At 54.8% G+C, this 57,474-nt stretch carries 54 protein-coding genes (2 of these 54 running past the window's edge); 25 read left to right on the top strand and 29 right to left on the bottom strand.

The window, feature by feature from the left end; genetic code table 11:
* The 6 genes from C0557_RS11505 to C0557_RS11530 form a co-directional block, all read right to left on the bottom strand.
* Positions 1–623, bottom strand: partial view of a hemagglutinin gene (locus tag C0557_RS11505; RefSeq protein ID WP_208658531.1) — the start only. The gene continues 2,950 nt to the left of window position 1, outside the view; only the first 623 of its 3,573 coding nucleotides appear in the window; its start codon is at positions 621–623; its stop codon lies off the left edge, out of view.
* A 1-nt stretch (position 624) separates the two neighbouring features.
* Positions 625–1,383 (bottom strand): hypothetical protein, encoded by a 759-nt coding sequence (locus tag C0557_RS11510; protein WP_208658532.1) that lies wholly within the window; start codon positions 1,381–1,383, stop codon positions 625–627.
* Positions 1,380–2,240 carry a hypothetical protein gene (locus tag C0557_RS11515; protein ID WP_208658533.1) on the bottom strand — a complete coding sequence of 287 codons (861 nt, stop codon included), beginning with the start codon at positions 2,238–2,240 and terminating at the stop codon, positions 1,380–1,382. Before C0557_RS11515 ends, C0557_RS11510 begins: the two co-directional genes overlap by 4 nt.
* A gap of 47 nt (positions 2,241–2,287) precedes the next feature.
* Positions 2,288–3,403 (bottom strand): hypothetical protein, encoded by a 1,116-nt coding sequence (locus C0557_RS11520; RefSeq protein ID WP_208658534.1) that lies wholly within the window; start codon positions 3,401–3,403, stop codon positions 2,288–2,290.
* A gap of 299 nt (positions 3,404–3,702) precedes the next feature.
* Positions 3,703–4,095 carry a hypothetical protein gene (locus C0557_RS11525; RefSeq protein ID WP_208658535.1) on the bottom strand — a complete coding sequence of 131 codons (393 nt, stop codon included), beginning with the start codon at positions 4,093–4,095 and terminating at the stop codon, positions 3,703–3,705.
* Positions 4,096–4,149: 54 nt separating this feature from the next.
* Positions 4,150–4,548 (bottom strand): hypothetical protein, encoded by a 399-nt coding sequence (locus tag C0557_RS11530; protein ID WP_208658536.1) that lies wholly within the window; start codon positions 4,546–4,548, stop codon positions 4,150–4,152.
* 424 nt (positions 4,549–4,972) lie between these two features.
* On the opposite strand from C0557_RS11530, the gene C0557_RS11535 reads away from it, so the two are divergent.
* Together C0557_RS11535 and C0557_RS11540 are read left to right on the top strand one after the other, a co-directional pair.
* On the top strand, positions 4,973–5,422 hold the full coding sequence (locus C0557_RS11535; RefSeq protein WP_208658537.1) for a hypothetical protein: 450 nt from the start codon (positions 4,973–4,975) through the stop codon (positions 5,420–5,422).
* Between the two features lie 5 nt (positions 5,423–5,427).
* Positions 5,428–5,988, top strand: coding sequence for an RNA polymerase sigma factor (locus C0557_RS11540; protein ID WP_208662911.1), 561 nt, complete (start codon positions 5,428–5,430; stop codon positions 5,986–5,988).
* Between the two features lie 55 nt (positions 5,989–6,043).
* Here the strand turns inward: C0557_RS11540 and C0557_RS11545 are convergent, their stop codons facing one another.
* The 4 genes from C0557_RS11545 to lysC all read right to left on the bottom strand — a co-directional run bounded on the left by C0557_RS11545 (position 6,044) and on the right by lysC (position 10,137).
* Positions 6,044–6,883 (bottom strand): hypothetical protein, encoded by an 840-nt coding sequence (locus C0557_RS11545; RefSeq protein WP_208658538.1) that lies wholly within the window; start codon positions 6,881–6,883, stop codon positions 6,044–6,046.
* Positions 6,884–6,959: 76 nt separating this feature from the next.
* Positions 6,960–8,258 carry a glycoside hydrolase family 10 protein gene (locus tag C0557_RS11550; protein WP_208658539.1) on the bottom strand — a complete coding sequence of 433 codons (1,299 nt, stop codon included), beginning with the start codon at positions 8,256–8,258 and terminating at the stop codon, positions 6,960–6,962.
* A gap of 11 nt (positions 8,259–8,269) precedes the next feature.
* A complete protein-coding gene (locus C0557_RS11555; RefSeq protein WP_208658540.1) occupies positions 8,270–8,554 on the bottom strand; it encodes a VF530 family DNA-binding protein in 285 nt (94 codons plus the stop codon).
* Between the two features lie 221 nt (positions 8,555–8,775).
* The gene (lysC, locus tag C0557_RS11560; protein WP_208658541.1) at positions 8,776–10,137 is read right to left on the bottom strand and encodes a lysine-sensitive aspartokinase 3; all 1,362 of its coding nucleotides are present in this window, start codon (positions 10,135–10,137) and stop codon (positions 8,776–8,778) included.
* Positions 10,138–10,821: 684 nt separating this feature from the next.
* On the opposite strand from lysC, the gene C0557_RS11565 reads away from it, so the two are divergent.
* Positions 10,822–12,207, top strand: a complete 1,386-nt coding sequence (locus tag C0557_RS11565; RefSeq protein ID WP_208658542.1) for a diaminobutyrate--2-oxoglutarate transaminase — start codon at positions 10,822–10,824, stop codon at positions 12,205–12,207.
* A gap of 13 nt (positions 12,208–12,220) precedes the next feature.
* On the top strand, positions 12,221–13,684 hold the full coding sequence (locus tag C0557_RS11570) for an aspartate aminotransferase family protein (RefSeq protein WP_208658543.1): 1,464 nt from the start codon (positions 12,221–12,223) through the stop codon (positions 13,682–13,684).
* A 59-nt stretch (positions 13,685–13,743) separates the two neighbouring features.
* Here the strand turns inward: C0557_RS11570 and C0557_RS11575 are convergent, their stop codons facing one another.
* The 3 genes from C0557_RS11575 to C0557_RS11585 all read right to left on the bottom strand — a co-directional run bounded on the left by C0557_RS11575 (position 13,744) and on the right by C0557_RS11585 (position 16,337).
* Positions 13,744–14,145, bottom strand: a complete 402-nt coding sequence (locus tag C0557_RS11575; RefSeq protein WP_208658544.1) for a cell envelope integrity TolA C-terminal domain-containing protein — start codon at positions 14,143–14,145, stop codon at positions 13,744–13,746.
* A gap of 23 nt (positions 14,146–14,168) precedes the next feature.
* Positions 14,169–15,203, bottom strand: a complete 1,035-nt coding sequence (locus C0557_RS11580) for a HoxN/HupN/NixA family nickel/cobalt transporter (protein ID WP_208658545.1) — start codon at positions 15,201–15,203, stop codon at positions 14,169–14,171.
* A gap of 156 nt (positions 15,204–15,359) precedes the next feature.
* Positions 15,360–16,337, bottom strand: a complete 978-nt coding sequence (locus C0557_RS11585; protein WP_208658546.1) for a nitronate monooxygenase family protein — start codon at positions 16,335–16,337, stop codon at positions 15,360–15,362.
* A gap of 188 nt (positions 16,338–16,525) precedes the next feature.
* Between C0557_RS11585 and C0557_RS11590 the strand changes: the two genes are divergently transcribed.
* On the top strand, positions 16,526–17,422 hold the full coding sequence (locus tag C0557_RS11590; RefSeq protein WP_208658547.1) for a LysR family transcriptional regulator: 897 nt from the start codon (positions 16,526–16,528) through the stop codon (positions 17,420–17,422).
* A gap of 35 nt (positions 17,423–17,457) precedes the next feature.
* Positions 17,458–18,414, top strand: a complete 957-nt coding sequence (locus tag C0557_RS11595) for a D-2-hydroxyacid dehydrogenase family protein (RefSeq protein WP_208658548.1) — start codon at positions 17,458–17,460, stop codon at positions 18,412–18,414.
* Positions 18,415–18,462: 48 nt separating this feature from the next.
* Here the strand turns inward: C0557_RS11595 and C0557_RS11600 are convergent, their stop codons facing one another.
* Positions 18,463–19,011 (bottom strand): winged helix DNA-binding protein, encoded by a 549-nt coding sequence (locus C0557_RS11600; protein ID WP_007375019.1) that lies wholly within the window; start codon positions 19,009–19,011, stop codon positions 18,463–18,465.
* A gap of 253 nt (positions 19,012–19,264) precedes the next feature.
* On the opposite strand from C0557_RS11600, the gene C0557_RS11605 reads away from it, so the two are divergent.
* Genes C0557_RS11605 through C0557_RS11615 form a run of 3 tightly spaced genes read left to right on the top strand, consistent with a single transcriptional unit; the run spans position 19,265 to position 21,992 of the window.
* Entirely contained in the window at positions 19,265–19,987 is a 723-nt protein-coding gene (locus tag C0557_RS11605) for a DUF969 domain-containing protein (RefSeq protein WP_074776395.1), read from the top strand.
* Positions 19,984–20,970, top strand: coding sequence for a DUF979 domain-containing protein (locus C0557_RS11610; RefSeq protein WP_208658549.1), 987 nt, complete (start codon positions 19,984–19,986; stop codon positions 20,968–20,970). The genes C0557_RS11605 and C0557_RS11610 overlap by 4 nt, the downstream gene beginning before the upstream one ends.
* A gap of 26 nt (positions 20,971–20,996) precedes the next feature.
* Positions 20,997–21,992: a DUF2891 domain-containing protein gene (locus tag C0557_RS11615; RefSeq protein WP_208658550.1), complete on the top strand. Its 996-nt coding sequence runs from the start codon at positions 20,997–20,999 to the stop codon at positions 21,990–21,992.
* Between the two features lie 594 nt (positions 21,993–22,586).
* Here the strand turns inward: C0557_RS11615 and C0557_RS11620 are convergent.
* Positions 22,587–22,961: a DUF4440 domain-containing protein gene (locus C0557_RS11620; RefSeq protein WP_208658551.1), complete on the bottom strand. Its 375-nt coding sequence runs from the start codon at positions 22,959–22,961 to the stop codon at positions 22,587–22,589.
* Between the two features lie 188 nt (positions 22,962–23,149).
* On the opposite strand from C0557_RS11620, the gene C0557_RS11625 reads away from it, so the two are divergent.
* Complete coding sequence (locus C0557_RS11625; RefSeq protein WP_208658552.1) at positions 23,150–24,124, top strand: hypothetical protein; 975 nt, start codon at positions 23,150–23,152, stop codon at positions 24,122–24,124.
* Complete coding sequence (locus tag C0557_RS11630) at positions 24,125–24,730, top strand: hypothetical protein (RefSeq protein ID WP_208658553.1); 606 nt, start codon at positions 24,125–24,127, stop codon at positions 24,728–24,730. It begins immediately after the preceding gene.
* Between the two features lie 53 nt (positions 24,731–24,783).
* Here C0557_RS11630 and C0557_RS11635 read toward each other — a convergent pair whose 3' ends face one another.
* Together C0557_RS11635 and C0557_RS11640 are read right to left on the bottom strand one after the other, a co-directional pair.
* On the bottom strand, positions 24,784–25,899 hold the full coding sequence (locus C0557_RS11635) for an endonuclease/exonuclease/phosphatase family protein (protein WP_208662913.1): 1,116 nt from the start codon (positions 25,897–25,899) through the stop codon (positions 24,784–24,786).
* A 162-nt stretch (positions 25,900–26,061) separates the two neighbouring features.
* Positions 26,062–27,969 (bottom strand): sigma-54-dependent Fis family transcriptional regulator, encoded by a 1,908-nt coding sequence (locus C0557_RS11640; protein WP_208658554.1) that lies wholly within the window; start codon positions 27,967–27,969, stop codon positions 26,062–26,064.
* Positions 27,970–28,204: 235 nt separating this feature from the next.
* Between C0557_RS11640 and C0557_RS11645 the strand changes: the two genes are divergently transcribed.
* Genes C0557_RS11645 through C0557_RS11655 form a run of 3 tightly spaced genes read left to right on the top strand, consistent with a single transcriptional unit; the run spans position 28,205 to position 31,694 of the window.
* Positions 28,205–29,401 (top strand): CaiB/BaiF CoA-transferase family protein, encoded by a 1,197-nt coding sequence (locus tag C0557_RS11645; RefSeq protein ID WP_208658555.1) that lies wholly within the window; start codon positions 28,205–28,207, stop codon positions 29,399–29,401.
* Between the two features lie 10 nt (positions 29,402–29,411).
* A complete protein-coding gene (locus tag C0557_RS11650) occupies positions 29,412–30,329 on the top strand; it encodes a hydroxymethylglutaryl-CoA lyase (RefSeq protein ID WP_208658556.1) in 918 nt (305 codons plus the stop codon).
* 18 nt (positions 30,330–30,347) lie between these two features.
* On the top strand, positions 30,348–31,694 hold the full coding sequence (locus tag C0557_RS11655; RefSeq protein WP_253073810.1) for an MFS transporter: 1,347 nt from the start codon (positions 30,348–30,350) through the stop codon (positions 31,692–31,694).
* A 26-nt stretch (positions 31,695–31,720) separates the two neighbouring features.
* Here C0557_RS11655 and C0557_RS11660 read toward each other — a convergent pair whose 3' ends face one another.
* Entirely contained in the window at positions 31,721–32,632 is a 912-nt protein-coding gene (locus C0557_RS11660; RefSeq protein WP_208658557.1) for a LysR family transcriptional regulator, read from the bottom strand.
* A 131-nt stretch (positions 32,633–32,763) separates the two neighbouring features.
* On the opposite strand from C0557_RS11660, the gene C0557_RS11665 reads away from it, so the two are divergent.
* Complete coding sequence (locus tag C0557_RS11665; RefSeq protein ID WP_208662917.1) at positions 32,764–34,149, top strand: MFS transporter; 1,386 nt, start codon at positions 32,764–32,766, stop codon at positions 34,147–34,149.
* Here the strand turns inward: C0557_RS11665 and C0557_RS11670 are convergent.
* From C0557_RS11670 to C0557_RS11680, 3 genes are all read right to left on the bottom strand, one after another.
* On the bottom strand, positions 34,134–34,745 hold the full coding sequence (locus tag C0557_RS11670; RefSeq protein WP_208658558.1) for a class I SAM-dependent methyltransferase: 612 nt from the start codon (positions 34,743–34,745) through the stop codon (positions 34,134–34,136). The two genes, C0557_RS11665 and C0557_RS11670, sit on opposite strands and share 16 nt — an antisense overlap.
* The gene (locus C0557_RS11675; protein ID WP_217273293.1) at positions 34,742–35,284 is read right to left on the bottom strand and encodes an NUDIX hydrolase; all 543 of its coding nucleotides are present in this window, start codon (positions 35,282–35,284) and stop codon (positions 34,742–34,744) included. The genes C0557_RS11670 and C0557_RS11675 overlap by 4 nt, the downstream gene beginning before the upstream one ends.
* 212 nt (positions 35,285–35,496) lie before the next feature.
* Positions 35,497–35,664 (bottom strand): hypothetical protein, encoded by a 168-nt coding sequence (locus C0557_RS11680; protein WP_208658560.1) that lies wholly within the window; start codon positions 35,662–35,664, stop codon positions 35,497–35,499.
* Between the two features lie 447 nt (positions 35,665–36,111).
* On the opposite strand from C0557_RS11680, the gene C0557_RS11685 reads away from it, so the two are divergent.
* Complete coding sequence (locus C0557_RS11685; RefSeq protein WP_007375046.1) at positions 36,112–36,732, top strand: response regulator transcription factor; 621 nt, start codon at positions 36,112–36,114, stop codon at positions 36,730–36,732.
* On the opposite strand, the gene C0557_RS11690 is transcribed toward C0557_RS11685, so the two are convergent.
* Genes C0557_RS11690 through C0557_RS11710 form a run of 5 tightly spaced genes read right to left on the bottom strand, consistent with a single transcriptional unit; the run spans position 36,729 to position 43,866 of the window.
* Positions 36,729–42,281 carry an AAA family ATPase gene (locus tag C0557_RS11690; protein ID WP_208658561.1) on the bottom strand — a complete coding sequence of 1,851 codons (5,553 nt, stop codon included), beginning with the start codon at positions 42,279–42,281 and terminating at the stop codon, positions 36,729–36,731. The two genes, C0557_RS11685 and C0557_RS11690, sit on opposite strands and share 4 nt — an antisense overlap.
* Positions 42,278–42,664, bottom strand: coding sequence for a response regulator transcription factor (locus tag C0557_RS11695; protein ID WP_074776413.1), 387 nt, complete (start codon positions 42,662–42,664; stop codon positions 42,278–42,280). Before C0557_RS11695 ends, C0557_RS11690 begins: the two co-directional genes overlap by 4 nt.
* Positions 42,665–42,680: 16 nt before the next feature.
* On the bottom strand, positions 42,681–42,947 hold the full coding sequence (locus tag C0557_RS11700; RefSeq protein WP_074776414.1) for a XapX domain-containing protein: 267 nt from the start codon (positions 42,945–42,947) through the stop codon (positions 42,681–42,683).
* Between the two features lie 4 nt (positions 42,948–42,951).
* Positions 42,952–43,122 (bottom strand): DUF1427 family protein, encoded by a 171-nt coding sequence (locus C0557_RS11705; protein ID WP_074776415.1) that lies wholly within the window; start codon positions 43,120–43,122, stop codon positions 42,952–42,954.
* Positions 43,123–43,179: 57 nt separating this feature from the next.
* Positions 43,180–43,866, bottom strand: coding sequence for a hydrolase (locus tag C0557_RS11710; RefSeq protein ID WP_074776416.1), 687 nt, complete (start codon positions 43,864–43,866; stop codon positions 43,180–43,182).
* Between the two features lie 234 nt (positions 43,867–44,100).
* On the opposite strand from C0557_RS11710, the gene C0557_RS11715 reads away from it, so the two are divergent.
* The 5 genes from C0557_RS11715 (at position 44,101) to C0557_RS11735 (ending at position 49,551) form a co-directional block, all read left to right on the top strand.
* On the top strand, positions 44,101–45,975 hold the full coding sequence (locus tag C0557_RS11715) for an amidohydrolase (RefSeq protein ID WP_208658562.1): 1,875 nt from the start codon (positions 44,101–44,103) through the stop codon (positions 45,973–45,975).
* A 4-nt stretch (positions 45,976–45,979) separates the two neighbouring features.
* Complete coding sequence (locus C0557_RS11720) at positions 45,980–46,390, top strand: DoxX family protein (RefSeq protein WP_208658563.1); 411 nt, start codon at positions 45,980–45,982, stop codon at positions 46,388–46,390.
* Complete coding sequence (locus tag C0557_RS11725; protein ID WP_208658564.1) at positions 46,387–48,012, top strand: MFS transporter; 1,626 nt, start codon at positions 46,387–46,389, stop codon at positions 48,010–48,012. Before C0557_RS11720 ends, C0557_RS11725 begins: the two co-directional genes overlap by 4 nt.
* Positions 48,013–48,049: 37 nt before the next feature.
* Positions 48,050–48,871, top strand: a complete 822-nt coding sequence (locus C0557_RS11730; RefSeq protein ID WP_074776419.1) for an alpha/beta fold hydrolase — start codon at positions 48,050–48,052, stop codon at positions 48,869–48,871.
* A 257-nt stretch (positions 48,872–49,128) separates the two neighbouring features.
* Complete coding sequence (locus C0557_RS11735) at positions 49,129–49,551, top strand: GNAT family N-acetyltransferase (protein ID WP_208658565.1); 423 nt, start codon at positions 49,129–49,131, stop codon at positions 49,549–49,551.
* Positions 49,552–49,621: 70 nt separating this feature from the next.
* Here the strand turns inward: C0557_RS11735 and C0557_RS11740 are convergent, their stop codons facing one another.
* The 3 genes from C0557_RS11740 to C0557_RS11750 form a co-directional block, all read right to left on the bottom strand.
* Entirely contained in the window at positions 49,622–51,193 is a 1,572-nt protein-coding gene (locus C0557_RS11740) for a GGDEF domain-containing protein (protein WP_074776422.1), read from the bottom strand.
* A 71-nt stretch (positions 51,194–51,264) separates the two neighbouring features.
* On the bottom strand, positions 51,265–52,506 hold the full coding sequence (locus tag C0557_RS11745) for a diguanylate phosphodiesterase (RefSeq protein ID WP_208658566.1): 1,242 nt from the start codon (positions 52,504–52,506) through the stop codon (positions 51,265–51,267).
* 105 nt (positions 52,507–52,611) lie between these two features.
* Entirely contained in the window at positions 52,612–53,259 is a 648-nt protein-coding gene (locus C0557_RS11750) for a GntR family transcriptional regulator (protein ID WP_208658567.1), read from the bottom strand.
* Between the two features lie 254 nt (positions 53,260–53,513).
* Between C0557_RS11750 and C0557_RS11755 the strand changes: the two genes are divergently transcribed.
* The 4 genes from C0557_RS11755 to C0557_RS11770 all read left to right on the top strand — a co-directional run.
* Positions 53,514–54,878, top strand: coding sequence for an MmgE/PrpD family protein (locus tag C0557_RS11755; RefSeq protein WP_208658568.1), 1,365 nt, complete (start codon positions 53,514–53,516; stop codon positions 54,876–54,878).
* A 25-nt stretch (positions 54,879–54,903) separates the two neighbouring features.
* On the top strand, positions 54,904–56,226 hold the full coding sequence (locus C0557_RS11760) for an MmgE/PrpD family protein (RefSeq protein WP_208658569.1): 1,323 nt from the start codon (positions 54,904–54,906) through the stop codon (positions 56,224–56,226).
* A gap of 11 nt (positions 56,227–56,237) precedes the next feature.
* Positions 56,238–56,996: a sulfite exporter TauE/SafE family protein gene (locus C0557_RS11765; RefSeq protein WP_208658570.1), complete on the top strand. Its 759-nt coding sequence runs from the start codon at positions 56,238–56,240 to the stop codon at positions 56,994–56,996.
* 151 nt (positions 56,997–57,147) lie between these two features.
* Positions 57,148–57,474: the start of an amino acid ABC transporter substrate-binding protein gene (locus tag C0557_RS11770; protein ID WP_074776428.1), read on the top strand. It continues 720 nt past the right edge of the window; only the first 327 of its 1,047 coding nucleotides appear in the window; its start codon is at positions 57,148–57,150; the stop codon falls past the right edge of the window.

The following is a 57,474-nucleotide window of genomic DNA, read 5'->3' on the forward strand; positions in this document are numbered from 1 at the left end:
TGGGTATAGCCGCCCTCTGCGGGCGCAGAGAAACTGCGTAATCCAATATCCAGAATATCGCTTGCGGCTTCGCTGGTGACGGAAAACGCCAGCGACAGCACATTGTTCGGCGCGGCGTCATTCAGCAATTCCAGCCCGAGATGATCGAGGGCGAACGGCTGCGGGGTTCGCTCGCCGGTGGGGGTAACCAGCAGCGTACCGCGACTAAAGGTTAACGCCTGTGCTGACGCCTCTATCGTGCTGTCTTTCGGCACGGTGAGCGCAAAATTGCCGAACGGTACTTCCGCCGTGCGCAAGAGGGTCACGTCGGTTCCGTTTTTACGGGCAAACAGGACGGTTGCGGTTAATCCCGCAATGCTGGTGAACCAGGCCGCCAGCGCATCCTTTCGCGCTGAGTTGCGAAACCAAACCTGCGCTTTTTGCTCAAATGCCGCCAGATCCGTGATGGCCGTGGCGGGAAGCTGAACAAACCATCCGTGGTACGCATAAAGCGCCTGTTCAACGGTGAGGCGCTCAGGCAGCGTGGTGACATCTGTTGAGAGTAAAAAGCCACCAAAGCAGTTTTCGCCGCCCGGCGCGATGTACAAACGCGAACCCGCATAACAAGGCACGAAATGAGCCATTTTACTCCTCCCCACTTTTTGTCACGCGTGTGGTGCTTAACGCGCCTGCGGGGTTAATCAGCTCCAGCGGGGCATCGTAGCGGTATTGGTGATCTTTATCGTAGACAGTGACCCAGTTCGCACCCTCGAGGAAAATCATGCACTGCAACTTGATGATCCCATTGTCATCCGCCTCTTCGGTTAGCGTCGGGGATGTGTCATCCATGCCAACTATTGCTGCGGTGAGAGCGGCGGAGTGAAATTGCACAAAGGCGCCTGCAAGCGTTGCGCTATGATCTTCGTTATAAATAGTCACATCCACGACCGGAAGAAGTTCTGCGTCCTTGGGGAGCGTGGCGGCTCTTGGCAGGGTAAAAGCTTTAACGCCAGGGGAACTCGCCTTTTTTTCCACAAAAACGTTCAATAGCGGGGTATAAGAGACATCAAGGATAAACTCGCCCTTGTAGCCGTTTTTGTTTTTAGTGACAGGTGGAATATTGATATTCGCCGACCAATACTTGCTATCCGGTATCGGGGAGACGCTATCGATGGAGAGAAATACGATATCCGGAGTCACAAGATCAACATAATACGCCGTGACTTGCGGCGGCAGCACGTCGGAAGGATTCTCCAGCCCGGCACCGCTTGCCTTACCTTTACAGGCTTCCGGCACATAAAAATTCGGCTTATCAGCGTACGCCATTAACGGGATCGCCAGACAGCAGGTGGCAAGTAAGTATGCTGATTGACGAAGCAAGCGCGAGACATTAAGAGGAGTCATGGGATGGTTACCTCTGCGCTAATTCCCAGGTGATCGGTCACGTTTTGACGCCATGAGAGATCCGAGGCGAAGGAAGCGCTTGTCAGAATTTGAACGTTATTTACCGTGAGGCTATCGGCATAAATAAAATGATCGTAGGCGCTGGCGCGTTTGCCTTTTGCACTCAGTGACGTTGGGACGTTCGGGGCTCCCTCCGCATTGTTCGTTTGCAGCCACTCGAAGCCTTTAGTGTATTTCCCGGCCTTATTTTTAAGGGGGATATTCCAGTCCCCGCCGATAATAAAGGGGTAGTTTTTTGCTTTGGGTGCGCCCGTTATTTGTACCTTTATCATGTATTGATAAAAATCTTTTACTTCAGCGGCCTCGTCGTATCGTTGCTGTACTCTTTTACCAAAAATAGAATGAATATTACCGACCCAGATATATTTGCTGGTGGCACTGACGGTGACTTTCAGTCCAATGGCATAAGGCGGTCGCTCAAAGGTTCCACCAGCCTGGTATCTATCATTGGTAAAGCTAACTTTCGGCGGTTTGATATAAAAACCGTAATACTCTTTATAAGAACTGGAACCCAACCCCGTCGAATTAACGATAAACTGGAACTTATTTTTTGTTGTTTCAGCAGGACAGGGATCAGCGTGCTGCATTAACTCCTGAATAATAATCACGTCGTTGGCTTGCATCATCTCGTCAAGCGCAAGACATTTATTTTTATTCACAGCGGATGTTCCCCATCCCAAATGGAGAAAGTTTTGCGAACGGATCGTAAACTTAACGGCTGCATACCCCTCTGTGCAGACCAACAGCAACAGAAAGCTCACGGGAAGCGTTGTAAAATAATTTTTAGTGCTGTTCATTTCCTGGCCCTCACCTGGGGTGCTGACGAACAAGAAGCGCGCGTGTACTACTCCGTAAGGCTAAGTTGATATCCATCTTTCGGGCCGACATAAATCCGATCGCCTTTTAACAGCGGAATATCGAATACGTCGCCGTCCGGCCCGCTCAGCGGCTGGCCTGAAGTGCTGTCTGGCGAGAAATCAAAATAGTCGACCTGAACCGTTGGGCCGGGAGAGGTGGAGGAAAAGGGTTTTTCGCTATTGGCCACCCAGCGTTGTAATTTGCAACTCAGCGATGTGCTGTCGACATTCGAACCGGAAGTGACAATGTGTGCGGGCGGAACCAGCAAATACTGAAAGACAATGTCGCGCATCGATGTCCCCACCGGAACCTGTTGGGCAATATCATTGACAAAGATACCGATAGCGGGCGTGACAAAAACCCGGCTGGTAAATGCGATGGCCACAATCGGGTTATTGTCGGCGTCCGGCGTGATACAAAATTGCCCACCGCCAATCGCCGCTTCGGTGGCCGCCGCTAAATCGGTATAAGTGTCAGCGCCCAGTAACAACGCGCTGTCAACGCTGCTGGTGCCGCTGTTATCCACGTTCTGCGGCGACGGCAGCGATGACGGTGTAATCAGCCGCCAGTGTCGGCGGGCATTGCCGCTTAACTGAAGATCGATAGGGCTGGCGCCGAAAATCAGACACGGGTAGTTCTCATCGGGTGGCGTCGGCGGAGATAACTCAACACCGCGCGTAAAACGGGATGCAAAACCGTTGAATGATAATTTCCCGTCTTGCTGCCAGCCGAGGCTGACTGTTTGCGTACCGGACAGGGTAAACGCATTCAATCCATAGCCAGGGCTGGCGGGAGGCGCAATATATTGGTATCCGGCAGCGGCAATGGTCAGTGAAAAGCCCGGCTCCAGATCAATATATTGATCATTAATATTAAAGTGATAAGTGAATTGCAGTAATTCACTTAATGTTAACGGCATATTGAGTGCAATTTGATAAAGCAACGCTTCTGTGACGCAGGGTAAAAGCCCGCCAGTCGTACTGGAAAGCGAAACTTCCAGTTTTTCAAGTTGCCCGGCAAATAGGCGAAATGAAGTGAGTAATATTTCACGATCGGCAGGCTGCGCACTAAAGATATATTGTTTAACTACGGTTATCTGCACTATTTTTATTACCGGATTGGGTGAACTTCCTGACTGAGTAAAACTTAAACCAAACGCTTTCTGTTGCGGTATCTCGCCCGGCTGAATACCTTTGGTGGCTGAGGTTGTGGCGGGGACGCAATATCCTGAAAAGTACAACGCCAGATCGTTATTCGGGGGGGCATTTTTAAATCGCGGAGGAATAATAAAAGGACCGACGGCAGGGTTGGTTCCTCCCCCCTGGTCCGGAAACGTAATGGAAAACGAAAATTTTGTGCTCGCAGCCCCGGACATGACTCCCCCTGAATAGCATGGGTAATTTATTCGTTAGTGACGGTAATCTGGAACGTCGCCGAGTTTGATTGTGAATTAATGGTGTTGTAATCAATCTGTACCTGATAGCTATCGCAGTAGGCATCCACGCGCAGGGGCGCGCCTGCTTCCCAGGTCCATTGCGCTATGAGGAATCCCCCTGAGGCGAGCTCAAACTTTACGGAGCCGCTGAGTGCGTCATAACTATTTGCAGCAATATTAACGGCATAAAAATAATTAGCAGGCGGGTAGGTTGAACCATTTTTTGGCGGCGTACCAGCCCAGGCTCCCTGATTAACGCTGGCCAGCATCAGCGTTAATGTCGTGGCCGAATTATTATCCAGTGCAATGGCGAGATTTTTATTTTGTGCAAAATTGCCAGCAGTTATATTACTTGCCATTTGCAATCCTCATCAGATAATACTGGCAGGGAAATATTCCCTGCCAGTATTCATTCATTTATGAGCACGAAGTAATTTTGCTGCGGTATCGGCGCTGATCGTGACCTGCACTTTAGGATGATTTGATTGCGTATTGATCCACTGGTAACTGACTGCGAGTCCGGTTAAAGATTCCGTCCTGACGCCGCCAGAAACGCCTGAACCAAAAGACCAGTCCCATTTGATAGTAATAAGCCCACCTGAGGCGGGGGTCAGAACAATTTGGCCGCCAAGGGTTTCATAATTGCTCTCAACACCATTAACATACTCGACTTCTCCGGCTGGAGTAATGGTTGAACCGGGTTCTGGCGTTTTTTGCCACTGCCCACCGTTAAGACGAACGTAATTTAGCGTCAGTGTCGCCGGGCTGGTATCTGCGATATCAACCGTAACTGACCGTGCAAAATCAGTCATTAGATAATTCCTTTGTTGGTTGGAAACTAGCGAAACGACTAACTCAAAAAAATATAGACGGGGGAGAGGCCTTTGCAAATGTAAAAATGTTTATTAAAACATTAATTTTAAAATAACCATTAATTTCCAGCGGTTGCATACGAGACCAGAAAAACGACATATTATATATAATATATGAATTTTTAGGTGTGCTTAATATTATTAAAAATTAGCTACGGGATTATTTTCAATATAATGAAAAATAACATGAATAGTTAATTTTTCCATGAAACAAAGTGATGACGCTAACAATAATATTGTCATCTTTTTCAATGAGGAGGCGTTTGGCAGCAGAAAAAATTTCATTTTCCTGGCAATATCTTCATCGCTCATTCGTCTACCCCATCACTTGCAACAATCCGCTACGGTAAGAGGAACGAAGAAGATGAGAGATTTTGATATGCATGGGCACACTCGTGGGCACGGTTTTGGCCGCCATCGCATGATGAAACATGTGATTTTCGGTGTGGCGCTGGTCGTCATACTGGGGCTGCTGGTGATGTCGCTGTGGAATGCGCTGCTGCCTGCCATCCTCGGGGTAAAAAGCATTGGCTTCTGGCAGGCGCTGGGTGTGCTGGTGCTGTGCCGCATTTTGTTCGGCGGCCTCGGTTTTCGGCCGGGTATGTTTGGTATGGCGCGGGCGCATCGTCGTATGCATGAGCGCTGGATGCAGATGACGCCGGAACAGCGCGAAGAGTTTATTCGTCATCGTCGCGAAGGTTTTGGTCGTCACGGACATCGCGGTCACTGCGGCTGGCGCGGATATCGCGATGAGCAGGCGGAAGATCGCGCTCAGCCTGACGATAACCGCCCAAAAACGCCGGACGCAGAGTGAACACAATGAAAGCCGGTGTGGCGGGGGAATCGCTGGTCATGGCAGCGCTTAATGCCTGCCGATCGCGGCTGAAAGCCTTTATCCGTGGTCGCACCGCGGTTCGGGACGATGCCGATGACATCCTGCAGGAAGTGACGTATCAACTGATGCAGGTAGAGCAGCCGGTGGAGAATGTCGCGGCCTGGTTGTTTCGCGCGGCGCGCAATGAAATGACCGATCGGGCGCGCAAAAAACGGGAACTGCCATTATCCCGCTTTTTCACTGACGATGACGGGGATGTTGCCGAAGATGAACTGGCGGAAACGCTGTTCGGTGTACCGCAAACCCCGGAAGAGGAATACCTGAAAACGCTGCTGTGGGAGGAACTGGAGCAGGCGCTGGCCGAGCTGCCGTCCGCACAGCGCGAGGTGTTCGAGAAAACGGAGCTGTACGGCTACAGTTATAAAGAACTGGCGGAGGAGTGCGGCACCAGCCAGCAGGCGTTACTTTCCCGCAAACACAAAGCCGTGCTGTATCTGCGCTCGCGTTTGCGCAGCGTTTATGAGGCGCTGACGGAAGAGCCATAAAGCATGAAACGCCGTTCGCCCGTGCAGCAAACCAGGACGAACGTGCGCTCAATGCTTAAAAACTGAGGTGCTGCTTTATTTTGCTAAGGAAATAGTAATATTCCCGCAACTCATATTGTTGCAGTTCGTACTCTAATGATTCATAACCGCTTTGCATGAGCCTGTCTGAGTTTTCGTATTCCTCATTGCAACCGCGAATTTCAGATAAGGGCTTTTGCAGCGTTAAAGCGGTAACGAGATTTTTATACAGATCGACAGGCGCAATAACCGTGAAATCCGCAAAGCGATAATATTTAAAATGGCTCAATTCATCATCCCTGAGCCGTTTCCAGTTGTCGCTTTTAACAAAATCGGTATCAAGATTAGATAAATGTAATGAAAAGGAGAAATACCAGATTTCGCTGTGGCCGGAGTAATCCGTAATTTCGATATAGCTATGATATCTGTTGAGTTTTCTGTCTACCGGGTTTGCCGATACCGCATGTTTGCCGCTGGCTGAAAAATAAGCGAAAAACGGCGAACTATTAAAGCTAAAAAGATCGTCGTGGGCATAACGGCGCGGAAATTTTATTTTCCGCGCGCGTTTAAATGCCGGATAGATCGTTTTGCTGATGCCGAGATTATTGCGGTTTTCGAGGCCATCAAAAAGTTGCGCCCGGCGGATACCGCCGAGCAGCGGAGTGATATGAATTTTATGATCGAGCTCGATAATTTCGGATAAGGCGGAATTATAGATTTTTACGCTGAAACCAGATGAGGCCAAAAATTTTTTCAAACCGGCTATTTTGCTGAAATAGACAATATAGTTCCCGCGCGAATTGTAGCTGGTCATGCGCGAGTTCTTTTTATTCAGCGTCAGCGAGAGGGCTGCCACGGCTAATGAGATGATCGACACCAGCGCAATATTTTCTTTGATTAAAGCCAGCATGCAACGCCTCTTCCTGGACTTACCTTCATAAACTGCGGAGGGATTATTCCCCCCAGCGCTCGCGCAAATAGTTGACCGCTTGCTGCGTCTGCGGCCGGTTCAGGTAATCTTCGCGGAACAAAATGGTGCCGCTAACCTGCGGCAGCGATTCGTTTAAATCGAGCTGTTTTTTCAGTTCTGGCACGCCGCCGTTCACCATCCAGTCCGGCTCCATCTTCGACGGTTCACCCACTTTATACAGCGCGATGCCGATATACAGACGCGTATGGGTAGGTTTGACGACATCGGCCCACCATTTTGCCAGCACGTCATACCGCGCCGCGCTGCGCGAGAAGGGCCAGTAAATTTGTGGGGCGATATAGTCCAGCAAGCCCTGTTGCACCCAGCGACGGGTATCGGCGAAGGATTCATCGTAAGCCGCCGCGCCGCGCGTGTCGGATCCTGCCGCATCGAAAGAGCGGTTGCGCCATACACCGGCAGGGCTGACGCCAAATTCAACGCCCGGTTTCAGTTGTTTAATGGTGCGGGAAACCTGCTCAATCAGCAGCAGGGTGTTATTGCGCCGCCAGTCGGCTTTGGTGCTAAAGCCCTGGCCATATTGCTGAAAGGTCTGGTTGTCATTCAGTTGCGAACCGGGCGTTTCGGTATAGAAGTAGTCATCAAACTGCACGCCATCGACAGGGTAATGGGCAACCACTTCGGCCACGATGCTGGTGATCCAGTCGCGCGCATCGGGAATGCCAGGATCGAGCACCAGCCGGTCACCGGCGGTGCGGATCCAGTCGCGATGCAGCACAAAGACGCTGGCCGGGTGCAAAGGGAGCGTGCGGTTAAGCGCCGCGATGGTCTCAGGCTGCGTGTTAACCGCCACGCGGTACGGGTTAAACCAGGCATGCACTTTCATGCCGCGTTTGTGCGCTTCATCAATCACAAACTGTAACGGATCGTAGCCCGGATCCTGACCAATCGTGCCGGTCAGCATATCTGACCACGGCAAAATTTTAGAAGGCCACAGCGCGGTGCCGTCCGGCTTCACCTGGAAAAAGACGGTATTAATGCCAAGGCTTTTGAGTTTATCCAGTTTCTGCACCAGCGCCTGCTGCTGCATGCGAATGCGCGTATCGGCACTGCTGACGTTCACCGAGTTGACCGGCGGCCAGTCGAGGCGGGAAACCGTCGCCAGCCAGACGCCGCGAACCGGCTGTGAATTTGTTGCCGTTGCAGGCAACGGCTGTTTCGCCACCGGCGGTAGCGGTGTGACAAGAGATTTAGGCGGTTTGGAGGAACAACTGACCAGTAAAAGCGCAGTAGCAAAAAGGACGACTGACTTTTTAAGGGACATCTTATTAGCTCTTATTTGATGATTCGACTGCGGGTCCACGGATTGAAGGTGGGCTCATCCTTGTTGACCGGGGCGCTATCCTCCAGGGAATCCAGATACAGCGCCTCGACTTCTGCGCGCGCCCAGGGCGTCCGGCGCAGAAACTTGAGACTGGATTTAACGCTGGGTTCGTTTTTAAAGCAATTAATATTGATGCGTTTACCCAGTTCGTTCCAGCCGTAACGGGCGACCAGCGCGTTGATTTGCATCTCCAGAGTGATGCCATGCAGGGGATCTTTCGACGTGTGAGCAGCCATATGAAGTCCGGTAATTTCTGCTTTTCAACAGGTGAGATAAGTTGTGGGGAAGGGTACAAGAAAGCCTGTAAAGCGGCAATGCCCGACGACTTATTCCCCGGCATCGTTTACAGCCCGGGTTTGCTGATCGTCCGGGCGGCCAGTGGAACAGGCCGTGTCTTATTTTTCGTGCTGGCAGAGCGGGTTGTCTGCCAGCACGACGCTGGGCTTATCAATCGCCGTTATTCAAACAGACGGCGGTGTAAGGCTTTTACCGCGTCGTCTGCGGCATCTGCGGGCAGCAGAAAACCGAGGCTGTGGCGTGACGCGCCGTGACAAATCAGCCGCACGGGATGATTTCCCAGCCCGGCGAACACCTCGTGGCAGACGCCTTCAGCCTGTGACAGCGAGTTACCAATCAGGCTGACTAAGGCAAGGCCGGTTTCCACTTCCACGCGGCAATGCGACGACAGCTCGGTGAGCAGAGAAGTGGTCAGCAGCCTGGATTCACCGGAGGTGGCACCTGTAGCGTTCAGAAGCAGCGCGATACTGGTTTCTGAGGTAGTGATGGAATCGACCGCGACATCGTGGCGCGCCAGCAACGCGAAAGTATCCGCTAAAAAGTGGCAGGCGGACTGCCCCTGTTCGCAGTGTAATTTCATCAGCGTCTGCTGACGGCGAACGGCCAGCGCGCGGTAACGCGGCGGATTTTCGGCATCGCGGCAGACCAGCGTGCCACCAGCGGAAGGATGTTTACTTGAACCGACAAAGACCGGGATATTTTTGCGCATTGCCGGCAGCAGTGTTGCCGGATGCAGCACTTTTGCGCCAAAGGTCGCCATTTCGCTGGCTTCGGAAAATGAGATCTGCTCGATACGCTGTGCCTGGGAGACGATACGCGGATCGGTCGTGTAGATCCCGGCGACGTCGGTCCAGATATCCACGCGCGCAGCATGTAGCGCTTCACCCAGCAGCGAGGCGGTGTAATCACTGCCGCCGCGGCCCAGCGTCGTGGTTTGACCATTCGCCTCACGGCCGATAAACCCCTGCGTGACCACTAATGCCTGCTCGGTACGCGGACGCAGCCGTCTTTCAACGCGTTCTGCGGTGGCATCCAGCACCGGTTCTGCGCAACCAAAGCAGTCAGTGGTGCGAATCACCTTGCGGACATCAAACCATTCGGTCTCGACATCGCGCTCGCGCAGCACCTCGACAAACAGCAGGCTGGACATCAATTCGCCGTGGCTGACCAGCGCATCGCTGAGCGCGGCCGAGGCGGCGGTACAGGCTTCTTCCGCCAGGCGGCTGATGTTGTCGAGCAGGTGGTCGATCTCCTGGCGAATAGCATCCTGCTGTTTCAGGCGGGAGATAATGTTGTACTGGATGGTGCGCAGGGTTTCGATTTTGTCCAGCCGTTCGCGGCTATCCAGACCGGCAGAAAGCTCGACTAAAATATTGGTCACGCCCGCAGACGCAGACAGAACAACCAGACGGACATCTTTATCGGCAAGAACGATGGTGGCGCTACGGCTCATCGCGTCAAAGTCAGCAACACTGGTGCCGCCGAATTTGGCAACGACGATGTGTGGAAAAGTGCGAGTCATAACAATCTCATATCAGGGCGCCATGAATTCATGGCAAGAAAATTTTCATTCTCGGCATAAGGTGAAATAACCCGTCCGGCTGCCCGGTGGTATTTGCCTTACGAAATGTCCGCCCGCGAACATTTCTGATGACAACCCAGGATTTGCTCCCGTTGTCGATAACCGGTATTGCCTGTCACAAGTTATCGGGTGATGCGCTTTATGGCTTAAATCGTTGACTTCCTGTTTACAATGCGCCGCGCTTTGTTCAATGTTTCGCCGCACAGGGAAATTTGGAGCGGGCATATTAAGTGATTTGCCCGCCTGAATCGATATTTTCCTTACGCTTTCTGCACCAGAACTGAAAAATAACGCGTTAACCGTTAATTTTCGCCGTTATTAATGGCGAGAGCGTGCTTTGCAGGATAAAAAGCCAGCGCACAGAGTGATAATTCCAGGCCTTTTACCCTTCGTTGGTGCTCCGCATAGGTATTTGTAACAGAATTACTTACAAATAAACTAATGAAAATTCTGAGCGGTATTATTTTTCTTGTTGATTTTAAAAGAAATTATTGATAATTGCCGTGAAAATAAAAGATTGAGTCCGGCGTTAAAAAAACTTATATTAGCCGCGTTTTTTTTTGAGCAAATCCTATAAACCATTATTCAATCAGTGTGCAAGCTCGCGCTGGTTGTAGGAGTGATATGATGACGGATAAAGTCCGTATTGATACTTTGAATGCAAATTCATTACCTCAGAACAATGAAACATTCCTGGCGCGACAAGCCGAGTTTGAATCCAATGTAAGGAGTTATCCGCGTAAATTGCCTCTGGCAATTGCAAAAGCGCAGGGCGTCTGGATCACCGATGTCGAAAATAATCGATATCTTGACTGCCTCGCAGGTGCTGGAACCATGGCGCTGGGTCATAACCATCCTGAAGTTCTGCAAAGCATCCAAAGTGTCATTACCAGTGGCTTACCGTTACATACGCTGGATCTGACCACGCCGTTGAAAGATGAGTTCTCTGCTTATCTGCTGTCGCTGCTGCCGGGCCAGGGCAAAGAGTATTGCCTGCAGTTCACCGGTCCTTCTGGTGCAGATGCGGTAGAAGCCGCGCTGAAACTGGCGAAAAAAGTGACTGGCCGTTCCGGCGTGATCAGCTTCTCCGGCGGTTATCATGGTATGACCCACGGCGCGCTGGCGGTGACCGGCAACCTGTCGCCGAAAGAAGCGGTTAACGGCATGATGCCGGAAGTGCAGTTTATGCCTTACCCGAACGAATACCGCTGCCCGCTGGGTATCGGCGGCGAAGCTGGCGTGAAAGCGTTAACCTACTACTTCGAAAACCTGATCAACGACGTTGAAAGCGGCGTGCGTAAACCGGCTGCGGTGATCCTTGAAGCCGTACAGGGCGAGGGCGGCGTGAACCCGGCACCGGTTGAGTGGTTACAGCGCATCCGTAAAGTGACGCAGGAACATGGCATTGTTCTGATCATCGACGAAGTGCAGGCGGGCTTTGCGCGTACCGGTAAACTGTTCGCCTTCGAACACGCCGGTATCGAGCCGGATATCATTGTGATGTCTAAAGCTGTTGGCGGCGGTTTGCCGCTGGCCGTATTGGGTATCAAAAAACAGTTCGACGCATGGGCGCCGGGCCACCACACCGGGACGTTCCGCGGCAACCAGTTGGCGATGGCGACCGGTCTGACGACGCTGAAAATCCTGAAAGACGACCGTATTGCCGACAAAGTGGCAGCGCAGGGCGTCTGGCTGAAAGGCAAACTGGCCGAGCTGCAAAAACGTTACCCGGTTATCGGTCACGTGCGCGGCCTGGGCCTGATGATCGGTATTGAAATCGTCAAGCCGAACGAAGCGCAGGATCACATGGGCTGCTACCCGGCGGACGGCGAGCTTTCTGCGCTGTTGCAGAAAAAATGCTTCGAAAATGGTCTGATTCTGGAGCGCGGCGGCCGTAACGGTTGCGTGCTGCGTCTGCTGCCATCGCTGCTGATCAGCAATGACGAGCTGGAAATCTTCCTCGACAAGTTTGAGAACGCGTTGTTGGCAGCTGGCGTTAAGCCTGTTTAATCGGAGCAATTGAATGTCTGATGTAAATCCGATTCTTTCCGGGTCTGCGCAAAGTATTGCCGCCTATCAGGACGCCATTGAGCAGAGCACAAAAGCGGTTGTGCAGTGGCTGAAACAACCTGAGATGTACCAGGGCAAAACGGTTGAGCAACTGCGTGAGCGCATCAATTTAGAATTTACCTCTCAGGGCCTGGGCAACCAGGCCGCGATTGAGCGCGCCGTTGAGTACTTCCTGAAAGACAGTCTTTCTGTGCACCACCCGCAGTGTGTTGCGCACCTGCACTGCCCGAGCCTGGTGATCAGCCAGGCGGCGGAGGTGCTGATTAACGCCACCAACCAGAGCATGGATTCGTGGGATCAAAGCCCTTCAGCCACCATCATTGAGATCAAGCTGATTGAATGGCTGCGTGCTCAGGTGGGTTACCAGCCGGGCGATGCCGGGGTGTTTACCAGCGGCGGCACCCAGAGCAACCTGATGGGGTTGATGCTGGCCAGGGATGCGTTTTTTGCGCGCCAGGGCCACTCAGTTCAGCAGGATGGCTTAACGGGCGATCTGAGCAAAATCAAAGTGTTGTGCTCTGAGAATGCCCACTTCTCCGTGCAGAAAAATATGGCGCTGATGGGGCTGGGTTATCGCTCCGTGACGCTGGTGAAGACGGATGCGTTCTCCCGCATGGATCTCAACGATTTGGCGGCGAAGCTGGCGCAGGCGAAAGCCAACGGCGAACAGGTTCTGGCGATCGTTGCGACCGCTGGCACGACCGACGCCGGGGCTATCGATCCGTTAGCGGAGATTGCTGCGCTGGCGGCGGAATACCAGACCTGGATGCACGTGGATGCGGCCTGGGGCGGCGCGCTGCTGCTGTCTGAGAAATTCCGTCACTACCTGAACGGCCTTGAGTTAGCGGATTCCGTCACGCTCGATTTCCACAAGCAGTTCTTCCAGACCATCAGTTGCGGCGCGTTCTTGCTGAAAGATCCGCGTCACTATCAGCTGATGCGTTACCAGGCGGCTTACCTGAACTCGGACTTTGACGAAGAGCACGGTGTCCCGAACCTGGTATCGAAATCCCTGCAAACCACCCGTCGTTTCGATGCGCTGAAACTGTGGATGGGCCTTGAAGCGCTGGGTAAAAAGCAGTACGCCGAAATCATTGATAATGGCGTCACGCTGGCGCAGCAGGTGGCAGAGTTTGTCGCACAGGAGCCGCAACTGGAACTGGTGATGCAACCGCAGCTTGCCAGCGTGCTGTTCCGCTTCCGTCCGCAAAACGGTGATATGTCCGCCGTTGCGTTGTTGAACCAGCGCATTGGCGATGCATTGCTGGCCTCCGGGGCGGCGAACGTTGGGGTAACGGAAGCCGATGGCATCACCTGCCTGAAGCTGACGCTGCTGAACCCGACGGTGTGTCTGCAGGACGTTAAAGTTCTGCTGGCAAGCGTAAAAGCCTGCGGAGAGCAACTGCTTAACGCATAACGCATAACAGCGAGATAAAAGCCGACAACGTTGCAGTTGTCGGCTTTTTTTATACCTTGTCAGTAACCCTGCATATTCCAGCGTGCAGAGCTCATCACATCGTAGACTTTCTGGTCGGTGAAGGGAGGAAAGTCGGCTTTTTTCGCCGCCACTTCCAGCGCATCGCAATAGGCTTTATCACCGCCTTTGATAATTATATTTTGCAATTTGCCATCATAGTTAAAATCAAGGTGCATATTGCAGGTTTTGCCTTTCCACGCATGGCGGTCCGCGAGGGCGGAATCCAGCGCATTTTTAATTCCGGCCGCTTGTTGTCCATAAATATCCGTGTCGGTGACTTTACCGGAGCGGTTATAAGAGCAGGGTTCCAGTGCGTTTTTTTTCAGGCAGTCCGTCGGGTGAAGCGGTACGCAGCCTGTCGCTATTGAGCCCAACAGGGCCAGCATCATTAACTTTTTCATTGTTATTTATTCCTTTTATTTTTTTACAGCGGCGTTTGTTGATCCGTAAAAAGCGCATCGTAACCTTTCCACCGGTAGTTCAGCACAGAAAGCAGCCAGCAGAGAATAAACAGTCCGACCACGAAGAACCCGGCGTTACTCAGGTTATCGTTCATTATGGCGATGATATCCCAGAATTTACCATGTAAATCAAGCTTATCTACAGTTAACCCCAGCGCTTCGCTGCCGCCGATAAATAACGCGACAATCACCGAGGTGCCGGTAATGGTCATATTGTAATAGAGTTTGCGTTGCGGTTTACTGAATGCCCAGCCGTAGGCTTCGACCATCAGGATATTATCCAGCGTATCGATTAACGCCATGCCGCTGGTAAAGAGTGCGGGAAATACCAGAATAGACCATACCGACATGCCATTTGACGCACCGGCGGTGGAAATGCCCAGTACGCCAATTTCGGTGGCGGTATCAAACCCGAGGCCAAATAAAAAACCGACAAGGTACATCTGCCAGCTTTGCGACACCAGGCGGAATGTGCGGTGAAAGATCCAGCTCATTATTCCGCCGGATGCGATTGTTTCTTCGGGAAGCGATTTGTCGCCGTTTTTTAATTGCCGGAAAGCGCGCCAGACATTACTGAGAATAAGTAAATTCACCAGCGCGATAACGATCAGAAAAAAAGCCGACACGCTGGTGCCAATTATGCCGCCGGTTTCATGCAACCACGACATGTGATGGCGAAACGCGGTGGCGGTTGCCGCAATGGCAATGGTGGCGAGGATAACAATCGTGGAGTGCCCCAGTGAAAACCAGGTGCCGACGCTGCACGATCTTTTCCCGTGCTGCATCATTTTACGCGTGACATTATCGATGGCGGCGATATGGTCGGCATCCACCGCATGGCGTAAGCCGTAGCACCAGGCCAGCAGGCTTGCCGCCATCAGCGAGGCGCTGCCGCCAAAGTTGAAAAATGCCCAGCCCCAGGCTGCAATATTCATCAGCAGCAGCATAAGGATCAACAGGCAAGCGCGTGGATTCCTGAAGAGTAAAGCGGAAAACATTGAAGGCCTCAAAGGGTTGCGTGGTTATGCGGCCAGGACATTTTGTAGCATCGCGCGGGCGGGGATGTTGATATCGATCTATCCGGCAGCTATTCGCCCATTCCGGCGATGGCGGAACAGGCGAAAGGAGAGCCCGCCGTTACCAGCGGGAAAGCGTCAGACGCTTAATTCATTCACCACTTCAGCGACACTTTTCACGCTGCGGATGCTGCCGATCCCGGTGCCAAGCGCGATATAACCTTCGTCGCTGTTACCTTCCAGCATACCGACGCGTAAGCCGCTCACCCCGCCCATCACGGCAGCGATCTCTTCCCGGCTGGCGCCGGCTTTGTCCATTTGCACCAGTTTTTCCGCCAGTTTCCCGGGCAGCGAACGGTAGTAATCAGGAAGGGTGCGAAACAGCAACATGTCCAGCCCGTTTGCCGCCACGATTTTGTCCTTCACCGATTGCGGTACGCGGCTCTCGTGGGTGCTGATAAACACCGAACCGGCAAACACACCTTGTGCACCAAGAGCATGAGCGGCGCGGGCAGTGCGGTTATCGGTAATACCACCCGCAGCCAGTACGGGAACGCTTTTCACCGCATCGACAATCAGCGGCACGATGGAAAAGGTGCCTAACGCGGTGCCCGGCAGTGTGCCGCCTTCATCAAATCCCGTCGCGACGATAATATCGGCACCGGCCGCTTCAGCCTGTCGGCTGTTTTCAGGCGTTGGATTGATATCCCGGTAGATAATTTTAATGCCTGCCTCTTTCAGTTCATCAAACAGAGCAGGGATCACCACGTCTTTGCCGTAGCCGGTATACACCACTGCCTGCACGCCTTCTTCTTTTATTACCCGCAGCATGGGCGGCGTCCAGATGTCATTTTCAATCGCCGGGATCAGATTGACGCCAAAGGGTTTCTCGGTAAGCATTTTTGTTTTGCGAATCTCTTCGCGCATTTTTTCAGCCGTCTCTTCCGGCGTCGAGACGGCGGTTTCCGCAGTCAGACCTGCGTTTGGCCCCAGCACGCCCAGACCACCGGCATTACTGACCGCTGCCACCAGGCGGGCATCGGTCAGCCATGAGAGTGGCCCCTGAATGACGCTTTTTTCGATACCGAGAATAGTACTGACACTGTGATTTTGCATCGTCTGTTTCCTTAAAAAAGAGATAGCGACAGGCCGGTATAATCCGTTGTTGATCAGTACCCTGACGGATTGCGGCCCGGAATAGCGCCATTCTAAGCGGTACATTTGTTATGAAAAATGCTCAATATGCTTCATCACTATTACGAAATAAGTAACAATGTGGCGTTCCTTCCGGTAAAGAAGCGGCTATGCAAATCAATGTCTATGAATTAATGCGGATCTTTATTGCGATCGTGGAGACGGGCAGTTTCTCGCAGGCGGCAGAAAACCTGCAAATCCACCGTCCCGCTGTGACCAAAGCCTTACAGCAACTGGAACAGCACTGTGGCGTGCGCCTGTTGCACCGCACGACGCGGCGCATCAATATGACGCCAGAAGGCGAGGAGTTTTATCGCACCAGCAAGCTATTGCTGGAACAAACCGATGATTTGCTGGGATCGTTTGCCGCGGGTCGCCCGCTATGCGGGCAGTTGCGCGTCGATATGCCGGTTGCCATTGCCGCTTTGCTGGTCGCGCCCAATCTGCCGGATTTTTATCGTCTCTATCCCGCCATCGAAATTATTCTCAGCAGTTCGGATCGCCGTAAAGATATGCTGCGCGACGGTCTGGATTGTGTGTTGCGCATGGGTCCGCTGGAAAATGGTGATTATGTTGCCCGGAAGATGGGTAATATCCGGCTGGTCACCTGCGCCAGCCCGGCCTATCTGGCGGAACATGGCACACCGGAAACGCTGGAGGATTTGCAGCATCATCAGGGCGTGAACTGGTTTAACAGCAGCAACCGGCAAATTATGCCGTGGATATTTCAGACGCCATCCGGAATAGAAGAAATTCACCTTCCCGGTAAACTGGTGCTGGATAACTCAGAAGTGTACGTGGCGGCAGGTCTGGCGGGGGTTGGGCTGTTGCAGGGCATGGATTTCTTTTTCCGTCCCTATATTGATGATGGGCGGCTGATCGAAGTCTTGCCACAAAACCCGGTTCCCGCGCGGAAATTGTCGATGCTCTATCCGCATCGCCATATCTCTCCGAAAGTGCGCGTATTTACGCAGTGGCTGGAGGAGTTGCTGAAGATTTTGCACTGAGCGGTTGGTACATCATTCAACATTGAGAGGGCAGAATGGCTATTCAGGTGTTAATTCCCGACGACTATCAGCTTGCCACGCAACAGCTCCGTTTTCTGCGGCAGAATGATAAATTCCATTGTTCAGCGCTGGGCGATTTACGCAAAGAGACGCAGGCAGAGAGCGCGTTGTTCAACGCCCAGGCATTAATCCTCATCCGCGAAAGAACCGTAGTTGATGAGGCGTTTTTGCGCCGCACACCGAATCTGAAGTTAATTAGCCAAACGGGGAAACTGGCAAGAAATGTGGATATTGACGCCTGCACGCGGGCCGGTGTTGCCGTCGTCGAAGGTGTCGGTTCTCCGGTGGCGCCCGCTGAATTAACGTGGCTATTGATTATGGCCTCCAGAAGAAAATTCGTCTCTTCGGTGAACGCCATGAAAGAGGGGCGCTGGCAAACGGAAATCGGATCGGCGGTGAATAAGCAGGTTTTAGGCATCCTCGGATACGGCAAAATCGGTAAGCGAATTGCCCGCTATGCGCAGGCATTTGATATGCAGGTTCAGGTGTGGGGAAGCGAACGTGCGCAGGAAGAGGCGCGTGCCGCCGGGTTGCGGGTGCCGGAAAATCGCGAGCAGTTTTTCGCAACCTCCGATGTGATTACCGTGCATCAACGTTTGGTGGCGCAAACGGCAGGCAATATCACTTCCGCCGACCTCGCGCTGATGAAAACGGATGCGTTATTCGTCAATACCAGCCGTGCTGAACTGGTTGCCGAAGGCGCGCTTTACCACGCGCTGCGCCAGGGGCGCCCCGGATATGCCGCGCTGGATGTTTACGAACAAGAGCCTGTATACGATACGCATAACCCTTACCTGGAAATGCCGAATGTGCTCTGTACGCCGCATCTGGGTTATGTGGAAACAGCCAGCTATGAGTTATATTTCAAAACGGCTTTTGATAACGTGGTGCGTTTTTTTTCCGGTGATACCTCGAACGTGATAAACCGCTGACTCACTCAATAAAAAACGGCCTCTCCGGCGGGAGAGGCTGGCATCGTTTCACAGCGACGCGGCGGTGCGGGCGGCCGTATCGTAAAGGGATGAGATGGTGCGTAAAAGCTGCGCCGTTTCGCCAATGGATTGCCCCGGGATCCCGCTTTCCGCATGAATACTTATCAGGCAGGCTTCACGCACATCGCGGTATTTCATGCATAACGCTTTTCCTTCATCGGTGGTGGAGAAAAAGAGTTCCTTTCCGGCTTTTTCGCTCGTCACGTAGCCTGCTTTAATCAGTTTTTTCAGGGCGTAGGTCACCACATGCGTGTCTTCTACGTTCAGGACGAAACAGATATCTGCCAGCTTTTTCTTGCGATTGCGATGATTCACATGATGCAGAAGTGAAACATCAAAAGCCCCCATATCAGGTTCACCTGCCGCGGTCATACAGCGCACCATCCATTTGTTGAAGGCGTTGCTGGTCATGATCAATGCGTACTCCAGCTCCGATAATTCAGCGCAGCGTTCGGAAACCAGATGGCGTGAAGAGACGATACGGCCATCCGCAATATCGTCGCTATTCGTTGATGTAGCGCTCTTTTTTGAGTTCATAGCGTTCCTTACAGGAGTGTGACTCTTAGCCAAAAATGTAAACTGAAAGCGATAAAATAAGAACATTTTATTGATAAATCGTTTACATGTTTTTGCGGTTCAGATATAGCTTTTCATACCGGTTCTGTGAACACCGCAGGGCTGTCGCAATACACAACATCGCTCGCCGCAATGCACCTCGCTTCGTTTGACTACGAAGTATTAAAAAAATCGCCATCGGCGCGCAACGCTCACTTTAGATAGGGTAAACGTTATGGACGGTTCTACACTGCTGCCACTTATCGGCATACCGATAGTGGTTATTGGTTTTGCACTGCGCTTCAACCCGCTGTTGGTGGTCGTTGTTGCAGGGCTGACTACCGGATTGTTAGTGGGAATGGATTTCGGGACGCTGCTGGAAACTTTTGGTGAAAAATTCGTCAATAGCCGCTCGCTGGCCACCTTTATTTTGATCCTGCCGGTTATCGGACTGCTGGAGTATTACGGCCTGAAAGAGCGAGCGCAGGCCTGGGTGGCAAAAATTGCCAGCGCGACATCGGCACGTATTTTGATGCTCTATTTTGTCGCGCGTGAAGGAACGGCGGCGCTGGGGCTGATGTCGCTTGGCGGGCATGCGCAAACGGTTCGTCCACTGCTGGCGCCAATGGCCGAAGGCGCAGCGTTAAATGAATACGGCGAATTACCCCAACATATCCGCGACAAAATCAAAGCGCATGCCGCCGCGTGCGACAACATTGCGGTCTTCTTTGGCGAAGATATCTTTATCGCCTTCGGCGCGGTGTTACTGATCGATGCGTTCCTGAAGGAGAACGGAATTCAGGGGATTGAACCGCTGCATATCGGCTTATGGGCCATTCCCACTGCGCTTTCGGCATTGATTATTCATATGACGCGCTTGCTGCGTCTGGATGCCAGCATCCGTCGCGACGTGATGGCATGGAAAGCAGAGCAGGGCACGCAGGAGATCGCTCAATGACAACGTTGATGACCATTAACCGCGTTTATTACCTGATCGGTTTTGTCGTGATGCTGCTGGTTATCATGACATTACGGGATCGCGGCAATCCTAAGCGCTTTACTACGGCGCTGTTCTGGTTTTTGTTCGGCGGAATTTTCCTGTTTGGCGATCTGATGGTTCAGGAACTGGGCAAATCGCTGGCCTACCGAATTATTGGCGGCTGCGTTATTGCCATAGCCTTGCTTGCAGGATTTGGCCTGGTTGGGAAAGGACATTACAAAATGTCTACCGAGGCTGAGCGCATTGCCTCCTCGAATCGCCTGAAAAACTGGCTTTTCTTGCCGGCGCTGATGATCCCGGTCGTGACCGTGCTAGGGACGTTATTCCTGAAAGGGGTTGCTGTCGGCGGCGTTTACCTGCTCGACCAGAAACAACTCACGCTGGCCGCCTTGTGCGTCGCCTGTGTCGCCGCGATCCTGACGGGCTGGTGGCTGACACGCGGAACGCCGCTGCATGCCATTCGCCAGTCCCGGCGCCTGGTGGATACCATTGGCTGGGCGGTGATCCTTCCGCAAATGCTCGCCATGCTGGGCGGCGTATTTGTGGTGGCCAATACCGGGCAGTCGGTACAAAAGGTGGTGAGCCTGTTTGTGAACCCGGATAACCGCTTCATGCTGGTGGTGATTTACTGTATTGGCATGGCGCTCTTCACCATGGTTATGGGCAACGCCTTCGCCGCTTTTCCGGTGTTGAGTGCCGGTATTGCCTTGCCGTTCCTGATTAACGTACATCACGGCAACCCGGCCCCCTTGCTGGCGATTGGCATGTACGCAGGATATTGCGGCACGTTGATGACGCCGATGGCCGCGAATTTTAATATCGTCCCCGCCGCGTTACTGGAGCTGAAAGATAAATATCAGGTGATTAAGGTTCAAATCCCGACGGCGTTAACCCTGCTGGTGGTTAACGTGTTCTTAATGTATTTCCTCGTGTTTCGCTAAGCGCGGCAACGACTTAAGGAGCAGTTATGCAATTAACTCAACATCAGGCAGAAGCCTTTGCCCGCATGCCGTTAACCTATTTACGTCAGGAATATCCGAACCACATTATGCATTTGCTTAATGATGATGGTGACGTTTTGCCGCCGCGGGAACTGCATCCCATTTTTTACGGCTGCTTTGACTGGCATTCAGCAGTACATGGCTACTGGCTGTTGCTGCGCTGCGTGCGTCTTTACCCGGATCTGGCGTGCAAAGCGGAGATCACTGCGCTTTTTGATGAGCACCTGACGCAAGAAAAGGTGGCGCAGGAAGTGGCCTATTTTAACGCGCCGTTCCGCGCCTCGTTTGAGCGCCCCTATGGCTACGGCTGGTTGCTGGCGCTGGCTCAGGAGCTGAAGCACTCGTCACTGCCGCAGGCGCAAGGCTGGCATCAGGTGCTGGAGCCTTTAACCCAGGATATTCGCAACAGGCTGGTGGATTATCTCAGCAAGTTGACGTATCCCATCCGTGTTGGCACGCATTACAACACGGCGTTTGCGCTGGCACTGGCGCTGGATTACGCCCGTGCGCTTGCGGATCGGCCACTTGAGCAGGCCATTCTGGATGCCGCTAACCATTATTACCTGGCTGATACCGATTATCCTGCGCACTATGAGCCAGGCGGCGATGAGTATATTTCGGGCGCGCTGACTGAAGCGTTGTTAATGAGTAAAGTTACCGCCGATTTCCCGGCCTGGTTCGATGCGTTCTTACCGGATGTGGCGTCGGTTTCCGCGCTGATGAATCCGGCGGAAGTCAGCGACCGTACCGATCCAAAAATTGCCCATCTGGATGGGTTAAATCTCAGCCGCGCCTGGTGCATGAAACATATCGCGAAGGCGTTACCGGAAAATCATGCCGGGCAAAAAGCGTTAAACGATGCCGTGAAATGCCATCTTGCGGCAAGCGTAGAACATGTGGTGGGAAGCCATTATAGCGGCGGCCACTGGCTGGCCAGTTTCGCGCTGCTGGCGCTGGAGTAAAGGGGAGGTGGGTGCAGTGTTATAGTGCTGCACCCTCACTTTTTGTTTTTTTGACAGCCCGGGTTTATTCATTTCTTCCGCACTATTTATCTATTTCGCCATTTCTCACCGCAAGTGTGCGTATTTACACTGTGGCCGGGGCTTATTTGTGCTGGTTCCGGCGCAAAAATCGTTTACTGTATAAACGCTATCCAACAGCAAACAGGAAATTCATGGTATCGCGCTGCATTTGAAAAAAGATATCGAAACGAGCAGCGAAAAACTCAAACACTCAAACTTAGGTGCTCACATTTGAACTCAGGCAGTTCATTTCAATGTGGATACTGTCAGCAGAAATCCTGCCAATTTACGTCCACCATAATAAGTTATTACATGGGAGCCATCAGTCAGGAAGGAAGGGAGAACATGTGATAAGTGTATGGTTGGTAGAGGTCTGTGAATGCTAATGGACGTCCGTCCTCTTCATATTCAATTTAACATAATATACATTATACGCACTAACATATAATCAGGCAGAATCCGGCATTTCGCACCTGTGATTTGTGTTGCTTGTTTTATCTGGCATTCCGGCTTTTCAGTCCCGCCACAGACCACTCAATCCGCTTCGGGCGTTCCCTGATGGAAAATCATTTGCCAGTGGTCATCTTCATTTCTGACCCATAACGATGTGCGCAATGTGCGATGCGTTTTATCTCCCGCCAGACTTTGCCTGAACGTCCGGTATGTCAGTAACAGCGCTCCGCTTTCGATCTGCATGAATGCGAATTCCTCCGACGTGATTTGCTGCCAGTCGGTATCTGCCACTAATGAATCGATAACTTGCTGCCTGCCGTATCGTTTGCCCGAACGACCAATCTCGAAAAAATTTCTGTGCAGCAACTTCTCAATGGCAATCTTCTGGCTGCGAATTTCTGCCCGATGAAGCTGCCGTTCGTATTGCACAATCCGCGACTGTAAATCCTCTGTCATCGTTCACCTTTTCCATTCCACTGACAAATGCCGCACTGCGCGTTTGTACCCCGGCATCCAGATCTATACGCTTCATCCATTTATCGGCTGTATATAATTCATTCAGATTATTCTTAATTGTTTACTGCGTTATGCCATTTATTCTTAACATCTCAAATACATAAGAACATTAACGATGGAGCGACTCAATGACCTTTCCCGGCCAACTCGCTGGTAACAACCTTCCCGATTACGGTCTTGCACGCAGCCTGGGCCTGGCCCCCGGCGATGACTTTGACTTTACTTCGCTGGCCAATCAACTCGACTGCACCCGCAGTTTTCACCAGGTCGGCATCATTTATTCGGACGGTCCGCGTCAATGGTTGGTGCGTCCTTCACGGCGGATCGCTACGCCCAATCAAAGTACTGTCAGCCATGTTATTGTTACAAAAGTAAATTCTCAATCCACTTACAGTGCCGCTCAAGCCATCAATACGACGATTCAGGCACCTTCACTGACAAATGAAATTACGTCGACGGCCATTTCTTGCGGAGCCGCAGTCGTCACTGGCGTTCTCGCACTGGGCGCGGGCGCTGCTGTACCGCTGACGGCCGGGGCTTCAGGCGTGGTGGCGGCGATCATTACTGCCGGAACGGTAGCCACCGTGGCGCAATGTGCTATCGGGCTGGGGCGCATCTCGCTGATCGCCACCAATAATGACGAAGTGGTGACCTGGCTGGACAGCGAATCGTGGTATGTCACGACCAGTACAGCGCTGGATATCCTTTCACTGGCTGGCGCCGGGGCCGGATTAAAAAGTACCCTGGAAACCTACAAGCTAATGAAAGGAGCAACCTCTTCCAGCGTAACAAACTGGCTGAAGAATTTAAGCCGTGCCGAACGTAAACGCATTACCGAGGAAATTATTCGCGCGCAAAACCCAGGGATATCCAACACCGGCGTAAAAGCCGCGATGAAAGCAGGATTTTACCCGAAACGTTATCCTTCAGAAGCGTTACAAACCGCGTTGCAGCGTGAATTGACGGCGGCACTGGTTAACACCTCAGCATTTGCCGGTAGCGCCTTAACCGGAACGATCCGCAATCCTGGCAATATGAAAACCTCTGGGCAGTACATTATTGGTCTGATACAGTCATTTTCCTTTACAGGAAGTAATGGGTAGATGATGAAATATATAAAAAGAAGCCTTACGTTAAGTGCTGTGGTGGCAGAAAAAATAAAAACTAATGATCCTGAACGGCTGGAAAAATTAAAGGATCGTTTAAAGGATCGGCTGGGGATCCCTGCGGGCTGGCATATGATGGGCCTGCCGCTGATTGCCAGCATGATCCTCGCGGTGTTTAGCTTCGCCCTCCCCCAACCCTTTATCTGGATAGCGATTTTTAGCTGGCTGGCGTTGCCGCATTATGCCGTAATGGCTGCGGTGATCCCTGTATCACTGCTCTATAGCGCCATCATTGTCATCGCTATGGTATTAATTTCAAAGGGGTTTTTATCGGCGATGAAGGTTTATCTATGGACGCTTTTTCTGACGTCGCTGGTCGCCATTATATTTTTTCTGACAGCCTTTATTCCGGCTCTGTTTGGCGCTGAACGTCAACTGTGGTTTGTTATCAGTTCATTTTTGGGGTTAATTTTCATTGGTTGTAGCGTTAAATGTCTTAATAGCGCCATGTTTTGCCGCACCAATGCGTTATATTTACACAACCGCGTCTGGCGCAAGCAGTTGAATATTCAGCGTCAGAACATATCCCTTTCAAAACGATAAAATAAAGCCGCTGCGATTATTATTCCGCAGCGGCAATACCTGATTAAAAATCCCTACAGATCCAGTTCGACCCACACGGCGGCATGATCCGAACCGGCATTGACCGGTTTTTTCAGTTCCGCATAAGTTTCCCATTTCGCCGGACGCACGCCAGGCCACATCCCTTTACGGTACACGCCGCCCTTTTTTACCGTTCCCCATAACGCCGGTGACAACAGGATATAGTCGATTTTGTTATTGGCGGTACAGCTTCCCCAGGTGCCCGGATAGCCGCCATTATCAAATTTTGCGTGAGTGAAAATATCGCGCAGATCGGTATCTTTCAGCAGTGGCGCGAGCGGTTGGCTGTCTGGCGTATCGTTAAAATCCCCGACAATGGCAATCAGCGTTTCGCCCGCTTTGATGCGTTGCTGGTAAATCGCTTTCACCCGTTCGGCCTGCTCCCGGCGGCGGGCGTCTGAGCTGCTTTGCGATCCATAGCCTTTACTCTTCAGGTGATTCACTAACACATGCAGCGTTCTGCCATCCTTTAACGGAATGGCAAACTCCGGGCAATCGCGGGAGAAAATCAGCGCGCCATCGGCATCTTTATCATCAACATGGCTACGGATGGTCTCAATCGGGAATGCGCTGGCGGTCATCAAACCGACATCAATCCCACGTTCGTCGTTACCATCAATCACCATCACATGCTCAAACGGCTTGCCATTACGTGCAGGAATGATTTCGCGGTTAAACGCCAGCAACGCGGGTCGGCTTTCCGCTTCGACGACAGCCAGAATATCGGCCTGCAGATCAATCATCACCTGCGCAGTCAACAGCATGGCCGTTTCATCCACCGGCGCGGCGCGTAGCTCCAGCGAGCCCACCCAGTCGGCCCGTCCATCGGCGATGATGCGGATCTCCGAGCCATCTGTAGGCCGCGTCAGCAGTTTGCCACGGTTACGGCGCAGGATCACAAACGGGCCAGTATCAGACTTTTTCAGCCCCAGCTCGTTAAGCAAAACCACCATTTTTCGTTTCATTTCGTCGGTATAGGTTAATTCGCCGAGTAACGCATTCAGGGCGGCAAACTTTTCCAGAATCGGTTTGCCTTCGTCCCAGTCGGCCAGGTTCATGGCCTTCGCGCGGTCGAATAAGTTTTCCACATTGTAAGACGCCAGCCGCATCATTCACCCTCCCCTTGATTTCAGCCGCTTCTGTTGCGGTCGCACAGGCAGTTTCTGGTTATGATTGTAGTCGTCGGCTGTGTCTTCAGCATGACAGAAAAGCCTCTGTTTTTTTGAACAGCTCCTGGCCTGGCCTGGCTGGCGCAAAACGATGGCTACGCGTCAATCTTGCTGTAATTTTCGCCACAGGCTCATTTTGCTGATCCCAAGGTGCCGGGCCACTTTCTGCTGATCCTGGTTGTAACGTCGCAGATAAAGGGTAATAACCTGCCGCTCAATATCGCGAACCAGCGCCTTGAGCGATCCTTTGTCCAGATCCACGGTTACGGCATCATGAATTGCTGCGGGTTTGTTGCTGCCGGCCAGCGAAAAGCCGGTCAGTGTCAGCAATTCATACAGCGAATAGGCCGGAAATTCCCCTGACAATAACGCCAGACGCTCAAGAATAAAACGCAACTCGCGGACATTGCCCGGCCAGTGCCAGCCGGTGAACAGATCGAGAAATTGCTCCAGCAGATGCTCTGCCTGCCGCTCGCAAAGAAACATCCCGGCCAGATAACGAATGTCTTCCGGACGTTCCCGCAGTGGCGGAACCGCCAGCGGCAGCACATTCAGCCGGTAGTAGAGATCGCGGCGAAATCCGCCTTCCTCGCTCATCTTCTCCAGTGAACGATTGGTCGCGCCAATAATTCTGACATCGACCGGGATCACGTCTTTGCCGCCGATATGCATGATTTCATACTCCTGGAGCACCCGTAATAAGCGGCTCTGGATGGTCATTGGCAGCTCGCCAATTTCATCGAGAAACAGCGTTCCCTGATGCGCCAGTTCGATAAGCCCCGCTTTCCCTTCCCGCCTGGCGCCGGTAAATGCACCGCCTTCATAACCAAAAAGCTCACTCTCCAGCAGGTTTTCCGGGATCGCTGCGCAATTGATAGCGACAAATGGCCCGCGGCTGCGCAGGCTGTGGTTATGTATGCTCTGGGCAAACAGCTCTTTGCCGGTGCCTGATTCCCCGTAAATCATCACCGGAGAATCGGTGCGGGCATAAATTTGCGCCAGCTTTTTGATCGCCTGCATTTCACCGTTGGCGGTGAGGATATGGTCAAAGGTGTAACGGGCATTGAACCCTTTTTTCGTAAGCTTGCCGCGCAGAATACGCTCCACCTTCTCTATCTGCGGCGTATCCGTAAAGGAGCAAACCACGCCAATGCAGCGTTTGCCCATAAATATCGGCACCCGGCTGGTGATAATGGAGGTGCTATCCAGCTCCTGCAATTCGCGGATCTCCGGCGCTGCGGTTAGCAACACCTGGTTAATCCGTGTATTTTTAATAATTGAATCAACGGGTTTACCTATCACCTGTGTTCCACTCAAGCCGAAAATCTTTTCTGCACTGCGGTTAAACACCTGAATTTCATTATTTTCATTGGTGACAATGATGCCTTCCGTAATGGACGACAAAATGATCTCCAGCCTGGCGGTATCCTGCGCTTTGCGTTTCGTTGTTTCCACTATCGCCAACGCTTCACGCAGCGCGCTGTTCACCGATTCGATACCGTTTTCGATCAGGATGCCCTGCATCGCATATTGCCTCGCGCTATCGGTGACCGGAAAACCGCCGGTCACCGTGGTATAGCGGCGGTGCCGACACTGTTCCAGTTTTTCGGTCATATCGGTGTGCGATAAAAAAACAAATTCATCGATGGTGATATTCAGCGCCTGCGCAATAAGTAATACATCCGTTAAGTAGGTCTGGTAATTAAAAAAGGCAATATGTTGCGGATGATCTTTCAGTGGAATGAGCGATTTCAGTAAGTCGGCGGTCGATGTCAGTATTTTAACTACCGGAATTCGCGTTGATTTTTCAATATATTCCGCGGTCCCTCCCCGGCTCAGAATAACATCATAATACTCTGCATCAAGATTTCTGGCGATGTTGGCCGCTTTATCGAGGCTGCCATGATAAACGTGGCAGTTAAAAATACCTGTACATTGTTCAGCGACTATTTCGCCCAGTTGCGGGTAAGGTGTAATTAATGCAAGGTTTGGCAGAGAATTCTTGTTCATGGCGATAATTTTCAATGTTGTCGTTTTATTAAATCAATATCACAGTTGATATTTCTAACACAATTGATATTGAGCCTGACGCAGTGTTTTTTATTTGTCTCAATTTAAAACATTAAAATTCATAGTGTTAACTTATTTCCTTTCCATTTTGTTTTTTGGCATGCCGATTGATTAATAACACCTGTGTGAAGCGAATGCTTCCGCAAATGATATTTTCATCTTACAAGGAAAAGGCATGAATAATAAGTCTGGTGTATTAAGTGGTGTACGCGTTCTCGATCTCACTCGCGTCCTTGCCGGTCCTTACTGTGGAATGATGTTAGCCGATTTTGGCGCTGACGTGATTAAAATTGAATTACCGGGTAAAGGTGATGATGCCCGCGCAAACGCGCCACAAATAAATGGCGAAAGCGCCTATTTTATGAATCTTAATCGCAATAAACGCGGTATTACGCTCAATCTCAAGTCTGAGCAAGGGCGTAATATTTTTCTGGAAATGGTGCGCAACAGCGATATTGTGCTGGAAAATTACCGGCCGGGTGTGATGGAAAAACTTGGCCTCGGTTATGAAGATCTGCGCAAGGTGAATCCAGCCATTGTTTATGGTGCGGTGTCGGGTTTCGGCCACACCGGGCCGTACGCTAAACGCGCGGGATACGACATTATCGGTCAGGCGATGAGCGGGCTAATGAGCACCACGGGCTGGGCCGATACCCCGCCTACCCGCACCGGCACAGCGATTGCCGATGTGGTAGGCGGTATGAGCTGCGCCATCGGCGTCCTTGCTGCCTACGCCAACCGCCTGAAAACCGGCGTCGGCGACAAAGTGGATATCGCGCTGGTTGATGCGATGGTCTCATCACTGGAGATCATCAATATTATCTACCTGAACACTGGACGCATTCCGACGCGTATCGGAAACCGTTATGAAGCGATTTATCCTTATGATTCATTCCAGGCGCAGGACGGTTACGTCATCATCGCCTGCGGCAACGACAAGCTGTTTGGTCTGCTGAAACAGACGCTGAAAATCAGCGAGCTGGAAGATGCCAGATTCAGCACCAATATCGCGCGTGTTACCCACCATGCTGAACTGAAAGCCATCCTTGAGCGCTGGACCGGCGAACACCCGATTGACCAGATCGTTGAGCTGCTGCTGGCGGCAGGTATTCCCGCCGCGCCAATCAACACTATCGACCGCGTCACTCAGGATCCGCATATTGCCGGGGCGCGTGAAATGTTTGTCGATATTGAACATCCGGTGGCCGGGAAAATTACCATGACCGGTAATCAGGTTAAATTCTCCAACAATAAAACTTCTATCAGAATGCCTGCGCCGACGCTGGGCCAGCACAACCACGAAATACTAAAAGAACTGCTTAATTATTCCGATGCGGAAATAGAGCAGCTTATCAACGATGGAATTCTGTAAGGCCAACACCATGGAAAAATTTATTCATCTTACTGAAGTCGGGCCGCGAGACGGCTTCCAGAATATTAAGCAGCAGATTCCAACTGAACTGAAAATTCGTATTATCGATCAACTGATCGCCGCCGGTGCGAAAAACATCGAAATAACCTCGATGGTCAGCCCGAAAGCGATCCCGCAAATGTCGGATGCGAAACAGGTCATTGCACATGTGCTTGAAAATCACCCAACGATAACGCCATCGGTGCTGGTGCCAAATAGCCGGGGAGCGCAATTAGCGGTGGAGAATCACATCTCGCATGTGAATTATGTTATTTCTGTCAGCCCGGCGCATAACAGCGCCAATATTAACCGTACGCACCAGCAATCGCTGGATGAGCTGGCCGCCATTCGCCAGGCGCATCCGGCTCTGGAGATTTCGCTGTCGCTGGCCACCGCGTTTGGCTGCCCTTTCATCGGCGCTACCAGCACTGACACGCTGCTGGAGATGATCCGTTTCGCCGGTGATCTTGGCATTCACCACATTACGCTGTGCGACACCATCGGCGTGGCAAATCCCTGGCAAACCGCCGATCTCCTGCAACGCGTTAGCGCCCGGTTCCCGCATCTCGATATTGGCCTGCATATGCATAACACGCACGGTATGGCGCTGGCCAACATGATGGCTGGTCTGCAAAACGGCGTGACGCGTTTTGAAACGGCGGTTGGTGGTCTTGGCGGTTGTCCCTTCGCGCCGGGCGCCGCCGGAAATGCCGCGACGGAAGATGCGGTAAATATGTTTTCCCGCATGGGGTTCGATTGCGGAATATCACTCGATGCGCTGCTGGAGGTTTCTGCATTAATTCGTGAGTCCATTGAGCCCGCGTTATTAAGCAGTTTATCGCGCGCCCGAACTTACCGTGAATTTGCTTTTTACGATCCGCAATGCTGAATTCTCCGGGAATAAAATATGAAAAATAATATGGATAAGCCCACCATGACGCATTACCGGTGGTGGGTAATGAGCTTTATCTTTGTTATCTATACCGTAGCGAATGCCGATCGGGCAAATATTGGTTTCGCCCTGCCCTTTATTCAGGATGAGTTTAATCTCTCCAATACCCTGGCCGGGTTATTAATTAGTTTGTTCTTTGCTGGCTATGCGCTGTTTCAAATTCCGGCCGGGTATGTGATTAAAAAATATGGTATGCGCAATGCGTTTGCGCTCGGCATGTTTCTGACCTCCATTTTTACCGCCTTAATGGGCGTGGTGAATAATGTGCTGGTGCTGAAATTGCTGCGTTTCTTTGTAGGCGTCAGCGAAGCGCCAGTGGTTATTGGCTCGACAGCGACCATTAATCAGTGGTTTCCGGCGAAAGAAAAAGGCACCGCCACCGGCCTGTTTCTTGCCGGTTCAAAGTTTGGCCCGCTGATTGTTCCCGCCCTCTGCGCGTGGATCATCATGACGTGGGGCTGGCGCTATATCTTTGTCTTTTTCGCCATTCCTGGGGTTTTGTTGTCCATCTTCTGGTATTGCATGGTGCGCAACAAACCGGAAGAGAGCCGCTTTGTGAACGAACAGGAGGCGGCATACATTCGCGACGAGTTACCGGGTAAGGCGCAGCAACCCGGAGAGGCGCCGCAGAAAGCCCGCTTTCGCTACTGCTGGCTGGACACCCTGATCCGCACCCGCCAGGTGGAGGAACTCACCACCTCGAAGCAGGTGTTCAGGTGCTGGGATATTTACGGCGTGGCGTTAGGCTACTTCTCGATGGTCGGCATTGTCAGCGTGCTGATGTCGTGGCTGCCGAAATATTTGATCACCGAGCGCGGCTTCGATCTTACCAGTTCCGCCGCGCTGGCCGCCGCGCCTTTCCTCGGTACCGTGCTGGGCAATTTTCTCGGCGGTGTGCTTTCAGACCGGGTGCTGAATAAAAGACGTAAGCCGCTGATGTTGCTGAGCGCAGGCGCGACGATTTTCACCATGTATTCGCTGGTGTTTGCCCCTGAAAGCAAAGCTATTCTTTCGCTGATGCTGTTTATGCTCGGGCTGATGCTCTCTCTCGGCTATTCCGCCTATTCGGTGTATGCCATGGGCCGCGCCAGTAAAGAGATCTATCCCGTCGCCTACAGCGTGATCAATATGGGCGGACAACTCGGTGGCATGTGCATGCCGCTGATTGTCGGTGTCATCCTCGATCGCTGGAACTGGGATGCGGTGTTCATGACCATGACCGGCTTCTGTGTGTTGTGTTTTATGCTTGTTGCCACGGTGATTGAACCGTTACCGAAAGAGGTCACGGTGGTGCGTCGTTAAGCGTCAGGGGGCTAAAAGCCCCCTTTTCAGTCTGGCCGCAACGTGCGGCAAACGCTCAGCACAAACTGTCGCAGCCAGCGGTGCGCCGGGTCCACTTCCGAACGCGGATGCCAGAGTTGCGAAACGGTGATGCCGCGAGTTTTGACCGGCAGTTCAAACACGTAAAGCCCCTCGCTTGTCGCCTTATTCATCAGGAACGAGGCCGGAACCAGCGCAATCAAATCCGTGGCGCGCGCCACCGCCAGCGCGGCCGGAAAGCCCGGCACCACGGCGGCGATGTTGCGATTCAGCCCGGCATCGGCCAGCGCTTCATCCACCGGTCCGCTCAGCAGCCCGCGGCGTGAGGCGATAACGTGCGCAAACGAGACATACTGTTCGGCGCTCACTGCCTGCTGTTGCGCCAGCGGATGGCCGCTTCTGACGACGCCGACAAAACGATCGCGAAACAGCGCCTGTACGCGGATTTCCGGCCCCATTTCCCCCAGCACGCCAATCTCCAGATCGACCCGCCCTTCGCGCAGCGGTTTATCGCTTTTCTCCGCTTTCGGCGTGAAGCGTAACGTTACGCCAGGCGCAATGGCAGCGGCTTGCGCAATCAGCGCCGGGCCAAAGGCCTCAACAAAACCGTCGTTGGCACGCAGCGTAAACATCTGTCGCAGGCTGGCAATGTCCAGTACTGGCGTTGCCGGGCGCAATACCGCCCGCGCTTCGAAAACGGCGTTTTGCGTGCGTTCGCGAATGGCTTCGGCATAAGGCGTCAGCACCATCGTCCGCCCTGCCCGCACCAGCAGCGGATCGCCGGTGGTTTCCCGCAGGCGGCTCAGCGTGCGACTCATCGCCGATGCGCTCAGCCCCAGTCTTTTCGCGGCGGCGGCAACGCTTCTTTCGGCCAGCAGAACATCCAGCGCAAACAGCAGATTCAGATCCGGTTGTGTCATAGCGGGTTGTTTCCCATAGAGATTAAGCAGGTATGGCGTTTGCTGCACTGTATCAATGCAACTGCTGCGTCTTCCGCCATGTATCCCGCGAAAGTAGAGTTAATGCAAGCACAACTTATCCTGAGGTAATGATGGAATTGTTTACAGACCTGCCGGGCGATGAAGGGTTAGCGGGTCGTCAGCGCGCGCTGGCGCTGATTGCACTGATGACCAGCACCACGATGGCCGTTTTTGATGGCGCGATGGTGAATATTGCCCTGCCGCAAATCGCTCGTGCGCTGCATGTCTCCGCCGGGGACGCCGTCTGGGTGGCGAATGGCTATCTGCTTTCTGCCGCCATGACGCTGGCTATTTTTGCTGCGCTGGCCGCACGTACGGGGTTTCGCACGCTGTTTGCCAGCGGGTTACTGCTGTTTACGCTGGCGTCGCTGGGGTGCGCGTTATCCCCATCACTGCCAGCGCTGGTGACCATGCGCGTACTGCAAGGGATTGGCGGCGCGGCCACGCTCAGTATTGCACCGGCTATCCTGCGTTCAATTTTTCCCACGCGTCTGCTGGGGCGCATTCTCGGCATCAACGCCCTGCTGATCGCCACCAGCACGGCTGTTGCGCCAGTCATTGGCGGTGCTCTGCTGAGCGAGCTGGGCTGGCAATGGTTATTTGCCATCAATATTCCGCTGGGCGCTATTGCACTGGCATTTGCCCTGCGCGTCATTCCGGGGAAAACCGCCAGCGTCAGTGGGCCGTTTGATGTGCAGGGCGCGCTGTTCTCGGCGTTGATGCTGGGAGCGGCCATCATGGCGTCGACGACCACATCCTGGACGGGCATGGCCTGTGCTGCGATCGCGGTGGCGAGCGGGCTGGCATTTGTGCGCCGTCAACAGCGGGCGCCGCAACCGTTGTTGCCGCTGGGCCTCTTTGCATCGCCCCGCTTCTCTCTCGCCGCGCTCACCTCGCTGGCCTCTTTTATCAGCCAGGGCGTAACCTTTGTCGCGCTGCCGTTTCTCTTTCAGAATGTTTATGGCTACAGCGCCTTTACCTCGGCTTTGCTGTTTACCGCCTGGCCGGTCGGCATCATTCTGGTGGCGCCGCATGCCGGGCGGCTGGCAGATCGCTATGCGCCCGCAAAGATTGCCACTGCCGGGTTATTGCTGTTCGCCGTTGGGTTGCTGCTGCTGGCGTTGCTACCGCAAAATGCAGCGGCGTGGGATATCAGCCTGCGCGGGCTGATCTGCGGGATGGGCTTCGGCTGTTTTCAAAGCCCGAATAACCGGGAGATGCTCGCCAGCGCCTCACGCGAGCACAGCGGTTATGCCTCCGGCGTGTTAGCCATTGTGCGCACCTTTGGACAGTGTCTTGGCGCGGCGCTGGTGGGCGTAATGCTGGCACTCTGCTCGCCAACGCAGGAAGCGCTGGCGATACGGCTGGGGTTGTGGCTGGCGATGATGGCGACGCTGCTGGCAATCGCTTTCAGTCTGAGCCGCCTGCGTCGGTTGTCGAATCAGGCCATGCGCTGAGCCAGCCAGATCGTGTGGCCGGTACAGTCGGGATCTTCCGCCCGCATCTCCAGCACGCGAAAGCCGATTGCCGCCAGTTGTTGCCGATACTCTTCAGGTGCGAGGCTGGCGTGAAACAGCGGTTCGCCCGCAAATTGCCCGATGGCGATACCGTCATCCGGCCCGCTGGTAAACATCAGCACGCTGCCTGGATGGCTGTGGCGGGCAAAGCGGGCAAACATACGGCGCTGATCGTCCTGCGTAAGATGGAAAAAACTATCCCAGGCGATCAGGCCGTCGAAGGTTTCCCCCAGCGCAAGCTGGCGCATATCCTGATGAAGCCAGCGCGCAGACGGAAAAGTCTGCCGGGCCCTTTCCAGCATCGCTGGTGCGCCGTCCACTCCGGTGAGATGAAATCCCTGGGCGATAAACCATGCGGCGATCGGTTGACCATTGCCGCAGCCAATATCCAGAATCCGTCCATTGTCCGGTAAGCGCGCGGCGAATTTCTCCAGCCAGCTTTTTTCAAACAGCGTTTGCGAACGTTGCTGCGCGAACGCAGCGGCGTGACGTTGATAGAGGGAAAGAATGGCGCTGGCGGGCGCAGAGCGACTCATGCCAGCATCCCTTTCAGCTTCGCCAGCAGATACGCGGTAACCGACGTGGCGTCGCTGACTGCGCCGTCGGCGATCAGCGCTTCAAATTCGCGCAGCGTTATTTTACGCGCCGTCAGGCCGACTTCTTCCGGATCCAGCGAGGTTTGATGCTGGGTCAGATCTTCCGCGAGGAAGATATGGTAACCCTGGCTGGAGTAGCCCTGCGCCAGTTTCTGATAGCCGACATGGCGCATACGCCCGGCCACCAGCCCAGTCTCCTCCTGGAGTTCCCCGGCGGCGACGCGCAGCGGATCTTCGTCAGGCGCGCACTCCCACGATCCTTGCGGCAGTTCGAGGGTGCGTTTACCAATCGGATAACGGTACTGCTCAACGATGTACAGCGCATCGTCCTCGCGGGCAATAATCACCACGAAGTCGGGTTTCTCCACCACGGAATAGATCCCTTCATTGCCGTCGGCGCGCAGAATACGGTCTTCGCGCAGGCGCATCCATTTATTGCGGTAAACTTCGGTGCTGGCGAGGGTTTTGATGTCGGGCATCATTATTCTCCTGGGTGAGTTCGCATTCCATATCGAAGCAGCGCTCCTTTGCTGAAAATGATATTTACCATATCAATACCAGCCCGCGCCGTATTCGGTTTTTTTCGCCCGAGAAATTCAGGGAAAGGCGTCGGCCAGAGAATGCCGCACCGAATAAAAAAGGAGATGGCATCTGAAGTTACCATCTCCTTCGGGGCTACGGCGGGTGGCAATCAGGGAATGAGATCACAGTTGCAGGCAGCGCCGCCTTCACCGGCCAGGCAAAGGATATGACACACCTCGTTCCAGTCCGGTTCGCTGCTCCTTTCCGGGGGCGCTGCCGCGATATTCATCGATAATCCAAACAACAGCATTGAGAGTAATGCTTTGAATCTCATCATAATACATCTCCTTTTGTATTACGGGCTTTATGGTGCCCTTTGAAAACTAACATGGAACCGCAGCCGGAAAACATTATGGCTATCCGATTCGCTGCGTTTTGCGCCGTACTGGCGTAAGGGAGGTGAAAGTAAGATTAATCTGATTTTTAGCGTTGAAATGGTTAAGCAAGGGATGGTTACGTTGGTTGACAGTAATGTCATTTAAGCAACATTTGGTTAAACGATATGCAACATTCAATGCCTTAGCGCAAATTTCATTCGAAAGTCGCGGTGAGAAACGATGCCGTCAACCGTAGTGAAAAATCGCTGTTTACCTGAATAAAAATCACACAATTTGTAAGGAAATTCTCGTCATTTCATCCGGTTAAAAATTATGTTATCAGTATCAACCTGCAAAGTGAAAGACGTGCATTTTCAGGCTCGTCGCCCCTGTGAGGCCGAAAGATGATGGAACCTGTCGTTTATGTTGTCGATGATGATAATGCCGTCAGAAAATCAATTGTCCGGCTGTTGGCATCCGAAGGTTACCGCGCCATCGACTTCGCGTCCGCGGAGTCATTTCTCTCTCATCCCCTTGTCGGCGTTCCGGCCTGTTTGATCCTCGATTTAAACATGCCGGTGGTGAATGGTTTTGATGTTGCCAGCGCGTTAAAAGATCGTGGACGCGAGCTGCCAATTATCTTTCTCACGGGGTTTGGCACCATTCCGCTAACCGTTCAGGCAATGAAAGCCGGTGCGCGTGAGTTTCTGACCAAACCGGTGGAGCCGGAGCGTTTGCTGGCTGCGGTGGTGGATGCCCTGAAAGGCGCCGAGCAGGAGTTTGAGCAGCAGCAGGCGAACTTCGCTCTCAAACAGCGCCACCTCTCTTTAACGCCGCGCGAACAGGAAGTGTTTGAACTGGCGATCAGCGGCTTGCTGAATAAGCAGATCGCCGCCGAGCTGGGCGTCAGTGAAATCACCGTCAAAGTGCATCGCCGCCGGGTGATGGACAAAATGCAGGCCCGCTCGCTGGCGGATCTGGTACATGCCGCCGGAAGCCTGCAAATCGCCAAATCGCGCAGCCGTTAATCGCTGGCGGGCACGGTAAAGGAGAACAGACTGCCAAATGGCGTTCTTGCCTGCGCCGTCAGTTTTCCCTGATGCCGTTCAATAATGGTGTGACTGATGGTCAGCCCCATCCCCATTCCCTGCGCTTTGGTGGTATAGAACGATTCAAACAGCCGAGCCTGTACGTCGGCATCCATTCCGCTGCCGGTATCGGCAATCGCACACAGCAGTTCACCCGGCTGCGGGTTCTGCGTGTTGAGCGTCAGCACCCGCGGGCGCGAATCCACCTCGGCCATCGCTTCAATGGCATTCATCACCAGGTTCAGCAGCACCTGCTGGATCTGCACGCTGTCGCCGCAAAACAGGCTGTTAGCGGCCTGCAACCGGTAATCGACAGCAATATGCCGCCGCTCCAGTTCGCTGCGCGACAGGGTCAGAATATGGTGCAGCAGCGCGTGCAGATCGAGGCGTTCAAACACCGGCGGCTGGCGGCGCGTCAGGGATTGCAGGCTGCGGATCACCTCGCCTGCGCGCTGCCCTTCGCTAATAATTTCCTCCAGCCCGGTACGAACGTTTTCAATCGGTAACGGATTGCGGTTGAGCCAGCGCAGGCTGGCACCCGCATTGGAGACAATCGACATCAGCGGCTGGTTAATCTCATGGGCAATCGACGAAGTCAGTTGCCCGACGGTGGTTGCCCGCGAAACGCGCGCCAGTTCGGCCTGCGCCACGCGTACCGCATCTTCATTTTGCCGTTGGGCGGTGATATCGGTGATGGTGCCAAAATATTCATGCACCGTTTCACCGCTGGCCGCCACCGGATCGCCAATACCGAGAATATAACGCACCTCGCCGTCGGCGCGGATAATACGGAACTCCGCCTGCATGGTTAACCCCTGCGCGACGCTGCGGGTCACCAGCGCGCTGATGTGCGCATGGTCGTCAGGATGCACATAGGTGAGAAACTCGGCCATCGAGATCAGCTTGCGTTTCTCCGGTAGCCCCAGGATGCGCGCATACTCATCCGACATGTGCATCAGATCCTGCTCCAGCTCCCAGCGCCAGGTTCCGGTGTGGCTGATCTGCTCGCCGAGCATCAGCGAGGTCTGGCTGGCGCGCAGCTCTTTTTCCACCCGGCGGCGCTGAATATTCTCCTCCAGCAGTTCGGCGTACAGACGCGCCGTTTCCAGCGAAACCGCCGCATGCGCGCCAAGCAGGTTCACCACGCGGGAGTGCCCGGCGGTAAACACGTCCGGCATCAGGCGATTCTCCAGATAGAGCGCTCCCACCAGCCGCGCCTGTTTAAACATCGGCACGCACATTACGGCCGCACCGGAGGTCAACAGATAGGGATCCTGGCTGAACGGACTGTACTCTTCCGGCCTGCCGGTGCGGATCTCCTGCCCGGTACGGATCACCGCCGCCAGCACCGACAGTGGTAAATCTGTCGCCAGCGGCGTTTCGTTCAGCACCTGTACGCGCACCCCTTCGTTGCTGGTGTGCGCGTTGGCTTCAATCAATGGGATCGTGTCATCCAGCACGCGGATTAACAGGCCGCGCTGTGCGCCTGCCCGCTCCAGCAGCATGGTCATCAGGATCTGAATCAGCCGCTCAAGATTGATCTCTTCGGAGAGCGCGCGCGAGGCTTTGATGATGCTTTGCAGATCGCGAATTTCATCATTTTGCGCAAACGCAATGGTGTCATACGGCGTGCTGGCCGCTTTCGCGACAAGGTGCGGGTGCGTCTGTTCGAGCTGGCGCACTTTGCCGTGCGCGCCAACGCGGCCCCAGGCGGCTATCGCCCCGCGAAACCAGGCATCGGCAATGGTTGGATAACCGCAGGTGCGGGCAAACTGCCCGGCCAGTTCATGCGCCAGCGCGTTGCTCGGGTTAAAGCCCGCTTCGCGCGACAGCTTGATGGCTTTCTCATACTGACCAATGGCGATACTGTTCATCCCGTCGAGCCGCACGATCTCGGCGTACAGCAGCGCCTCTTTGTCGCTGAAGGTCGATGGATTGAGCCGTGCCCAGCGCGCGATCGGGTTGTAGTGCTGATTAAGCCGCTGGCGGTGCGCGGCGGAAAAGGTGTCCGGTGTCAGTTGCATCGACAGCGACAGCGCGCTGTAGAGATGGTAATCGAGCAGGTTGACGTGTCCGGGCGCGGCCCAGGCGAAGCGCCCCGCTTCCAGCAGGCTGCTTTCCGCCTGCGCATATTCACCGGCAAAAAAGTGCGCCATTCCGCGATAAAGCCAGAACCAGAACAGCATGGGCGACGGCGGCGTTGCCGGTAACAGTGATTCTGGTAGTACCGCTTTACCGCTAAACACCGGCTGGGGTGTTTGCAGGTATTCAACAAAGTGACGTTGTAACAGAAGAATGGTGTCCATATCCGAAAAACGCGTCTCGTGTAGGAACGCCAGCCCTCGTTCTATATGACTCAGTACCACATCAAGCGGGTCACCGCAGACCAGGCTGTTGGTGATCTCACGAAAGGAAGCGAAACAGGCAATGGTGAGATCGCCATGTGCAACCGCAGCGGTGAAACAGTTTTTGGCGCACTGGACGGTATACGACAACGGCTGGATCCAGACGCTGCTGCGCCCCAGCGCCACCAGGGTTTTGGCGGCGTAATCATGAAAGCCGTGGCGCGTGACCAGATCCTGCGCCAGCGTGCCGTAGCGAAAGCCCTGCTCATACTCGCCATAACGCTCGCCGATCATGACGCCAAACCACGCCAGCGCGACGGTGGATGCGCCCGTCAGCCCCCGCTCCAGCGTCAGTTGCAGTATCCGGCAGAGCAGCAGGAAATGCAGGCGCGGACAGATAAAACTGGCGTACAGACTGGCGCTTCCCAGCAGGTTCATCAACACATCCGTTTGGCGGTGGTTCATGCGCGGCAATGCCATAAACGCGCTGACGGGGCGCGTTCCGATAAGGGATGAAATCTCCTGCCAGGCGTCGTCGCACTCGGCATCGTCCGGCTGTCGGCTTAGGTGAATACCGAACACGGAGAGCCAGCCCAGCGTGGTGTCGAGCGCCTGTGGATAGCTGGAGCGGCGGATATGCACTTCTGCCAGTACGCTGGCGGTATGGGCTTTTTCCACCAGCCCGCCCGGCGAGGCCAGCAGCGTTTCGCACAACGTGCGCGCGGTAGCGAGATGGCCCAGCAGAAGTTCGCACTCTGCCCGCTGTAAATCGAGCGCGAAGAGATCGCCGCTGTCGGCGCTGAGCGTGCGCGCGGTCTGTAAATAGCCCAGCGCGGAAGCGTAATCCCCGCTGCGTTTGGCCTGCCGGGCGGCAAGGGCGCAAAGTTCGCTGAACTTCTGCCGCTGTGGCGCAGTCTGGATACTGTCGATCGCCGCCGTGACATGGTGGATGGTGCGAAACAGGATCTCGTTACCTGGGGTTTGTCGCACTTCATCGGCCAGCAGGCTGGCGGCCCGCAGATGTAACTGACAGCACGCGGACGAAGGCAGCAAGGCGCTTGCCGCCTGCTGAATACGCTCATGGGTAAAGGCGTATTCGTCGGCATTGAGGGTAATTAACTGCACGGACACCGCCGGATGCAGGTGCAAACGTATCTCGCCAGGCGCCCTCTCCAGTATGCGACTTGCCAGTAACACCCCGCCTGCGCTGCCAAGGCAGGCCAGATGAGCGAGCAGCGTACGGGTCTCCTCCGGCATCTGTTCCAGTTGTTGCAGCACCAGGCTAATGACGTTTTCGCTGTAGTAACGGGCGCGGATCGCGGCCAGATCGTAGTGCCAGCGCCCCTGATAGCTGCTATGACTCACCAGTCCGTCTTCGACGATGCGTTTAAAAAATTCATGGGCAAACAGCGGATTACCGCCGGTTTTTTCATGGATCAGTTTTGCCAGATCGACGGTCGATGCCGGACGGGTCTGAAAAACGATCGCCAGCCAACGCGCCACGGCTTTGGCGGAGAGCGGTTGCGGTTCGCACGCCGTTGTTCGCCTGGCGGCGCTGCGCAGGCGTGCGAGCGTGGCGGCAAACGTCTCATCCCCGAGCGACGGCAGATCGCGGTGCGATACCACCATCAGTAGCGGCAAGGCGTGGCTCTGCTGCAACAGATACTCCAGCAGTTGCAGGCTGGCGTCATCGATCCAGTGCAGATTGTCAATCAATATCACCAGTGGGCAGCCGGGCGTGGCAAACACACTCACCAGGCGCAACACCATATGATTAAAACGCGCGCGGGCATCCAGCGTGACGCTGTCAACGAAAGGCGCAGGTTTACTCTCCAGCAGCAGCCCCAGTTCCGGCGCGAGGCTGACCGCCAGCCCTTCATACCCGGCCAGCGCGACGGAGAGCCGCGATTTCCAGCGCGCCACCTCTTCGGCGGGCAGCCCCAGCAAATGCAGCGCCAGCGAGCGAAACGCTGCCGTTAGCGCGCCAAGCGGCAGCACCGCGCTGTACTGCTCCACTTTGCCGAGCGCAATCAGCGTCGGGCGTTGCAGAAACAGTTTCAACGCTGAGGCCATCAGCGAAGATTTACCCATCCCGGACGGGCCGCTGAGGGTGACCAGCATCTGTTTGCCGCTGTGGTTGACCTCTGCCAGCGCAGCAACCAGCTCGCCCGCCTGCGGATGTGCGCGGTACAACGTATTGGCAAAGTGCAGCGCCGCAGAGCGATCCTGTAAACCGGGCGCAAATGCCGGAATGCCCTGCTCCGGCGTCAGCGTGGCCTGGCAGCGGCGCAGATCGGCGATCAGGCCATCGATGGTCTGGTAGCGTTTCTCCGGCGATTTGGCCAGCAGCTTTAGCAGGATGGTCGACAGCATCGGCGGTAAACCTTCCCGCAGGCTATGCGGCGCGGCAGGTTCAGAGGCAATATGATGCAGCGTCCACTCTGCCTGCCCGCCTTCGGACAGATCAAACGGCAGCACGCCGGTCAGCAGTTCATACAGAACAATGCCCAGGCTGTAGAGATCGCTGCGGCTGTCAACGGCATGATGGGTGCGGGTGGTGTGTTCCGGTGACATATACGCCAGCGTGCCGCCGGAAAGCGGCAGCCAGTTTTGCGCCTGCACTTCACTGCTGCTGGTCGCAAGGCCAAATCCACCGAGACGGCAGCGCTCGCCGCTAAGAAAAATGTTTCCCGGCTTGATATCGCCGTGAATGAGATTGCGGCGATGCATCTGGCGCAGCGGCGCGCAGATGCGTAAGGCCAGCTCCAGCCAACTGGCGATGCAGGCCATTGGCAGAGCGATCATCCGGGTGAGCGTCTCAAAAGCAAATGTCGGATAAACCAGCGCGAAACGACCATGATATTGCGCGCTGGCGACAGGCGTGACTGCCCAGCTACTCTCCAGTTGCGCGCGCAGCGCCAGCTCATTTTTCAGCAACTGGCTGGCGCGCGGTTCGGCTTCGTCGCTGACGGCGGTGGCAAGGATAAAGGCGTCACTGGCCCACGGGTAATGGGCATTCATCCAGGCAATGCATCCTTCCTGCGCCAGCGGCGTATAGATGGCGTCATCCTGCACAGTAAAAGGCTGTCCTGCGCTGTGTTCCCCGGTTTTTGGCCACAACGGAAGAGGTGACGCGTCGCTCATGGATTATCCTCGCTGTTGGTCAACACGCGCTGAACATATTCAAGGAGGATATCGATATCGATGGGTTTGCGCAAAAAAGCAACGGCACCGGGTTTGCCCGCGTACCGTTGCCAGGTTTCGTCGTCGTGGCCGGAGATAAAGATTACCGGCGGCGGTGCCGGGCTAAGCTGCAACCGCTCAAACAGCATTGCGCCGCTCATGCCTTTCAGTTTGAGATCCGCAATCACCAGCGCAATCGCAGGCTGCGCCGGGCCGTCGTTGAGAAACGCTTCCGCCGAGGGAAATGCTATCGTGGCGTAACCCTCCGATTGCAGCAAATTACTCAGTCCGCTACGGACGGAAGGTTCATCATCAACAATGGCAATACGCCGGGGTTGCGTCATGCGATCTCCTCTGGCCTCAGGTATCCTGGCGCGGCGGCGAGTCTGGAGGTTCAGGCTGCGGCGCACCGCTAATTTTCGGTACACACTCATGGCGGAACCACGCCATAGTTAGCGGCTGTCGGGCCAGCAGACGGCGGGTTACCGGTACGAGTTGCTCCCCTACCAGCATGCCGAACAATCCGAGTAACGCAACGACCGGCGGCGCGGGTGAGTGAACGCCCAGTAAAGCATAAATAACGCCAGCCAAAAGACCGACCAGGAGAGAAACGATCCAGGTTTTCATAGTCTTATCCCGCCGTTGTGTGGGTCATTAGCGTGGCGATCACGCCTTCGCCCAGCAGCATGCCGAGCAGCCCGACCAGCGCAATCGCCGGCGGCGCGGGAGAACGTACCTTCAGCAGCGCATACATCACGCCAATCAGCACGCCTGCGGCAAAGGAAATCAGTCCGATACTCATGGCAAACTCCTGCCGAAAAGGGAAAGGCTGACCGGCATATACCGGCCAGCTTGCTGCTTAGCGTGCCGGAACCGGCGCCAGCGTGCGGTGGCCCGCTTTGGCGCGGGACGGCGCTTTATGCACCATGGTATAGGCATAATCCACGCCCATGCCGTAGGCGCCGGAGTGCTCTTTGACAATCGCCATCACCGCGTCGTAGGTTTCACGGTGCGCCCAGTCGCGCTGCCACTCCAGCATCACCTGCTGCCAGGTTACCGGGATCACGCCCGCCTGGATCATGCGCTGCATTGCGTAGTCGTGCGCTTCTTTTGAGGTGCCGCCGGAGGCGTCCGCCACCATATAGATTTCATAATCGCCTTCCAGCATCGCGCACAGGGAGAAGGAGTTGTTGCACACTTCGGTCCACAGGCCGGAGACCACCACTTTGCGTTTGCCGTTGGCCGCCAGCGCGTCACGCACTTTCTGATCGTCCCAGGAGTTCATAGAAGTACGTTCCAGAATGTCCTTCTCCGGGAAGACATCCAGCAGTTCCGGGTAGGTATTGCCGGAAAAACTCTCGGTTTCAACGGTGGTGATGATGGTCGGGATGTTGAACACTTTGGCGGCTTTTGCCAGCGCAACGGTGTTGTTTTTCAGCACCTGGCGGTCAATGGACTGTACGCCAAAGGCCATCTGGGGCTGATGATCGATAAAGATTAACTGACAGTTAGCCGGGGTCAGGACTTCAAGCTTTGAGGTTGTCATATTTACACCCATTAGGTTAAAGGAGCTGGAGCTACGTTCAGACAGCAAACGACAGGGCTTCGCTATCGGTGGCTGCATGGTAGGCTGCGCTCCCCCGGCCCGACTATTATCTGATGGTATAACTATCCTTTCGTATACCTATACTTTGGTACAACTGGTCTTTTTTCCGCCGCGCTTTACATAATTCATTCCAGATGCTTATCGGCTCAACCGGGCCGCCAGACTGGAGGAAGTATGGATTTGCTCGCACATGCAGAACTGATATTGCGCAATGGCCAGTTCCACACTGTTGATCGGGAAAACCCGCTCGCCGACGCGGTCGCCATCCGTGACGGAAAATTCGTTAAAGTGGGCAGTGAAGCCGAGGTGATGGCGTACCGCGGCGAACGCACACAGGTTGTCGATTTACACGGCCATACGGCGATCCCGGGATTGAACGACTCGCACCTGCACCTGATTCGCGGCGGGCTTAACTACAACCTCGAACTGCGCTGGGAAGGCGTTCCGTCGCTGGCCGATGCGTTGCGCATGCTGAAAGAACAGGCATTGCGCACGCCGTCGCCGCAGTGGGTGCGCGTGGTCGGCGGCTGGACGGAGTTCCAGTTTGCGGAGCGCCGGATGCCGACGCTGGATGAAATCAACGAAGCCGCGCCGGATACCCCGGTCTTTATTCTGCATCTCTACGATCGCGCCCTGCTCAACCGCGCCGCGCTGAAGGTGGTGGGTTATACCCGCGACACGCCGAACCCGCCGGGCGGCGAGATCCAGCGCGACAGTAACGGTAATCCGACCGGCATGCTGATTGCCCGCCCGAATGCGATGATCCTCTACGCCACGCTGGCGAAAGGGCCGAAACTGCCGCTGGAGCAGCAGGTTAACTCCACTCGCCAGTTTATGCGCGAGCTGAACCGTCTGGGGCTGACCAGCGCCATCGATGCGGGCGGCGGTTTCCAGAACTACCCGGAAGATTACGCGGTGATCGCCGAACTGCATGAGAAAAAGCAGATGACGATCCGCATCGCCTATAACCTGTTTACGCAGCGTCCCGGCCATGAACTGGAAGATTTTGAGAAATGGACCGACATGCTGACGCCGGGCCAGGGCAGCGATTTCTTCCGTCATAATGGCGCGGGCGAAATGCTGGTCTTCTCGGCGGCGGATTTTGAAGACTTCCTCGAACCGCGCCCGGATCTGGCACCGGGAATGGAAGAGGAGCTGGAGCGCGTGGTGCGCCACCTGGTTGAGCACCGCTGGCCGTTCCGCCTGCACGCCACTTATAACGAATCCATTAGCCGCATGCTCGATGTGTTCGAAAAAGTGAACCGCGAGATCCCATTCAACGGCCTGCACTGGTTCTTTGATCACGCAGAGACCATTACCGAAGCCAATATCGAACGCGTAAAAGCGCTCGGCGGCGGTATCGCCGTACAGCACCGCATGGCGTTCCAGGGCGAATATTTCGCGGAGCGCTACGGCCAGCAGGCCACTAAACAGACGCCGCCGGTGGCAAAAATGCTGGAAAACGGCCTGCCGGTTGGTCTGGGCACCGACGCCACCCGCGTGGCGAGCTACAACCCGTGGACGGCGCTCTATTGGCTGGTTTCCGGCCGTACTGTCGGCGGCATGCAGATGTACGATCACAGCGCGCGCCTCGATCGCGATACCGCCCTGCTGCTGTGGACGCAGGGCAGCGCCTGGTTCTCCAGCGAACAGGGGAAAAAAGGCCAGATCAAAGCCGGTCAACTGGCGGATCTCGCCATTCTGAGCAAGGACTACTTCCGCGTGCCGGAAGAGGAGATCAAAGGGATTGAGTCGGTACTGACGGTAGTGGGCGGCGATATCGTCTACGCCGCCGGTCAGTTTGGCCCGCTGGCGCCGCCGGCTATTCCGGTAGTGCCGGAGTGGTCGCCGGTGGTCAAAGTACCGGGTCATTATCGTAGCGCACCGCCGCAGGTGGCCCGTGTGGGCCAGGCTGCAGGTGTTCATCACTGTTCCGGCCCGTGCGGAGTTCACGTTCATCAGCACGATATCGCCCGTGGCAACGCCATGCCGGTATCGGATGAGAACGCGTTCTGGGGCGCGCTCGGCTGTAGCTGCTTTGCGTTCTGACATCATGAAAACGTCAACTGACTTTGCGCCCCGTATTGATGCGGGGCTGTTCTTCCTGCGCCTGACGGGCAGCCTGTTACTGCTGTATGTGCACGGGCTGCCGAAGGTGTTCCATTTCAGTGAAGAGCTGACGCGTATCGAAGATCCGTTTGGTCTCGGGCCTTATATGAGCCTGCTGCCAGCGATTTTCGCCGAGGTGATTTGCCCGCTGTTTATTATTGCGGGCGTGGCGACGCGACTGGCCTGCGTGCCAATCATCGTGGTGCTACTGGTGGCGATGCTGGCGGTGCATCCTGACTGGTCCATTGCCGAAGGGCAATTCGGCTGGCTGCTGTTGATCATCTTTACTACGCTTTTGCTGACCGGCCCTGGAAGCTGGCGAATCCGACGGACTGCAAAAGGAGCAATTGCATGACCCAACAAAACGAACTGGAAGCAGCGGTGACAGTGTCACCTTTTCAACCTTCCGCCTCTGCGTGGCAACCGTTGCATCAGCGCGTTTTCCGCATGCTATGGATTGCGACCGTGGTCTCCAACATCGGCTCATGGATGAGCGATATCGGTGTGAACTGGACGATGCTCTCGCTGAGCGCCGATCCGCTGGCGGTGGCGTTGGTGCAGGCCGCCAGCAGCCTGCCGATGTTTCTGTTTGTCCTGCCCGCAGGCGTGCTGGCCGATATCATCGAGCGACGCAAGATCCTGCTCTTCTCGCAGGTGTGGTCGTTCTGTGCCGCTGCCGGGCTTGCCCTGCTCTCTTTTACCGGCAACGTCACGCCGGAAGTGTTGCTGGCGGCGAACTTTTTACTCAGTACCGGCGCGGCGCTCAGCTCGCCCGCCTTTCAGGCGATTGTGCCGGATCTGGTCGAAAAACAGGAGCTGAGCCCGGCGATTGCCCTCAACTCGCTGGGCATCAATATCAGCCGCGCAATTGGCCCGGCGCTCGGCGGGTTGATCCTGTCGTTTGCCGGTCCGTGGATGGTGTTCCTGCTTAATGCCCTGTCGGTGGTCGGCGTGGCGCTGGTGTTGCAGCGCTGGAAACCGCAAGCCACGGTGCAGCGCCTGCCGCCGGAGCACTTTTTCACGGCCATTCGCGGCGGCCTGCGCTACGTTCATGCCGCGCCGGTGCTGCAAAATGTGCTGGCGCGCACCGTGGCGTTCTTTCTGTTTGGCAGCGCCGGTTGGGCAATGCTGCCACTGGTGGCGCGTCGCGAGCTGGGCCTCGGCCCGGGCGGTTACGGCATTATGCTGGCCTGTATTGGCGTCGGGGCGATTTGCGGCGCGGTAGTACTGCCGAAATTGCGCAAACGGCTGAATGCCGATCGGATGATGGTGGCGGCGAGCCTGCTGTTTGCCGTCACCATGCTGGCACTGGCGTTTATTCGTCATGTCTGGCTGCTTAATGCCTTTGAGTTTTTCACCGGCTTTTCCTGGATTGCCGTGCTCTCGACGCTGAATGTCGGCGCACAGCGCAGCGCCGCCCGCTGGGTGAAAGCGCGTGCGCTGGCGGTTTATCTGACGGTGTTCTTTGGTTCGATGACCGTCGGCAGCGCGATCTGGGGGAAACTGGCGTCGGAATTCGGCGTGGCGTGGTCGCTGTGTGCGGCAACCGTTGGCATGGTGCTGGGTGCGACGACGGTCTTACGCTGGCGGCTGGAAAAAGACGCTGCGCTGGATCTCGATATTCTCGATCCGGCAGGCGGCACGGCGAATATCACCATCCCCCACGAGCGCGGGCCGGTGATGGTGAGTTGTGAATACCGCATTGATCCGCAGGACGCCCATGAATTCACCCTTGCGATGCAGGATATGCGCCGCGTCAGACGCCGTACAGGCGCGATGGGCTGGGCGGTGTATGAAGATGCAGTACAGCCAGGTGTGTTTGTCGAAACCTGGGTGATGGGATCGTGGATCGAACATTTACGTCAGCACGAGCGGCACACGGTAAACGATCAACGTATCCGTGAGCGCGTGCTGGCTTTTCATCAGGGCGACGAGCCGCCGGTTGTCCGGCATCTGGTTGCCCCCGCCGGGCGATAAACGGTGTTAACCCACTACTTAACAATGAGGTAAGCAGATGAGCACAATCAAAACGCAGGATGGTACTCAGATTTATTACAAAGACTGGGGTGCGGGTAAGCCGGTTCTCTTCAGCCACGGCTGGCCGCTGGATGGTGATATGTGGGATAGCCAGCTTAATTTCCTCGCTGAGCGTGGTTATCGCGTTATCGCCTTTGACCGTCGCGGTTTTGGTCGTTCCGATCAACCGTGGAACGGTTACGACTACGATACCTTTGCCTCCGACATTAACGATCTGATCACCGCGCTGGATTTGCAGGGCGTGACGCTGGTGGGCTTCTCGATGGGCGGCGGCGATGTGACGCGTTACATCGGCCGCTACGGCACCTCTCGCGTAGCCGGGCTGGTACTGCTGGGCGCAGTCACGCCGATTTTCGGTAAAACCGCCGATCACCCGGAAGGCGTCGATAAGAGCGTATTTGATGGCATTAAAGAAGGCCTGCTCAAAGATCGCGCGCAGTTTATCAGTGATTTTGCTACCCCGTTCTACGGCCTGAATGCCGGGCAGAAAGTCTCTGACGGCGTACTGACGCAAACACTGAATATCGCCCTGCTGGCGTCGCTGAAAGGTACGCTGGATTGCGTTACCGCCTTCTCCGAAACCGACTTCCGCCCGGATGTGGCGAAAGTGGATGTCCCGACGCTGGTGATCCACGGCAGCAACGATCAGATCGTACCGTTCGAAGCCACCGGTAAACTGTCGGCGCAACTGATTAAAGGCGCGGAACTGAAAGTGTACGAAAACGGCCCGCACGGTTTTGCCGTTACCCATCAGGATCAACTGAATGAAGACCTGCTGGCGTTTCTGAGCAAACTGTAACGCGTAAGGGAAAGACGAAACCGGGCCTCAGCGCCCGGTTTTTTTTACGATTTTTTGTGGAACAACTGGCTGGCTGTACCGCTCAATACTTGCACCGCGCCCCGATCGCCCTTCACCATCGACGCAATAAAAGGCTTGTTTTCATGGTCACTGAAATGTTCTCCTTGTGCGTGGATAACCGTCTTTAAAGGTAGACGATGCCAGCAGCGGCTCTGGCGGTTATCCGCTGAGCAAACGTGGGAATAAGGAAGAAACGGATGAATCTTATCGTTAAGCACGAAGTGACTGAGCAGGACCAGAGCGAGCTATTTGCCGGTTTACGGCGTTACAACCAGCAGTTTGTTAATCCCAGCGAGTGGGCGCATCTGGCGGTCTATTTCCGCGACGACAGCGGGATAATGCTGGGAGGCGTGATCGCCCGCAAGGAGGGGGAATGGCTGAATATCCACTATCTTTGGGTGCATGAGTCGCAGCGCGGTAACGGGCTGGGGCGCGAGTTGATGCTGCGGGCAATGCAGGAAGCGGTGGCGATCGGCTGTCGCCACGCGCTGGTCGATACCTTCAGCTTTCAGGCGTTGCCCTTCTACCAAAAACTGGGGTTTGCAGAGCAGATGACGCTGGCGGATTTCCCGCACAAAGGAATGCAGCGCCACTATCTGATCAAAGATCTGCAGGCCTGAACGCAATCGACCCGATCCTGCAAACTGTCAGGCATTGTTCCGCAGGCGTGCGCTGGAAGCCGGTAAATTTTCAGGGCTGCTGCAACAGCGCTTCGTTGGCCGCTATCGCGCGGTTACGTCCCTGCACTTTCGCCTGATAGAGCGCCTTATCCGCGCCCTCTTTCAGCCGCTGCGCTTCGTCGGCGTTGAGTTCGGCGATAATGCTGTAACACCCGGCGCTGATGGTCAGCGTGCCCTGCGCGCCACCGGTTTGCTCATGCGGTATTTGGGCGCCGCGTACGATGTTAACCGCCTGGCGCGCGACGAAAAGCGCCGCTTCCGGGCCGGTATCCGGCAGAATAATGGCGAATTCTTCTCCGCCGTAGCGGGCAATCAAATCGTGCGTGTTGAGCCGCAGTTTTTGCAGAATTTCACCTACCGTCCGCAGACAGTCATCGCCTGCGACATGGCCGTAATAGTCGTTATAGCGCTTGAAATAATCGATATCGATCATGATAAGCGAGACCGGTTTTTGCTTCAGCGCGGAGGCTTTCAGGCTTTTTGCTAAAAAGAGATCAAACTGCCGACGGTTAGCCAGACCGGTAAGCCCGTCTGCCAGCGCCATCAGTTGCAGGGTGTGGTTGATACTGGTCAGCTCATCACGCAGTTCGGCAAGTTCGTTCTGGTTGCGAACGTTCATGCGCACCTGGCGGAAAATAATCGCCCCCATCAGCAGCGTGCCCAGCAGCAGCATGGCATTCAGCACCAGATCCGGCAGGCTCTCTTTCAGCCAGGTAGCCCACAGCGCCGGTTTGTCATACCCTGCGGCCACCACCAGCGGATAGCGTTCCAGCCGCGCAAACCCGTAAATGCGCTCAACATGATCCAGCGCGGAAACCCAGGTGCCGTTGCCGCGATCTTTTTTCTCCAGTTCCTGGGTAAACAGCGGGCTGGCAGAGAGGTTACGGTTAATCACATCATCCGCAAACGGGCGCACATACAGGGTGTTGCCGTCGGTATTTAACAGCGCCAGCAGATCGCGGTTTTGCAACTCAAAATAGCTGTAAAAATGGCGGAAATAGTCGAGTTTCACCGTTGCCAACAGCACGCCGGCAAAACCGCCCGCGCTGTCACTGATACGTAAAGAAACCGGGATCACCAGATCGCCGGTCGAACGGCTGCGGATCACATGCCCGATATGAATACTGCCGTGGGCGTTACGCCGGTGATAGAGAAAGTATTCGCGGTCACTGTTGTTGGACAGTGGCGAAATTTTGCCAAACGACGTGGCGATCATATTGCCCAGCGGATCGTACACCATGAATCCATGTAGTTGCGGAAGGTGCTGCTGGAGTTCGGACAGATAGTTATTGAACTGATGGTTATTGATGTCGTTGATGCCCGTGGCGGGCAGATTGCGCCTGATATCTCGCAGAGCCATTTCTGCCTGCAGAAACGTGTCTTCCGCCTGGCGCGCCTGCGAAACCGATAAGTTAATGGCGTCGCGTTCGGCATCCGCCACTTCCTTTTGCCATGAGCGGGTCAGTGTCCATGTGCTGGTTGCGATACCCGCCACCAGCAGCGCAACCATACAGAATGTAATACTACGACCGAGGGAAGAGTTGAGCGCCAGCCCACGTGCAACCCGTTTCCTGAAATTCATCGTCTCCCCTTCATCACGTCTTCCGATATGCAATTAATCATAGAAGCACGATGATTTATAAACCAAATAACTCAGACTTTTTTGCGGCTCGTCAGCGACGGCGAGATGCGTTGGGGCCAGTTGATGGGGGAAACGCCATTGAGTACCGGGCGGGCAAACAGGAATCCCTGGAAGCGTTGAACGCCCACCGCTTCCAGCCAGCACCACTCCTCGATTTTTTCGACGCCTTCAGCCACCACGGTGATTTGCAGTTCGGCGCAGCAATCGAGAATCGCTTTCACAATCGCCTGCTTCGGGCCGTGCAGATGAATGTCGGTGACAATGGTGCGGTCGATTTTGAGTTTGTCGGGCTGGAATTTTGCCAGCAGCGACAGCCCGGCGAAACCGGAACCAAAATCATCAATCGCCAGGCCAATTCCGGCGGCGCGAAGCTGGCGAATGGCCCAGGTGAACTCTTCGTAGCCGGAAATCACCTCATCTTCCGTCACTTCCACGATGATTTGTCCTGGATTGAGATGATTGCGGGTGATGTGGTTGAGCAGAATGTCCACCGCGCCGGGAATTTTCACCAGCGACATCGGTAACAAATTGATGGCCACTTTGTGGTTGCCAATGCCCAGGCGCCTGGCCATCGCCAGCGCCCAGCCCTTGGAAGCGAGATCCGCTTCATGCAGCTTGTTGGGCGCAATGGTGGCGAAATACTCCTGCGGACTGCCGCCGTTCGGCCCGCGGATCAGCGCTTCCAGCGAAGAGATATTGCCGCGCAGCGGTTCAATGATCGGCTGAAAAGCGAACTGGCACGGCTGGCCTTCAGTAATCGGCGCGCTGGCGTTGTTGAACGGTGGTTTTTTAATGGTGAAAGACCACTGCTCCGGCCCGGTATTGCGTACCCCGCCATTGCTTTTCGGCGAGGCGATAAAATTGCGGATAAATTTGTAAACCCGATCGTTGCTCGCCAATTGATACTTCAGCGTGCCGAAACGCAGAATCGCGCGCAGCACGGCGGGCGCTGTCATCGCGCAGAGATCAAACAGCATCATGCCGCGATCGACAAACCGGCGGCGCGGCGCATAATCACGCAATAATTCAACCACATTGTTGTGGCGGGTATCCCGGTTTATGTGCTCATAGACCACATTTACTGCGGCCAGCGGCCCTTCAAGAACCTGTAAGAAATGATCGCCATCGAACAGTAAAATCCCCGTGACCTGCAACTGAGAATTGCGCAGATTTGCTCGCTCGACAAGTGACGTCAGCTGAGAGGGATCTAATGTGCAATTCAGGCGGCTACGGTAAATCAAAGTCGCTAACACAAGAAGTTACCCTCAAAATGCCTGGAAAAAACCCGATTAGATGATGCAATCTCGCGATCTTAGCAAGATTGCAAGCGTTCAGTTCGTTGATTAAGGGGCATTCTGTTAGCGTTCTCGCTGGCTTAAAATGGTGAGTCGGGCACGATAACCGTTACGAATGTGTTGACAAGCCGCTTCCTGTGCGGCAAGGCGGTCCCGACGCGCCAGCGCATCAACAATCGCCTGATGCTCGCGCTTCGCCTCTTCGGCCCGCTCTTTTAGCTCGTAGGTGGTGCTGCGCAACAGCGACAAATGGATGCGCAAATTATCCAGCATTTCGTTCAGATAGGGATTGTGTGTGGCGCGGTAAATCTGGCGGTGGAACATCCGGTTATGATCGTGCAGCGCTTTGCTGTCGGTCAGCGTCGCTTCTTTGTTGATCATCTCCTGCAACAGCGCAATCTCTGCGTCCGACGCGGCGGCAACCGCCAGATCCATTGCCAGACGTTCCAGCCCTTCGCGCACATCAAACAACTGGCGAAGACGTTCATAGCTGATATGCGCAATGATCAGCCCGCGTTGCGGACCGGGTTCGGCAAGGCCCAGCGTTTCCAGCCGGTGCAGCGCTTCACGGATGGGCGTGCGGCTCAGGCCAAACTGTTCCGCCAGACGCGTTTCCTGCAAACGTTCTCCGGGTTGCAGTTCACCTGCTTCAATAGCGGAAAGCAATATTTCAAAAGGCGTCAAGCCTGCGTCGCGACCCGTCGATTTCACGTTTTTAGCTCCGTTTAACTGTTCTTTATTGGCCTTAATTAAGGCTGTGCACCCTGCCGTAGCATCTTGCCACAGGAAAGGTAACGCTTTTGCTTTTTTTGTTCTGAGCTTATATAAAAATTATCTTTTGACGTTTGCAGAATGGCTGCTATGTTTATTTTATATTCATTGTATACAAATGAATTCAATATAAGACAAAACGAATTTTTGACATTTTTATTTGTAAGCCAACACCAGGGAAATCTTGTTTCACAATGACAAATAATGCAGATGGTGAACTAACCCGCGGAGAACAGCTAAGCCATTTTATCAGCCATGCTAATCAACTCACCGTGCCGCCAGCCGTGCGGCATGAAGCTAAACGCGCACTGATCGATTTTCTTGGCGTCGCGCTCGGCGCCGTCAATGATGACGCGGTTAATGCGGTTCGCAAGGTAGCGAAAACGTGGAATGCTTCCGGTGAATCGCGCATTTTCCTTTCCGGTACGACCACCCCCGCGCTTGCCGCACTGATTAACGCCACCATGGCGCATGCCGCCGATTACGACGATACCCACCCTGCTGGCGCAGGTCATCCGGGCGGCCCTTGCTGGTCTACCGCACTGGCGATGGCGCAGGCGTATCCGCTGGATGAAGAGCAGGTGCTGCTGGCATTTATCGCCGGCTTTGAAGTGATGGCGAAACTCGGCGGCGGTTGGGTGCCGGGCGTCGGACGTAATCTGCAACGCCGGGGTTTTCATCCCACTTCCGTGGTTGGACGCGCCGGTGCCGCGGCCGTTGCTGCGGTAATTTTGCAGCTTTCACAAGAACAGGTGCGCAACGCGCTCGGCGCGGCAGCCACCATGATGGGCGGTTTGCAGAAATCGTCCGGCACGCACGGCAAACCCTTCCACGCCGGTAAAGCGGCAATGGATGGCATTCTTGCGGCGCAACTGGCGGCTGAGGATTTTGTCGGCGCACACCATTTTTATGAAGCGGACGGCTGGGTAAAAATCTTTATCCAGGATGGCAGCGCCGAGATTCCCCCTCTCGATTTCGGCGAAAGCTGGGAACTGCTGACCAACGGCTACAAGCTGTACGCCAGTTGTCGCGGCACGCACGCCTCCATCGAAACGGCGCGCAAAATTTATCCGCAATTACAGGGACGGAAAATCACCCGTATCGCGGCGAAAGTTCACCCGATGGGGATGGTGAATGCCGGGATCATGAATCCCCGCACGCCGCTGGAAAGTAAATTTAGTATTCCACACTGCATCACACTCGCCCTGAGTGGTTATGCGCTGACCGACACCGATTTCACCCAAACCACGGTTGAAGATCCCCGCCCGCGCGCCCTGCTGCCGCTGCTGGAAGTTGAGGCGGTGGACGGGCAATCCGCCAGCTCGGCATTTATTGATGTCTGGCTGGACGACGGTTCGGTTATCCACGCACATACTGATGTTTATCGCGGGCATGCGCAAAATCCGCTGAGCGATGAAGAGTTACGCGCCAAGTTTGACGCCCTCACCATCCCCGTCCTCGGCGCAGAACGTAGCGCTGCCCTGTATGACGCTGCCGCCCATTTTGAGCGCCCGGGTTCTCTGGCGCTGATCGCCGGACTGCTGGCTGGCGATCACTGATTCATTTTTGGTACAGGACATTATCATGACCATTGCCCGACAACTTGCCGGTAATTTGCTGGCGTTCTCCCGGCAGGCTTTCCCGCAGGCGGCGTACGCCCAGGCCCGCACCGCGATTATCGACACGCTCGGCGTGACGCTGGCCGGTGGCGTTCAGGAAGGCGCTGTGAAATTGCGCAGCGTGATTATCCCGAGCGCCGCCAGCGGCCACAGCCGCGTATTCGGAACTGATCTGAAACTGAACGCGCTGGATGCCGCGCTGCTGAACGGCGTCTCTTCTCACCTGCTCGATTTTGATGATTCCAATTCCTGGCTGCACGGCCATATTTCCGTGGCGGTTTTGCCTGCGCTGCTGGCGCTGGCGGATGAACAGGATCTGAATGGTGATGCGGTGCTGCGCGCCTATATTACAGGCTATGAAACGGCGGTACGTATGGGTAAGGCGGTCAGCCCTTTCCAGTATCGTCACGGCTGGCACCCGACGACCACGGTCGGTGTGTTTGCGGGCGTTGCCGCCTGTGCGGTGCTCCTTGCACTGAATGAAGAACAGACGGCCACCGCACTGTCGATTACCGCATCGCTGGCCAGTGGTATCAAATCCAATTTCGGCAGTGAAACCAAAGCGCTGGCGGTGGGCCAGGCGGCACGCAGCGCAGTAATGGCCTGCAAACTGGCACAAAGCGGTTTTACCGCCGGGCAGCGCGCGTTTGAACAACACCAGGGGTATTTCCATGTCTACAACGGTGTGGAGAATGTGGATTCGCTGCCGCTGACCGAAAGCTGGAATGAACCGCCCTTTATTCTCGATACGGTGAAAAGCAATAATTACAAATACTTCCCCTGCTGCTACGCTATTTTGTCACCGCTGGATGGTGTGCTGGCATTGCGCGAAGAGACCGGCCTGCAACCGCACGAGGTTGAGCGGATCGCCGTGCAGGTTCACCCGATTCGTTTTCCGCATATTAATATTCCTGAGCCGGTCAATCCGCTGGCCGGAAAGTTCAGCCTGCACTACTGCGTGGCGCGGGCGTTTGTCACCGGTTCGCTGACGCTGGATGATTTTATTGATGATGCGCTGTTCGCCGATCCGGCCACGCAAACGTTAATGCGCAAAGTGACGCTGGAGCGTCATGATGAAGAGATCACCCACAGCGCGTTTGTGACGCTCACTACCATCGACGGTCGTGAGTTTACACGGCGCATCGCCGGAGCGCGGGGCTCCAGCCCGGCCATTCCGCTACCGGATAATTTGATTGAACAAAAGTTTCTTGACTGCGCCAGCCGCGTGCTGCCGAAAGAAGCAGCGCAGGCGCTCTATCAACGCCTGCTGCACGATGATTTTCGCTAACGGGACGCAAAATGGGTCTGACGTTAATTCCACCTGAGATCACACCGCTGTTTGCGGCAGTGATGGTATTTTGCAGTTTCCTCACCTCGGCACTGACCGCGGCAATGGGATTGGGTGGCGGTACGGCCCTGCTGGCGATCATGGGGCTGGGCATGCCGGTCAGCAGCCTGATGCCGGTGCATGGTTTGGTGCAACTCGGTTCGAATCTGAGCCGGACGCTGATCCAGCGCATGTATGTTGTCTGGCCGCTGGTGCTGTGGTTTCTGCTCGGTTGCGCCGTCGGCATTGCCGTTGGCGCGCCGGTGGCTGCGGTGATCCCGGACAGCGTTGCGCGCATTGCGCTGGGGCTGTTTATTCTCTGGTCGGTGTTACGCAAACGCGGCGAACAAAAACCGCTCAGTCGTCCGTTTTTCATTATCGGCGGCGGGATCAGCAGCCTGGGTACGATGATCGTTGGCGCGACCGGGCCGATGGTGGCCGGGCTTATCAGCTCGCAAGGGTTGAAACGCCAGCCGCTGATCGCCACGCATGCCACCTGTATGGTGTTGCAACACGGGTTGAAAATTCTGGCGTTCGGGTTGATGGGGTTTGCGTGGGCCAACTGGCTACCCGTGCTGGCGGCGATGATTATCAGCGGCGCGCTTGGCACCTGGCTGGGAACGCGGGTGCTGGATAATGTGCCGGAGCGGCTGTTTCGCATTCTGTTCCGCCTGACTATGATCCTGCTGAGCGCACAGTTGCTGTGGCAAGGTGTACAGAGCTGGCAATAATTCCTTCGGCAGCGTCTGAATATGCTTTACTGAATTCGTTCTTTGCTAAATGCGTCATGGATGGCGAACATAGGTATACAAACGGACACGATAGTAAACGGTAATAAATACAGTTAATTAATCGGATAGCAACTTTTAAAAAGGATAGCCCATGCTGAAAAGAACCCATCTTGCTGCGTCAGTTCTGTTGCTGGCGCTGGGCAGTTTGTTGATGCCTGCTCAGGCGGAAAATGCCCCTGTCACAAATGGCGATACCCTGAAGAAAATCAAAGCCCGCGGTGAACTGGTTTGCGGTGTTCACCCTGCCCGTCACGGTTTTGCCGCCATCAACAGCAAAGGTCAGTGGGAAGGCCTGGATGTTGATTTCTGCCGTGCGCTGGCATCGGCGGTATTTGGCGATCCGTCAAAAGTCCGTTTCACCCCGCTGTCGACGGCGCAACGCTTTATGGCGCTGCAATCCGGCGAAGTGGACGTGCTG

The sequence above is a fragment of the Kosakonia sp. MUSA4 genome (assembly GCF_013085925.1).
In the GTDB taxonomy this organism is placed as follows: domain Bacteria; phylum Pseudomonadota; class Gammaproteobacteria; order Enterobacterales; family Enterobacteriaceae; genus Kosakonia; species Kosakonia sacchari_B.

Coding starts and splice junctions, on each gene's coding strand:
- C0557_RS11565 (WP_208658542.1), top strand. CDS start 10,822: ATGATGACGGATAAAGTCCGTATTGATACTTTGAATGCAAATTCATTA.
- C0557_RS11575 (WP_208658544.1), bottom strand. CDS start 14,145: ATGAAAAAGTTAATGATGCTGGCCCTGTTGGGCTCAATAGCGACAGGC.
- C0557_RS11635 (WP_208662913.1), bottom strand. CDS start 25,899: ATGCGGCTGGCGTCTTACAATGTGGAAAACTTATTCGACCGCGCGAAG.
- C0557_RS11625 (WP_208658552.1), top strand. CDS start 23,150: ATGACCTTTCCCGGCCAACTCGCTGGTAACAACCTTCCCGATTACGGT.
- C0557_RS11630 (WP_208658553.1), top strand. CDS start 24,125: ATGATGAAATATATAAAAAGAAGCCTTACGTTAAGTGCTGTGGTGGCA.
- C0557_RS11765 (WP_208658570.1), top strand. CDS start 56,238: ATGGGTCTGACGTTAATTCCACCTGAGATCACACCGCTGTTTGCGGCA.
- C0557_RS11655 (WP_253073810.1), top strand. CDS start 30,348: ATGAAAAATAATATGGATAAGCCCACCATGACGCATTACCGGTGGTGG.
- C0557_RS11660 (WP_208658557.1), bottom strand. CDS start 32,632: ATGACACAACCGGATCTGAATCTGCTGTTTGCGCTGGATGTTCTGCTG.
- C0557_RS11725 (WP_208658564.1), top strand. CDS start 46,387: ATGACCCAACAAAACGAACTGGAAGCAGCGGTGACAGTGTCACCTTTT.
- C0557_RS11755 (WP_208658568.1), top strand. CDS start 53,514: ATGACAAATAATGCAGATGGTGAACTAACCCGCGGAGAACAGCTAAGC.
- C0557_RS11550 (WP_208658539.1), bottom strand. CDS start 8,258: ATGTCCCTTAAAAAGTCAGTCGTCCTTTTTGCTACTGCGCTTTTACTG.
- C0557_RS11590 (WP_208658547.1), top strand. CDS start 16,526: ATGCAAATCAATGTCTATGAATTAATGCGGATCTTTATTGCGATCGTG.
- C0557_RS11650 (WP_208658556.1), top strand. CDS start 29,412: ATGGAAAAATTTATTCATCTTACTGAAGTCGGGCCGCGAGACGGCTTC.
- C0557_RS11610 (WP_208658549.1), top strand. CDS start 19,984: ATGACAACGTTGATGACCATTAACCGCGTTTATTACCTGATCGGTTTT.
- C0557_RS11580 (WP_208658545.1), bottom strand. CDS start 15,203: ATGTTTTCCGCTTTACTCTTCAGGAATCCACGCGCTTGCCTGTTGATC.
- C0557_RS11640 (WP_208658554.1), bottom strand. CDS start 27,969: ATGAACAAGAATTCTCTGCCAAACCTTGCATTAATTACACCTTACCCG.
- C0557_RS11735 (WP_208658565.1), top strand. CDS start 49,129: ATGAATCTTATCGTTAAGCACGAAGTGACTGAGCAGGACCAGAGCGAG.
- lysC (WP_208658541.1), bottom strand. CDS start 10,137: ATGACTCGCACTTTTCCACACATCGTCGTTGCCAAATTCGGCGGCACC.
- C0557_RS11705 (WP_074776415.1), bottom strand. CDS start 43,122: ATGAGTATCGGACTGATTTCCTTTGCCGCAGGCGTGCTGATTGGCGTG.
- C0557_RS11715 (WP_208658562.1), top strand. CDS start 44,101: ATGGATTTGCTCGCACATGCAGAACTGATATTGCGCAATGGCCAGTTC.
- C0557_RS11605 (WP_074776395.1), top strand. CDS start 19,265: ATGGACGGTTCTACACTGCTGCCACTTATCGGCATACCGATAGTGGTT.
- C0557_RS11540 (WP_208662911.1), top strand. CDS start 5,428: ATGAAAGCCGGTGTGGCGGGGGAATCGCTGGTCATGGCAGCGCTTAAT.
- C0557_RS11555 (WP_208658540.1), bottom strand. CDS start 8,554: ATGGCTGCTCACACGTCGAAAGATCCCCTGCATGGCATCACTCTGGAG.
- C0557_RS11690 (WP_208658561.1), bottom strand. CDS start 42,281: ATGAGCGACGCGTCACCTCTTCCGTTGTGGCCAAAAACCGGGGAACAC.
- C0557_RS11720 (WP_208658563.1), top strand. CDS start 45,980: ATGAAAACGTCAACTGACTTTGCGCCCCGTATTGATGCGGGGCTGTTC.
- C0557_RS11615 (WP_208658550.1), top strand. CDS start 20,997: ATGCAATTAACTCAACATCAGGCAGAAGCCTTTGCCCGCATGCCGTTA.
- C0557_RS11685 (WP_007375046.1), top strand. CDS start 36,112: ATGGAACCTGTCGTTTATGTTGTCGATGATGATAATGCCGTCAGAAAA.
- C0557_RS11695 (WP_074776413.1), bottom strand. CDS start 42,664: ATGACGCAACCCCGGCGTATTGCCATTGTTGATGATGAACCTTCCGTC.
- C0557_RS11510 (WP_208658532.1), bottom strand. CDS start 1,383: ATGACTCCTCTTAATGTCTCGCGCTTGCTTCGTCAATCAGCATACTTA.
- C0557_RS11670 (WP_208658558.1), bottom strand. CDS start 34,745: ATGAGTCGCTCTGCGCCCGCCAGCGCCATTCTTTCCCTCTATCAACGT.
- C0557_RS11730 (WP_074776419.1), top strand. CDS start 48,050: ATGAGCACAATCAAAACGCAGGATGGTACTCAGATTTATTACAAAGAC.
- C0557_RS11680 (WP_208658560.1), bottom strand. CDS start 35,664: ATGATGAGATTCAAAGCATTACTCTCAATGCTGTTGTTTGGATTATCG.
- C0557_RS11700 (WP_074776414.1), bottom strand. CDS start 42,947: ATGAAAACCTGGATCGTTTCTCTCCTGGTCGGTCTTTTGGCTGGCGTT.
- C0557_RS11570 (WP_208658543.1), top strand. CDS start 12,221: ATGTCTGATGTAAATCCGATTCTTTCCGGGTCTGCGCAAAGTATTGCC.
- C0557_RS11525 (WP_208658535.1), bottom strand. CDS start 4,095: ATGGCAAGTAATATAACTGCTGGCAATTTTGCACAAAATAAAAATCTC.
- C0557_RS11675 (WP_217273293.1), bottom strand. CDS start 35,284: ATGCCCGACATCAAAACCCTCGCCAGCACCGAAGTTTACCGCAATAAA.
- C0557_RS11665 (WP_208662917.1), top strand. CDS start 32,764: ATGGAATTGTTTACAGACCTGCCGGGCGATGAAGGGTTAGCGGGTCGT.
- C0557_RS11710 (WP_074776416.1), bottom strand. CDS start 43,866: ATGACAACCTCAAAGCTTGAAGTCCTGACCCCGGCTAACTGTCAGTTA.
- C0557_RS11585 (WP_208658546.1), bottom strand. CDS start 16,337: ATGCAAAATCACAGTGTCAGTACTATTCTCGGTATCGAAAAAAGCGTC.
- C0557_RS11535 (WP_208658537.1), top strand. CDS start 4,973: ATGAGAGATTTTGATATGCATGGGCACACTCGTGGGCACGGTTTTGGC.
- C0557_RS11515 (WP_208658533.1), bottom strand. CDS start 2,240: ATGAACAGCACTAAAAATTATTTTACAACGCTTCCCGTGAGCTTTCTG.
- C0557_RS11595 (WP_208658548.1), top strand. CDS start 17,458: ATGGCTATTCAGGTGTTAATTCCCGACGACTATCAGCTTGCCACGCAA.
- C0557_RS11530 (WP_208658536.1), bottom strand. CDS start 4,548: ATGACTGATTTTGCACGGTCAGTTACGGTTGATATCGCAGATACCAGC.
- C0557_RS11760 (WP_208658569.1), top strand. CDS start 54,904: ATGACCATTGCCCGACAACTTGCCGGTAATTTGCTGGCGTTCTCCCGG.
- C0557_RS11740 (WP_074776422.1), bottom strand. CDS start 51,193: ATGAATTTCAGGAAACGGGTTGCACGTGGGCTGGCGCTCAACTCTTCC.
- C0557_RS11600 (WP_007375019.1), bottom strand. CDS start 19,011: ATGAACTCAAAAAAGAGCGCTACATCAACGAATAGCGACGATATTGCG.
- C0557_RS11620 (WP_208658551.1), bottom strand. CDS start 22,961: ATGACAGAGGATTTACAGTCGCGGATTGTGCAATACGAACGGCAGCTT.
- C0557_RS11645 (WP_208658555.1), top strand. CDS start 28,205: ATGAATAATAAGTCTGGTGTATTAAGTGGTGTACGCGTTCTCGATCTC.